The 57,315-nt window shown below is 59.3% G+C and carries 51 protein-coding genes and 3 tRNA genes (2 of these 54 cut by a window edge); 30 read left to right on the forward strand and 24 right to left on the reverse strand.

Features of this window, described 5'->3' with window-relative positions; translation table 11 throughout:
* The 9 genes from MID00_RS13445 to MID00_RS13485 all read left to right on the forward strand — a co-directional run.
* A protein-coding gene (locus tag MID00_RS13445; RefSeq protein ID WP_033948072.1) for a TIGR03751 family conjugal transfer lipoprotein crosses the window boundary here: on the forward strand, positions 1–70 show its 3' end. 371 nt of this gene lie to the left of the window's left edge; only the last 70 of its 441 coding nucleotides appear in the window; its start codon lies off the left edge, out of view; it ends in the stop codon at positions 68–70.
* Positions 70–2,946, forward strand: coding sequence for a conjugative transfer ATPase (locus MID00_RS13450; RefSeq protein WP_033948075.1), 2,877 nt, complete (start codon positions 70–72; stop codon positions 2,944–2,946). The genes MID00_RS13445 and MID00_RS13450 overlap by 1 nt, the downstream gene beginning before the upstream one ends.
* 13 nt (positions 2,947–2,959) lie before the next feature.
* Positions 2,960–3,745, forward strand: coding sequence for a DsbA family protein (locus MID00_RS13455; RefSeq protein ID WP_033948077.1), 786 nt, complete (start codon positions 2,960–2,962; stop codon positions 3,743–3,745).
* Positions 3,746–3,926: 181 nt separating this feature from the next.
* A complete protein-coding gene (locus tag MID00_RS13460) occupies positions 3,927–4,421 on the forward strand; it encodes a JAB domain-containing protein (RefSeq protein WP_033948079.1) in 495 nt (164 codons plus the stop codon).
* Positions 4,422–4,583: 162 nt separating this feature from the next.
* Positions 4,584–5,030, forward strand: a complete 447-nt coding sequence (locus MID00_RS13465) for a TIGR03757 family integrating conjugative element protein (RefSeq protein ID WP_033948081.1) — start codon at positions 4,584–4,586, stop codon at positions 5,028–5,030.
* Complete coding sequence (locus tag MID00_RS13470) at positions 5,027–5,974, forward strand: TIGR03756 family integrating conjugative element protein (protein ID WP_042920633.1); 948 nt, start codon at positions 5,027–5,029, stop codon at positions 5,972–5,974. The genes MID00_RS13465 and MID00_RS13470 overlap by 4 nt, the downstream gene beginning before the upstream one ends.
* Positions 5,975–5,983: 9 nt before the next feature.
* On the forward strand, positions 5,984–7,381 hold the full coding sequence (locus tag MID00_RS13475) for an integrating conjugative element protein (protein ID WP_033948089.1): 1,398 nt from the start codon (positions 5,984–5,986) through the stop codon (positions 7,379–7,381).
* Positions 7,378–7,749 (forward strand): hypothetical protein, encoded by a 372-nt coding sequence (locus MID00_RS13480; RefSeq protein WP_033948091.1) that lies wholly within the window; start codon positions 7,378–7,380, stop codon positions 7,747–7,749. The genes MID00_RS13475 and MID00_RS13480 overlap by 4 nt, the downstream gene beginning before the upstream one ends.
* Before the next feature lie 15 nt (positions 7,750–7,764).
* The gene (locus tag MID00_RS13485; protein ID WP_033948093.1) at positions 7,765–9,285 is read left to right on the forward strand and encodes a conjugal transfer protein TraG N-terminal domain-containing protein; all 1,521 of its coding nucleotides are present in this window, start codon (positions 7,765–7,767) and stop codon (positions 9,283–9,285) included.
* Positions 9,286–9,296: 11 nt separating this feature from the next.
* Here the strand turns inward: MID00_RS13485 and MID00_RS13490 are convergent, their stop codons facing one another.
* From MID00_RS13490 to MID00_RS13500, 3 genes are all read right to left on the reverse strand, one after another.
* On the reverse strand, positions 9,297–9,662 hold the full coding sequence (locus MID00_RS13490) for a DUF3742 family protein (protein ID WP_033948094.1): 366 nt from the start codon (positions 9,660–9,662) through the stop codon (positions 9,297–9,299).
* Between the two features lie 84 nt (positions 9,663–9,746).
* Positions 9,747–10,379, reverse strand: a complete 633-nt coding sequence (locus tag MID00_RS13495) for an RES family NAD+ phosphorylase (protein ID WP_033948096.1) — start codon at positions 10,377–10,379, stop codon at positions 9,747–9,749.
* Positions 10,380–10,391: 12 nt separating this feature from the next.
* Positions 10,392–11,018, reverse strand: coding sequence for an integrase (locus tag MID00_RS13500; protein ID WP_010894225.1), 627 nt, complete (start codon positions 11,016–11,018; stop codon positions 10,392–10,394).
* 315 nt (positions 11,019–11,333) lie between these two features.
* On the opposite strand from MID00_RS13500, the gene mobH reads away from it, so the two are divergent.
* The 12 genes from mobH (at position 11,334) to MID00_RS13560 (ending at position 24,204) form a co-directional block, all read left to right on the forward strand.
* Entirely contained in the window at positions 11,334–13,196 is a 1,863-nt protein-coding gene (mobH, locus tag MID00_RS13505) for a MobH family relaxase (RefSeq protein ID WP_033948100.1), read from the forward strand.
* A gap of 240 nt (positions 13,197–13,436) precedes the next feature.
* On the forward strand, positions 13,437–15,746 hold the full coding sequence (gene mbhE, locus MID00_RS13510) for a hydrogen gas-evolving membrane-bound hydrogenase subunit E (protein WP_200964917.1): 2,310 nt from the start codon (positions 13,437–13,439) through the stop codon (positions 15,744–15,746).
* Positions 15,747–15,749: 3 nt separating this feature from the next.
* Entirely contained in the window at positions 15,750–16,154 is a 405-nt protein-coding gene (locus MID00_RS13515; protein WP_033948106.1) for an MnhB domain-containing protein, read from the forward strand.
* On the forward strand, positions 16,151–16,531 hold the full coding sequence (locus tag MID00_RS13520) for an NADH-quinone oxidoreductase subunit K (protein ID WP_033948108.1): 381 nt from the start codon (positions 16,151–16,153) through the stop codon (positions 16,529–16,531). Before MID00_RS13515 ends, MID00_RS13520 begins: the two co-directional genes overlap by 4 nt.
* On the forward strand, positions 16,528–18,045 hold the full coding sequence (locus MID00_RS13525; protein WP_033948109.1) for a proton-conducting transporter membrane subunit: 1,518 nt from the start codon (positions 16,528–16,530) through the stop codon (positions 18,043–18,045). Before MID00_RS13520 ends, MID00_RS13525 begins: the two co-directional genes overlap by 4 nt.
* Complete coding sequence (locus MID00_RS13530) at positions 18,042–18,383, forward strand: Na+/H+ antiporter subunit E (protein ID WP_033948110.1); 342 nt, start codon at positions 18,042–18,044, stop codon at positions 18,381–18,383. The genes MID00_RS13525 and MID00_RS13530 overlap by 4 nt, the downstream gene beginning before the upstream one ends.
* A complete protein-coding gene (locus tag MID00_RS13535; protein ID WP_052151338.1) occupies positions 18,380–18,673 on the forward strand; it encodes a monovalent cation/H+ antiporter complex subunit F in 294 nt (97 codons plus the stop codon). The genes MID00_RS13530 and MID00_RS13535 overlap by 4 nt, the downstream gene beginning before the upstream one ends.
* Positions 18,670–19,881 carry a monovalent cation/H(+) antiporter subunit G gene (gene mnhG, locus MID00_RS13540; RefSeq protein WP_071534944.1) on the forward strand — a complete coding sequence of 404 codons (1,212 nt, stop codon included), beginning with the start codon at positions 18,670–18,672 and terminating at the stop codon, positions 19,879–19,881. Before MID00_RS13535 ends, mnhG begins: the two co-directional genes overlap by 4 nt.
* Before the next feature lie 50 nt (positions 19,882–19,931).
* Entirely contained in the window at positions 19,932–21,305 is a 1,374-nt protein-coding gene (locus MID00_RS13545) for a sensor histidine kinase (protein ID WP_042920628.1), read from the forward strand.
* A complete protein-coding gene (locus MID00_RS13550; protein WP_033948114.1) occupies positions 21,302–22,630 on the forward strand; it encodes a sigma-54 dependent transcriptional regulator in 1,329 nt (442 codons plus the stop codon). Before MID00_RS13545 ends, MID00_RS13550 begins: the two co-directional genes overlap by 4 nt.
* 46 nt (positions 22,631–22,676) lie before the next feature.
* Positions 22,677–23,180: a signal peptidase II gene (gene lspA, locus MID00_RS13555; protein ID WP_033948115.1), complete on the forward strand. Its 504-nt coding sequence runs from the start codon at positions 22,677–22,679 to the stop codon at positions 23,178–23,180.
* A 133-nt stretch (positions 23,181–23,313) separates the two neighbouring features.
* On the forward strand, positions 23,314–24,204 hold the full coding sequence (locus MID00_RS13560; RefSeq protein WP_033948116.1) for a LysR family transcriptional regulator: 891 nt from the start codon (positions 23,314–23,316) through the stop codon (positions 24,202–24,204).
* Between the two features lie 14 nt (positions 24,205–24,218).
* On the opposite strand, the gene MID00_RS13565 is transcribed toward MID00_RS13560, so the two are convergent.
* Entirely contained in the window at positions 24,219–24,512 is a 294-nt protein-coding gene (locus MID00_RS13565) for a helix-turn-helix domain-containing protein (protein WP_042920626.1), read from the reverse strand.
* Positions 24,513–24,633: 121 nt separating this feature from the next.
* Here MID00_RS13565 and MID00_RS13570 point away from each other — a divergent pair, with 121 nt between their 5' ends.
* The gene (locus MID00_RS13570) at positions 24,634–25,275 is read left to right on the forward strand and encodes a substrate-binding domain-containing protein (protein WP_033948128.1); all 642 of its coding nucleotides are present in this window, start codon (positions 24,634–24,636) and stop codon (positions 25,273–25,275) included.
* A gap of 58 nt (positions 25,276–25,333) precedes the next feature.
* On the opposite strand, the gene MID00_RS13575 is transcribed toward MID00_RS13570, so the two are convergent.
* From MID00_RS13575 to MID00_RS13590, 4 genes are all read right to left on the reverse strand, one after another.
* Positions 25,334–27,286, reverse strand: coding sequence for an integrase arm-type DNA-binding domain-containing protein (locus MID00_RS13575; RefSeq protein ID WP_033948117.1), 1,953 nt, complete (start codon positions 27,284–27,286; stop codon positions 25,334–25,336).
* Between the two features lie 226 nt (positions 27,287–27,512).
* A tRNA-Gly gene (locus MID00_RS13580) sits at positions 27,513–27,588 on the reverse strand.
* Positions 27,589–27,625: 37 nt separating this feature from the next.
* Positions 27,626–27,699 (reverse strand) — tRNA-Cys (locus tag MID00_RS13585).
* Between the two features lie 42 nt (positions 27,700–27,741).
* Positions 27,742–27,817 (reverse strand) — tRNA-Gly (locus MID00_RS13590).
* A gap of 315 nt (positions 27,818–28,132) precedes the next feature.
* Here MID00_RS13590 and murB point away from each other — a divergent pair.
* The gene (gene murB, locus MID00_RS13595; protein ID WP_250755952.1) at positions 28,133–29,143 is read left to right on the forward strand and encodes a UDP-N-acetylmuramate dehydrogenase; all 1,011 of its coding nucleotides are present in this window, start codon (positions 28,133–28,135) and stop codon (positions 29,141–29,143) included.
* Here the strand turns inward: murB and MID00_RS13600 are convergent.
* From MID00_RS13600 to MID00_RS13615, 4 genes are all read right to left on the reverse strand, one after another.
* Complete coding sequence (locus tag MID00_RS13600; RefSeq protein WP_009459563.1) at positions 29,140–29,811, reverse strand: GntR family transcriptional regulator; 672 nt, start codon at positions 29,809–29,811, stop codon at positions 29,140–29,142. The genes murB and MID00_RS13600 overlap by 4 nt on opposite strands.
* A gap of 391 nt (positions 29,812–30,202) precedes the next feature.
* Positions 30,203–31,564: an MFS transporter gene (locus MID00_RS13605; RefSeq protein ID WP_254498942.1), complete on the reverse strand. Its 1,362-nt coding sequence runs from the start codon at positions 31,562–31,564 to the stop codon at positions 30,203–30,205.
* A 154-nt stretch (positions 31,565–31,718) separates the two neighbouring features.
* Positions 31,719–32,966 carry an iron-containing alcohol dehydrogenase gene (locus MID00_RS13610; protein WP_254498943.1) on the reverse strand — a complete coding sequence of 416 codons (1,248 nt, stop codon included), beginning with the start codon at positions 32,964–32,966 and terminating at the stop codon, positions 31,719–31,721.
* Entirely contained in the window at positions 32,963–33,688 is a 726-nt protein-coding gene (locus tag MID00_RS13615) for an alpha/beta fold hydrolase (protein WP_250755949.1), read from the reverse strand. The genes MID00_RS13610 and MID00_RS13615 overlap by 4 nt, the downstream gene beginning before the upstream one ends.
* 136 nt (positions 33,689–33,824) lie before the next feature.
* Here MID00_RS13615 and MID00_RS13620 point away from each other — a divergent pair, with 136 nt between their 5' ends.
* Entirely contained in the window at positions 33,825–34,547 is a 723-nt protein-coding gene (locus MID00_RS13620; protein WP_251196859.1) for a GntR family transcriptional regulator, read from the forward strand.
* 14 nt (positions 34,548–34,561) lie between these two features.
* Here MID00_RS13620 and MID00_RS13625 read toward each other — a convergent pair whose 3' ends face one another.
* The 3 genes from MID00_RS13625 to MID00_RS13635 all read right to left on the reverse strand — a co-directional run bounded on the left by MID00_RS13625 (position 34,562) and on the right by MID00_RS13635 (position 37,135).
* Complete coding sequence (locus MID00_RS13625; RefSeq protein ID WP_254498944.1) at positions 34,562–35,380, reverse strand: sterol desaturase family protein; 819 nt, start codon at positions 35,378–35,380, stop codon at positions 34,562–34,564.
* Between the two features lie 470 nt (positions 35,381–35,850).
* Complete coding sequence (gene dapB, locus MID00_RS13630; protein ID WP_026483245.1) at positions 35,851–36,642, reverse strand: 4-hydroxy-tetrahydrodipicolinate reductase; 792 nt, start codon at positions 36,640–36,642, stop codon at positions 35,851–35,853.
* A 25-nt stretch (positions 36,643–36,667) separates the two neighbouring features.
* Positions 36,668–37,135, reverse strand: a complete 468-nt coding sequence (locus tag MID00_RS13635; protein WP_226348990.1) for an outer membrane protein assembly factor BamE — start codon at positions 37,133–37,135, stop codon at positions 36,668–36,670.
* A 146-nt stretch (positions 37,136–37,281) separates the two neighbouring features.
* On the opposite strand from MID00_RS13635, the gene fur reads away from it, so the two are divergent.
* Positions 37,282–37,737, forward strand: coding sequence for a ferric iron uptake transcriptional regulator (gene fur, locus MID00_RS13640; protein ID WP_009459553.1), 456 nt, complete (start codon positions 37,282–37,284; stop codon positions 37,735–37,737).
* 175 nt (positions 37,738–37,912) lie between these two features.
* Here fur and recN read toward each other — a convergent pair whose 3' ends face one another.
* A complete protein-coding gene (recN, locus tag MID00_RS13645) occupies positions 37,913–39,562 on the reverse strand; it encodes a DNA repair protein RecN (RefSeq protein ID WP_254498945.1) in 1,650 nt (549 codons plus the stop codon).
* Between the two features lie 6 nt (positions 39,563–39,568).
* Positions 39,569–40,468 carry an NAD kinase gene (locus MID00_RS13650; protein WP_009459550.1) on the reverse strand — a complete coding sequence of 300 codons (900 nt, stop codon included), beginning with the start codon at positions 40,466–40,468 and terminating at the stop codon, positions 39,569–39,571.
* Between the two features lie 127 nt (positions 40,469–40,595).
* Here MID00_RS13650 and hrcA point away from each other — a divergent pair, with 127 nt between their 5' ends.
* From hrcA to dnaJ, 5 genes are all read left to right on the forward strand, one after another.
* On the forward strand, positions 40,596–41,609 hold the full coding sequence (hrcA, locus tag MID00_RS13655) for a heat-inducible transcriptional repressor HrcA (RefSeq protein WP_009459549.1): 1,014 nt from the start codon (positions 40,596–40,598) through the stop codon (positions 41,607–41,609).
* Between the two features lie 63 nt (positions 41,610–41,672).
* On the forward strand, positions 41,673–42,758 hold the full coding sequence (hemH, locus tag MID00_RS13660; protein ID WP_254498946.1) for a ferrochelatase: 1,086 nt from the start codon (positions 41,673–41,675) through the stop codon (positions 42,756–42,758).
* Positions 42,759–42,874: 116 nt separating this feature from the next.
* Positions 42,875–43,465 carry a nucleotide exchange factor GrpE gene (gene grpE / locus MID00_RS13665; RefSeq protein ID WP_009459546.1) on the forward strand — a complete coding sequence of 197 codons (591 nt, stop codon included), beginning with the start codon at positions 42,875–42,877 and terminating at the stop codon, positions 43,463–43,465.
* A 185-nt stretch (positions 43,466–43,650) separates the two neighbouring features.
* Positions 43,651–45,576 (forward strand): molecular chaperone DnaK, encoded by a 1,926-nt coding sequence (dnaK, locus tag MID00_RS13670; RefSeq protein ID WP_009459544.1) that lies wholly within the window; start codon positions 43,651–43,653, stop codon positions 45,574–45,576.
* A gap of 102 nt (positions 45,577–45,678) precedes the next feature.
* Positions 45,679–46,812, forward strand: a complete 1,134-nt coding sequence (gene dnaJ / locus MID00_RS13675) for a molecular chaperone DnaJ (protein WP_009459542.1) — start codon at positions 45,679–45,681, stop codon at positions 46,810–46,812.
* Positions 46,813–46,927: 115 nt separating this feature from the next.
* On the opposite strand, the gene MID00_RS13680 is transcribed toward dnaJ, so the two are convergent.
* The 7 genes from MID00_RS13680 to MID00_RS13710 form a co-directional block, all read right to left on the reverse strand.
* The gene (locus MID00_RS13680; protein WP_250755945.1) at positions 46,928–49,768 is read right to left on the reverse strand and encodes a pitrilysin family protein; all 2,841 of its coding nucleotides are present in this window, start codon (positions 49,766–49,768) and stop codon (positions 46,928–46,930) included.
* 175 nt (positions 49,769–49,943) lie between these two features.
* Entirely contained in the window at positions 49,944–50,468 is a 525-nt protein-coding gene (locus tag MID00_RS13685) for a MarR family winged helix-turn-helix transcriptional regulator (RefSeq protein WP_009459537.1), read from the reverse strand.
* A 12-nt stretch (positions 50,469–50,480) separates the two neighbouring features.
* Positions 50,481–51,356, reverse strand: a complete 876-nt coding sequence (locus MID00_RS13690; protein WP_254498947.1) for a hypothetical protein — start codon at positions 51,354–51,356, stop codon at positions 50,481–50,483.
* A 103-nt stretch (positions 51,357–51,459) separates the two neighbouring features.
* Complete coding sequence (locus MID00_RS13695; protein WP_254498948.1) at positions 51,460–53,454, reverse strand: collagen-like triple helix repeat-containing protein; 1,995 nt, start codon at positions 53,452–53,454, stop codon at positions 51,460–51,462.
* 232 nt (positions 53,455–53,686) lie between these two features.
* Entirely contained in the window at positions 53,687–54,277 is a 591-nt protein-coding gene (locus tag MID00_RS13700; RefSeq protein ID WP_254498949.1) for a MarR family winged helix-turn-helix transcriptional regulator, read from the reverse strand.
* A complete protein-coding gene (locus MID00_RS13705) occupies positions 54,274–56,013 on the reverse strand; it encodes a collagen-like triple helix repeat-containing protein (protein WP_254498950.1) in 1,740 nt (579 codons plus the stop codon). The genes MID00_RS13700 and MID00_RS13705 overlap by 4 nt, the downstream gene beginning before the upstream one ends.
* A gap of 338 nt (positions 56,014–56,351) precedes the next feature.
* Positions 56,352–57,315: the 3' portion of a ShlB/FhaC/HecB family hemolysin secretion/activation protein gene (locus MID00_RS13710; protein WP_254498951.1), read on the reverse strand. Its footprint extends 788 nt past the window's final position; only the last 964 of its 1,752 coding nucleotides appear in the window; its start codon lies off the right edge, out of view — the gene reads right to left on this strand; its stop codon occupies positions 56,352–56,354.

Below are 57,315 nucleotides of genomic sequence, written 5' to 3' on the forward strand. Positions count from 1 at the left end.
CACGACCGTTTTCCCTCTGTATCAGCGCGTGCAGTACGCCATGCCGGGCGAGCGGACGGAGGACTACTGATGCAGTGGAAACTCCCCTGGCGCAAGAATGCTGCCGCTGTCACCAGCGGCCCGGCAGGCAACGCACAGCCGGACGGGTGGCAGCGTCACGTCGAGGCCTTGCGCCAAGCCGGCATCCCCGAGCCCGGCGCGGCGGTACAGGGCCGCAGGCCGGCGACCCTGGCCGACGAGCAGGCGCTGTACGACGTCGCGCCGTCGTTTGTCGAACTCCTGCCCTGGGTGGAATTCCTACCCGGCTTGAAGTCCATGTTGCTGGAAGATGGGCAGTCGGTGGCTGCGTTCTACGAGCTGGTGCCGCTGGGCACCGAGGGCCGGGAACCCGGCTGGCTCGCGCATGCCCGCGATGCCTTGGAGAACGCGCTCCAGGACTCGTTCGATGAGCTGGACGAAAACCCCTGGGTGCTCCAGCTCTACGCCCAGGACGAGCCCAGCTTCGACCAGTACATGCAGACCCTGCGCGACTACGTGCAGCCGCGCGCCCGCGATACCGCGTTCACCGAGTTCTACCTGCGCTTCTTCGGCCACCACCTGCGCGCGGTCGCCAAGCCGGGCGGCCTGTTCGAGGACACGGTGGTCACGCGGCTGCGCTGGCGCGGCCAGACGCGGCGGGTGCGCATGGTGATCTATCGCCGTGCCACCGGGCAGGCAAGCCGCCGCGGCCAGACGCCCGAGCAGATGCTGAACATCGTTTGCGACCGCCTGTGCGGCGGCCTGGCGAACGCCGGCATCCAGGCACGGCGCATGGTCGCAGCCGACGTCCACGACTGGCTGCTGCGGTGGTTCAATCCGCGCCCCGCGATGCTCGGGTCTGGCGCCGAGGATCGAGAGCGCTTCTACGCGCTGGCGCGCTACCCCGACGAGACCGAGGAGGGCGAGATCGAACTGGCAAGCGGTCGGGATTTCAGCCAGCGGTTGTTCTTCGGCCAGCCACGCTCCGACGTGGGGCACGGCACCTGGTACTTCGACGGCATGCCGCACCGCGTGCTGATCACCGACCGGCTGCGCATGCCGCCCGGCACCGGACACCTGACCGGCGAGACCCGCAAAGGCGATGCCATCAACACGCTGTTCGACCAGATGCCGGAAGACACCTTGCTTTGTCTCACGATGGTCGCCACGCCGCAGGATGTCCTGGAAGCGGATCTCAACCATCTGGCGAAGAAGGCCGTGGGCGAGACGCTGGCGTCGGAGCAGACGCTCAAGGACGTGCAGGAAGCCCGCTCCCTGATCGGCAGCGCGCACAAGCTCTACCGGGGGACGCTGGCGTTCTACCTGCGCGGGCGCGACGAAGCGGAACTGGACCGGCGCGGCCTTCATCTCGCGAACGTGATGCTCAACGCCGGCTTGCAGCCGGTGCGCGAGGACGACGAGGTGGCACCGCTCAACAGCTACTTGCGCTGGCTGCCGTGCTGCTACAACCCCGGCCAGGATCGGCGCAGGTGGTACACCCAACTGATGTTCGCGCAGCACATCGCGAACGTGTCGCCGGTGTGGGGCCGCGCCCAGGGCACGGGGCACCCCGGCATCACGATGTTCAACCGCGGCGGCGGCCCGATTACGTTTGACCCCTTGAACAGGTTGGATCGGCAGATGAATGCCCACCTGTTCCTGTTCGGCCCCACCGGCTCGGGGAAGTCCGCGACGCTCAACAACCTCTTGAACCAAGTTACGGCGATATATCGCCCGCGGCTGTTCATCGTGGAGGCCGGCAACAGCTTCGGCCTGTTCAGCGATTTCGCCAAGCGCCTGGGTCTCACCGTGAACCGGGTCAAGCTGGCCCCAGGCTCGGGCATCAGCCTCGCGCCGTTCGCCGATGCGCGCCGGCTGATTGAAACGCCAAGCGACGTGCAGACGCTCGATGCCGACGCGCTGGACGAAGACCTGCCCCCGGACGCCTCGGCCATGGAGGCGGACGAGCAGCGCGACGTGCTGGGCGAACTGGAGATCACGGCGCGGCTGATGATCACGGGCGGCGAGGACAAGGAGGAAGCCCGGATGACACGGGCCGATCGCTCGTTGATCCGGCAGTGCATCCTCGACGCCGCCGAGCACTGCGTGGCCGAGAAGCGCACGGTGCTCACGCGCGACGTGCGCAACGCGCTGCGCACCCGCGGCCAGGACCCGACGCTGCCCGAGATGCGGCGCGTGCGGCTGCTGGAGATGGCGGACGCGATGGACATGTTCTGCCAAGGCACGGACGGCGAGATGTTCGACCGTGACGGCACGCCGTGGCCCGAAGCCGACATCACCCTGGTCGATCTGGCGACCTACGCCCGCGAGGGCTACAACGCCCAGCTCTCCATCGCCTACATCAGCCTGATCAGCACGGTGAACAACATCGCCGAGCGCGACCAGTACTTGGGCCGCCCGATCATCAACGTCACCGACGAAGGCCACATCATCACGAAGAATCCGCTGCTCGCGCCCTACGTCGTGAAAATTACAAAGATGTGGAGAAAGTTGGGGGCCTGGTTCTGGCTCGCGACGCAGAACATCGACGACCTGCCGCGCGCCGCGGAGCCCATGCTCAACATGATCGAGTGGTGGATCTGTCTCAGCATGCCGCCCGATGAAGTCGAGAAGATCGCGCGGTTCCGCGAACTCTCGCCCGCGCAGAAGGCGCTGATGCTTTCGGCGCGCAAGGAAGCGGGGAAATTCACCGAAGGCGTCATCCTCTCCAAGAGCATGGAAGTGCTGTTCCGCGCCGTGCCGCCGTCCCTGTACCTCGCCCTCGCGCAGACAGAACCCGAGGAGAAGGCCGAACGCTACCAGCTCATGCAGCAGTACGGCTGCACCGAACTGGAAGCGGCTTTCAAGGTGGCCGAGAAGATCGACCAGGCCCGCGGCATCGAGTCGCCGGCCCTGGAACTGTCGTAAACCGGAGAACGCCATGGAACAGAAACGTCCTTCCATTCCGATGCAGGTCCAGGCGTTCCGCCGTCGCCGCTGGCGGCCTCGCTGGCCCTGGGTATTGGCTGCTGCGCTGGTCGCGCTGCTGCTGATCTGGCTGGTGTCCCGGACGCCCGGCGAATCCTCAGCGCCGTCGCCCGCGCCGGTCAGCACGGCGCAGGTCGCTGGGCCACCCTGGCAGATGGGCAACCCGGAAGGCCGCTTCACGCTGACGCTCTACGCCGACCTGGAGTGCCCGTTCTGCCGGGAGTACTTCCCGCAGCTCAAGCGGTGGGTCGGCAACAACACCGACGTGGCCCTGCAATGGCACCACCAGCCGCTGGCTGCGCATGAACCCGCCGCATCGATCGAGGCGCGCCTGACCGAGTGCGCCGCCGAAGCCGGCGGGCATGCCGCATTCTGGCAAGCCGTCGAGTGGGTCTATGCCCACACGCGCAGCGACGGCCAAGGCCTGCCCGATGGCCTGCGCTACTCCGAATCGACGCCGGCCGTCGAGCAATGCCTGGCGAGCGAGCGGGTCGATGCGCTCATCCGCGCGCAGGCCGCGGAAGCCACCAAGAGCGGCGTGACCGCCACGCCGTCGCTGCGGCTGCACGATCGCCAGACGGGCCAAGCCATCCTGCTGCAGGGGCCGATCGAGGGAGATGCCTTGCTGTCAGCCATGGACATGCTGGCGGCCGGGGACACGGCCAGCGACGCGACGGCTTCGCCCGCCACCCCCACATCCGAAATGCCTGCCGACGTTGTCGGCGACATGCCCAGGTAGCCCTCGGTCTTGGAGGCTACGGCGCGGCTTGCCGCGCTGACCGCGACCCGTTCGCTTCGCATCCTGGCTGCGAACAATCACCGCTGCGCGGTGGTGGATGCACCTTGTTCCGCTGTTTCCATCCCCAGGAGGGCTTACCCTCCCAGGGTGGCGCCCTCCGTTCACATTCTGGAGGTCCGCCATGTCTCTCGTCATCAACGACTCCTGCGTGGAGCCACGTTTTGCCCCAGCGTCCCAATCCGATGACTGGATCATCCGGCAAGCCATCGCGCTGCTGGAGCAGCGGGTCTTCAAGAAGGGGCCATCCCTGGATCAGCCTGCGGCCGTCAAGGACTACCTGCGCCTGAAACTGGCCGCCGAGCCCAACGAAATCTTCGCCATCGTGTTTCTCAACAGCATGCACGAGGTGCTGGCCTACGAGCCGATGTTCAAGGGCACGGTCCATTCGACCACGGTGCATGCGCGCCCAATCGTGCAGCGCGCCCTGGAACTTAACGCCGCTGCGGTCATTTTTTCGCACCAGCACCCTTCGGGCTGCACGGAGCCGTCAAGCGCGGACCGCGCGATGACCCAGACGCTGAAGGCCGCGTTGTCGTTGATCGACGTGAGGGTGCTGGATCACCTCATCGTCGGCCAGGGCACGCCGTACTCGTTCGCGGAATCCGGCCTGCTGTAGCGACGGCATCGGCTCCCTGATCCACGCGGAGGCTTCGGCCTCCGCTTTTTCATGGGCGCGAGACAAGCAGGTATGCGGGCAGTGCGCGATGCGCATTGTTTGTGGGGGCCGCGTCGGCTTCGCGTTTGACTACTGCTCTGATCAACTTCAAGGGCACGCGACATGCCAGCATCTCTTTCCAGGTTCGCGCCGGGCTGGCGAACCCTCGGCCTGGCCGTGGCACTGCCGGCAACCCTGGCCGTTTTCAGCCCGGCCACCTTCGCCGCCGACGTGGTGGTCGTCACCGACAGCCGCCACCCGGTCAAGACCATGGGCGGCGAGCGGCTGATCGAGCTGGACGACGCCCACAGGATTGAAGCGGAGCTTTCCGCGGGACTGCCCACCGACCCCGAACAGGCGACGGCCATCGTCAAGCGCCGGCTGAATGGCGGCGGTGCCGATCTGCAGCGACGCATCGCTTCCGCATACCAAGGCGTTACCGACGCATGGAGCCTCGGCATCACGAGCCTCCCGGCCGTCGTGGTGGACCAGCGCTACGTGGTCTATGGCGAGCCGGACGTGGCTCGCGCCATCGCGCGCATCGAGCAGCACCGGAGGACCCAGCCGTGACCCGCCCATTCGACCTGATGCGCCGCCTGCGCGCTGGCGTGGCTTCGTTGCTGCTGCTCAGCGCCACGGGCAGCTACGCCCTCAATACAGCGACCATCATCGGCTCGGTGGCATCGCCCGATTGCCTCGAATACCGCGTCGTCGGCATCTGCTACTGGCTCTACTGCACATGGACGGGCTGCACCGTGCGCACGTCCACCAAAGTGCGCCACTACATTCCCGACGCGGTGGTGTCGTCGTACTCGAATACCGGCGAAAACCCCTGGGTCGAAGTCCGGGCAATGAGCACGCCCAATCCGTCCGCCCAGGCGGGCGGCGACGGGACGACGAACGAGGACCACGAAAACAACCTCGCCAAATTCAAGAACGCGGACGTCATCGGCCACCCCGGCGCCGAGGTGTTCAACCAGTTCGTCTCGTCGTCGGGCTACTTCTGCGAGGGCGCGGGCACGGCATTCATGCCGTACTTGCTCAGCACCTTGGACACGCTGGCCTGGCGCTACAACGTGCCCGAGATGGCCTACCCGGAAGCGCTGATTCCGGGCCGGCGCGAGGTCGGCGCACGCACCACGATGAACCTGTGGGGCAACGTGTATCCCCGCGGCGGATTCCTGCACCAGACCGACGACTTCAAGGCCGGCGCAGTGGTGGCCCAGCGTGCGGGCGATGTGGTCACTCGCCGGGGGCAGATCCACGTCTATCAGCCGTTGCTTGCCAACTCCCGCGACGGCTACTGGCCGGCCGGCGCGCTGATGGAGGGCGATGCCTCCACCGGCAAGTGGCAAGAACTCACACCCGTCCTGTCGTCGTCCTGCACGGTCTTCCCGCGTAGCGGCTTCCTGACCCAGGCGCAGCAAGGCGACTACGCATGGGCGCTGTGGCGGCCATATGCCTGCTGCGAACGCCGGGGCCAGGTGTTCCTGGGCAGCGTCGATTTCCTCTGAGGTGGTGCCATGAAGTTCCGTCCTGCATTCAATCCGTTCTCCCGCCGGGCACGCCGCACGGAGATCGTCCTGGCGCTGGCCGGCGCGCTCGCGCTGGGCAGCGGCGTGGCCTGGGGTCAACTGGGCTACCAGACCAGCGGCAGCGTCATCGGCGATGACGTCATGTACTCGATCGGCGGCGGCAACGCCGTGTCGATGGGACGTGCGGCCGGCATGCGCTCCCTCGGCGTCGGCGTGGGCTGGAACAGCAACTTGATCTGCGGTGACATGAGCATCCAGACCACCTTGAGGAATCAACTCAACGGCATCACCAACGGCTTCCAGCAGATCATGTCGTCGGTGATCCAGAGCGCCACCAGTGCCGTCGCCTCGCTGCCGGCGCTGATCATCCAGCGGGCCGATCCCGGCCTGTACAACCTGTTGACCAATGGCGTGCTGCAGGCGCGACTCGATTTCGACCGTTCCAAACTGACGTGTCGTGCCATGGCCGAGAAGATGGCCGAAACGGCGGGCGGCCAGCTCGGCTGGAGCCAGATGGCCGAAGGGCTGGCGCTGCGCGATGCCGTGTCGAGCACGGATGCAGTCTCGGCCATCGAGCAGGCCGAGACGCGACGCGGCAACGACGGCGTGCCCTGGGTCGGAGGCAGCAATGCGGGCGGCTCCGGCCAGTCCGCGATCAAGATCGTCGGCGACGTGACCCGCGCCGGCTACAACCTGGTCAACGGCCGCGGCGTGACTGACACGTCTTCGATCGCCCCGGCCAGTTGTGCCAGCCTCTCGTGCCAGACCTGGACCTCGCCGCAGGCGGCCGTCGAGTGGGCTACGCGCGTGCTCGGCGAGAAGGAGCACCGCACGTGCGATGCCTGCACAAAGACCGAGACGACGCCCGGCGTCGGGCTCACGCCGTTGATCCAGGAAGAGTACGACGCGAAGCTGCAGGCGCTCCAGGACCTGGTGACCAAGGCCAAGAACACGACGCCAGAGAACCTGCGCGAAGCTGGCAGCGCGTCGCTGCCGATCACGCGCGGCGTGATCGAGGCGCTGCGCGACGAGCCCGACCAGCACCTGCTGTCACAGCGCCTGGCGTCCGAGGTCGCGCTGGCATCCGTGCTGGAGAAAGCGCTGCTGCTGCAGCGCACGCTGCTCACGGGCAAGAAGGAGCCCAACGTCGCGGCGAACGAACTTGCCGTGGAGGCGGTGAACCACGAGAGCGACACGCTCGACCGCGAGATTCGCAACCTCAAGACCGAACTGGAGCTGCGGCGCGAGCTGGCGAACAACTCGCCCATGGCGATCATCCAGCGCCACGGCACGCGCGCGGCCGGCTCGCGCGGCATCTACGAGGGCGATCCTGTGCCGGACCGTCTCGACCAGCTCCAGAAGGGCAATCCGGGGAGTCGGCCATGAGCCCGGCGCGCATGGCTTGGCGGCCGCTGCGCTGGTTGTTCAGCCGGCGCGCGGCGAAGACGCTGCTGTGGCTGGTGCTGATCATTGCCGCCGCCGTGGGGGCGAACGTCGCGGGCATCTACCTGGTCGGCAGCGTTGCAGGCTGGGAACGGTGGCTGGCGGCCTCCGCCGGGTATTTCTTCATCTGGCGGCTGTGCGTGTACGCGGCAACGGCCTATGGATGGTTCTGGATGCGCCGCCGGGTGCTGGCCCGCGAAGACCAAAGCGGGACGGATGGGCCGGCGCGGCGCCGGCTGATCCGCACCGAGGTCGCCGGCGTCGTCGCCATCGTCGCGCTGGAAGCCAGCCTGTTGATGCAGGCCGCTTGAGGGGAGATCGGGGCCATGACGCTCTTCACGACCGACTATCTGGAGTACTACCTCACCCTCGTGTCCTGGATCGTCAACAACGGCATCTGGGCCGTGCTGGTGTCCAGCGGGGTGTTCGCGCTGCCTTTCGTCGCCATCGTCGTGCAGGAGTGGCTGAAGGCCCGTGCGGAAGGCGCTGACGAGGGCAACAAAGGCGTCCTGAGTGCCGCCCGTATCGAGAACCGGGTGTTCGTCGCGATCGTCGTGGTGATGTTCGCGGGCATTCCGTTCATCGACGTGGACCTCAGCACCATCCAGTACGACAGCTCGCGCTCGGCACAATGCCAAGTCAGCGTGCCGCAGCCCACGGAAACCGGCTGGTCGCAGTCTTTCAGCACCATCAACAATCAGTCGGCGAAGGTGCCGGTCTGGTGGGCCTTCATGCACGCGCTCTCGCGCGCCGTCACGAGCGCCTCGGTAGCGGCGATCCCGTGCGGTACGGACCTGCGGCAGATGAGGATGGAGATCGATGCGACGCGCATTGACGACCCGGTACTGGCTCAGGAGGTCGCGGACTTCTCGCGGGATTGCTATGGGCCTGCGCGGGCCAAACTGTTCATGCAACGCCCGGATCTCGATGAGCAGCAGATGCACGACGTGACCTGGATCGGTTCGCGCTTTTTCACGGACACGGGTGGCTACTACGACAGCTACCGCTCCAGCACGGCGCGCGAGGCCTGGCCCTACGACGACACCCGCGATGCTGGCCTCGCGCAGGTTGCCAATGGTGGCGGCTACCCGACCTGCAGGCAGTGGTGGTCGGACGGCAGCAACGGCCTGCGGGCGCGCCTGCTGGGTCAGGTGGACCCGAGCCTGCTGAATCGCCTGGCGGGCTGGGCCGGGTTCCTGAGCCGGGCCGAGGTGGACGATTCGGTGATCCGCACCATCGCGTCACCGCGGCAGCAGAAACTGAACCAGGGCAGCGTCTATACGGACTACGGCGGCCAGATCGACAAGACCCTGCCGAACATCGTGACGCGCGCCACGGGCGACGTCGGGATGGCAGTGGGCGCGATTGCCGCGTTTCCTGCCATGGATGTCGTGCGCCAATCCCTGCCCATGATCCTCGCCTTACTGAAGATGGCGCTGGTCATCTGCATCCCGCTCGTGCTGGTTGTGGGCACCTACGACCTGAAGACGGTCGTCACTGTCAGCGTCGTGCAGTTCGCGCTGTTCTTCACGGACTTCTGGTTCCAGCTCGCACGCTGGATCGATTCAACGATTCTGGACGCGCTTTATGGCTGGGGCTTTGGCTGGAACCGGCCGCACACCAACTTTGACCCGCTGGTAGGGTTGAACAACGCCTTCGGCGACATGCTCCTGATGTTCGTCATGGGCACGATGTTCCTGGTTCTGCCGGGATTCTGGCTGGCGAGCCTTACTTGGGTTGGGATTCGGGCCGGGCACGTCATCCAGGGGCTTTCCGATGGCAGCAAGAGCGCCGGCCAAGCTGGCGGCAAGGGTGCCGGGGCGCTCACCGGAGGAAAGCTGAAATAGCGCGAGGCCGGTCAGTCGTCGGTGTACAACTCGTGCGACGTGTCGTTGTACAGGTTGGGATCGTAGCCCGGCGTCTTGCGCAGCTCGGTGAGGTCGGTGAAAGGCCACTCGTCCTCATCCGAAGTATTGGCAGCAGCAGCCCATCCCGCCGCCGCAACGCCCAGCAGCACGAGTGCGAACCAAAACGCAACGTTGAGCAGCACCCCCAGTACAGCCAGCTTGGCTACCCACACGAGCGCGGTAGCGCCAGCTCGCGGCATGCCCTTGGACACCAACCAGTTCGACGCCCGCCGTTCGCCGCGCGCATAGGCACGCCATCCGCGGCCAAAGGCGCGGCCGAGGCGTTCTGCGGTGCTGGTGCGGGTCGTCGTGTTCATGGTCGTCTCCTGCTGTTGAGGAATGCCTATTCCAGTTTGCTCCACTTCATTCGGTTTGCGGCTTCAATGTGTTTTCTTGCTGCTTCAGGACGCTTCGTCATCCGGCCCCACCGGGCCGGGGTCGGGTTCAACGCCGATGCGGTAGGTAGCAACGAAACGCGGCCAGTCCACATGGTCCACCAGGTCGATGTCCTCGATGACGCCAACCTTCGCTCCCGCACGCTCGAACAGGGCGATGCTCTTGGCGGGATAGTTGTTGCGCGACGGATAGAGCACCCCGTCGAACAGCGCCTGGCCGTCATCTCCGAGCATCGCATGCACCTGGGCGGACACCCGCTGCGTGTGCGTGTAGTCGCGGCTGGCCAACTGCTCCAGGTTCAGGCCGAAGTAGCCCGCCATGACGCCCGGCGCCGTGAGATCGGCCAGAAGCACGTCGTCCATCACGCCTACTGCGCGCACCATCCGGGCTTGGACTTCTTTCAGCGCGATCGAGCGCTGCGTGTCTTCAAGCCACTGGTGCTTGTGAAACACCGACTCCATCAGCGCCGTGGGCAAGTCGCGCCCCAGGTAGAGCACGCCGTAGATCCCCGCCGGGTCATCGTAGCGATTCGTGCTGTTGCGGCCATAGTACAGCGGGCTGCCCCAATAGACGACGCGGCTCACATGCTGGAGCAGTTCACCGGCATCGATCAGGAACGCAGGCAGCGCGTGGCTCATGGCGGTCTCGTTTCAATGCACCTGGACGCCCAGTACGTTGAACACGGCCTCGGCCACGTCATCGATCGTGCCATGCGTCACCGCATCCACCGGCGAGCGACCACCCAAGCCTTCGAGCGGTTCCGACAGCGCGCGGTAGATCGTCCAGTGGTCGATGCCCTCGACCTCCTGGAGTACGGTTTGGGTCAACTGCTGCTTCACCGGGTCGAGCTGCCAGTCGGGCAGCTTCTGGCCGCGCGGCCCCACGTTCAGCGCCAGCAGCCGACGGGCGAGGATGTCCTTGTAGATTTGCTGGCGCGACTTGTCCGCCAGCTTGGCGAACTCGGCAGGCGGCAGGTTGTCCGGCTGATTGAAGGCTTCCAGCAGTACGGCGCGGCCTCGCTGGACATCGGTTTCATTCGGAGCCCAGCGCGTGTCGGAGCGCAACGCGGCCGCCTTGCGCTGCAAGGCCTGCACCACCGTTTCACCTTCCAGGTTGGCAGGCAGCGTCACCGCCTCGACGCGCTCGTGGATGAACGCCTGCAACTCGGCCGCGAAAGCCGGGGCATCCCGGATTTCGACGGTATCGGCGAAGCGTCGCACATCCTCCACCGTGACGCGCGGCAGCCGGTCGGCAATGAATTCGATCGCAGTGGGCATGGTCAGCTCCCAGGTAGGTTTGAGACAGGATTCACTCTAGTCTCCTTTGTCGCTTTTGTCAACTTAGTCGCCCAAGTGGGAGCCTACCTGGCGGTGTAGCGTCCCGGCAGCATAGGCCGGGGCCAGCGCCAGGTCGCCGTCCAATCCATTCGTGCGGGTTCCACATTGACGCTGGAGCCGCAGCCCAGGCCCCGCTATACCGAAACGGTTAAAGGCCAAAGGGTCGAAACGGCAAGGGAATGGGGTGCAAGGGGAAAGGCCCTACCTTGAAAAGGCAAAAAGGTCTCCCGCCCGGCCCGCCATCAGGACACCGACATGCTCTCCTTGTTCCAGCGAAAACGGTCCCCGGCCGCTGCCGCGCCGCCATCACCACCCGCCACCGACCTCCCGAAAGGGTTGATCCGGCCGGAGTTGGCTGCATCGTTGCTGGCAACCCCGCGCCGGCAGAAGCTGATGGAGCACATCTGGCAGCGCACGTCGCTTTCGCGCCAGCAGTTCGCCACCCTGTATCGCGCGCCACTGGAGCGCTACGCCGAGCTGGTCCAGGCTTTCCCGGCCTCCGAAGCGCACCACCACGCATACCCTGGCGGCATGCTCGACCATGGCCTGGAAATCGTCGCCTACAGCCTGAAGCTGCGGCAGTCCCATCTGCTGCCCATAGGCGCCAGCCCCGAAGACCAGGCCGCGCAGGCCGAAGCCTGGACTGCGGCCGTCGCCTATGCCGCGTTGCTCCATGACATCGGCAAGGTAGCCGTTGATCTGCACGTCGAGCTGGCCGACGGCAGCATCTGGCACCCGTGGCACGGCCCGCTGCGTCAGCCGTACCGCTTCCGCTACAACCCCGACCGCGAGTACCGGCTACACAGCGCCGCGACAGGTTTGCTCTACCGGCAACTGCTCGATCGCGATCTGCTGGACTGGCTCAGCGGTTATCCGTCCCTGTGGGCGCCGCTGCTCTACGTCCTGGCCGGGCAGTACGAGCACGCCGGGGTGCTGGGCGAACTCGTCGTGCAGGCTGACCGCGCCTCCGTCGCCCAGGAGCTGGGCGGCGATCCCGCGCGCGCCATGGCCGCGCCCAAGCACTCGCTCCAACGCAAGCTGGTCAACGGGCTGCGCTACCTGCTCAAGGAAGAGCTGAAACTGAACCAGCCTCAAGCCTCCGATGGCTGGCTCACCGAGGACGCGCTGTGGCTGGTGAGCAAGACCGTTTCGGACAAGCTGCGCGCGCACCTGCTGTCTCAGGGCGTCGATGGCATCCCTGCGAACAACACCGCGGTGTTCAACGTGCTCCAGGACCACGGCATGTTGCAGCCGACGTCCGATGGCAAGGCGATCTGGCGCGCGACCGTGACCAGTTCGACCGGCTGGTCCCACTCGTTCACCCTGTTGCGGCTGGCACCTGCGCTGATTTGGGAGCCTGGCGAGCGGCCGGCGCCGTTCGCTGGGACGGTGAGGATCGACACGACACCGGCCGACAAAGATGCCGATGCTGCGGTGCCAAGGCCGGCGATCGCGGCAATGCCAACCGCCGAAGAGCAGCCGCCCGCTCCTGGGAAAGACGCCGGCAACGCCGCTGCCACGGTTTACCCGCCCGCTGCCCGAGCCATGCCCGATGTCATGGAGGACATGCTGGCGATGGTGGGAATGAACGATTCGGAGGCCACCACGCAGGATGCAGAAGTCGCCTCGGGCGAGGTGCCTGCCACGCATCCCGAAGCACCCGCACCAACCTTGGCTGCGGCTCTGCCTTCGTCACCTGTGCCACAGCCTACGCTCTCGACCGCACAGCCGTCCGGCGAGCACTTCATGGCATGGCTGCAACAGGGCATTGCTTCGCGACGGCTCATCATCAACGACGCGAAGGCGCTCGTGCATACCGTGAGCGATACCGCCTACTTGGTCAGCCCTGGCGTATTCCAGCGGTATGCCCAAGAGCATCCGCAGGTAGGCCTGCTGGCCAAGCAGGAGAACCAGTCTGATTGGCAATGGGTGCAGAAGCGCTTCGAGCGACTGCAACTGCATCGCAAGCAACCCAATGGCCTGAACATCTGGACCTGCGAAGTAACGGGGCCTAGAAAATCTCGCCGGCTACACGGATATTTGCTGCAAGATGCACGACAGGTATTTGGTGAGGCGCACCCAAATAATCCTTATCTGTCGATTTTTAAAGCCAATTAATTAGGCTTTCCAGATAAATCGTGAATTCGGCATAGGCTATGCCGTGATACGCCCTCAAAAAGCGTTAGAAAACTCCATGAACCATCACGTTCAATAATCTGAACATCCCGCGCCGCGATGTTCAGGCAAATGAACATCCCGACACGGTAAAATGGCTACAAGCCATTGAATTATATATAATTTATTCTTGGCATGAGTTTTGCTTGCTGTTATCCTCGATACTCTAAGGAGGGGTCTGTTTTGAGCCTTTCAGGCATCTTGCTTTTTTCGATTTTCGGCACGTTCGTCGGCTATGCACTGGCTCGACTACGGGGGGGCGGGCGCTATTTTTGCGCGGCTGTTCCAGCGGCATTATTTGCTGCGTTCGTCGTCCACCTTGGCGCTGTCGCCGCCGGACAACGAATTACCGACACATTGGGCTGGGTGCCATCCTTGGGCGTAGAACTGCAGTTTGTGCTGGATGGTTTCTCGCTGATGTTCGCGTTGTTGATTACCGGCATTGGCACGTTGGTGACGATTTACACGGCAGCCTATTTCTCAGACGCCGCACCTGGGCAGCGAGCCCGCTTCGTCTGCCTGATCTTGGTCTTCATGACCGCCATGCTCGGTACGGTGCTGTCGGACAACCTCATCGCCATGTTCGTCTTCTGGGAGGCGACCAGTCTGACCTCGTTCCTGCTGATCGGCTTCGAGGCTGCCAGGGTCGAAGCCCGCCGGGCAGCATTGCAGTCGCTGCTGATTACCGCAGGCGGCGGGCTGGCATTGTTCGGCGGCATCTTGTTGATCGGAATGCAGCTCGGCACATTCTCCCTGACCGAAATCACTGCTCGTGCCCACGAACTGAAAGAGAGTCCGCATCTTGTTGCGATCATCGTCTTGATTCTGCTGGGAGCCTTTACCAAATCCGCACAGTTCCCGTTTCACTTCTGGCTCCCACAAGCGATGGCTGCACCGACCCCTGCGTCGGCTTATCTGCACTCAGCCACGATGGTGAAGCTGGGCATCTATCTGCTCGCACGGTTCGATGGTGTCTTTGCAGATGTACCTGCATTCGGCATAACGCTAGTGGCTTTTGGCATGGCGACGATGATGATCGCGGCCCTAAACGCCATCCGTGCAACCAGCTACAAGGCAGTATTGGCGCAGTCCACCGTCGCTTCACTCGGCATTCTGGTCATGTTGATTGGCCTGGATGGCCCCATCGCGAATGTTGCGGTCTGTGGCTTTATCCTCAGCCACGCGCTATACAAAGCAGCGCTGTTCTTCTGCGCCGGAACTGCCATCCACGCCACCCACATCCACGAGCTGCGCAAGCTCGGTGGGCTCGCCCGTTTTCTGCCGCTGACGGCTGCCGCAGCCATACTGGCCAGCCTGTCCATGGCCGGCTTGCCACCGTTCATAGGCTTTATCGCCAAGGAATACCTATTCGAGGCTCAACTCGAAAGCTCTTGGAATGTGCTGCCTGTGATTATTGCCGTCGCAGTCAATGGCGTCATGGTCGCCGTGGCCGCAGTGGTGTCGTTACGCCCCTTCTTTAATGGCAAGGGAAAGATCCACCGAGTACACCATGGCGAAACCCCGGGCCTGCTGGTCGGCCCCCTGACATTGAGCCTGTTGGGCGTCCTGTTTGGTGTGGCCCCGGACATGATGGCGCAAGCACTCATCGTCCCTGCTGCAACTGCACTGCAAGGCGCACCTATCACCGTTTTCTTCTCGTTGTGGCATGGCGTGACCCCCATGCTCGCTCTCAGCCTCATGGTGGTAACTCTCGGAATCCTGATGGCTTGGAAGTGGGATTCGTTTCATGCCGTCATCAATCGCTCACACCTAGTGCGTTGCGTCAACGCCGACCGTACCTATCACCGTTGCGTTGGCGCGCTGCTGGGCCTTGCTCGGGGTTCTACGGCCTGGTTGCAGAGCGGCGATCAACGCCGCTACACGCTCATCGTCTGCCTGAGCCTCGTGCTGCTGGCCAGCTATACGGTGGGGCGTACTGGTGATCTGGCGCTGGCTTGGTCTGGTGGTTCCGTGCAGATATTCCCTACGATTCTGCTCGCGCTCGGCTTCGCAGGGGCTGTCGTGGCCGTAGGCACGAAATCGCTGGTTGCCGGCCTGATCGGTGTTGGTGTTTTCGGCTATGCGTCAGCCCTGATATTCCTACTCAATGGTGCGCCGGACTTGGCTTTGACACAGTTCGCCGTGGAAACGCTGGTGCTCGTCGTCCTGATGGCCGTGCTCGTTCGCTTGCCGACAGCGGCGCCATCAACCCGAGCAAGGCGTGAGAGATCGGTGGATGCAGCCGTCTCAATGGCGTTCGCCGTGCTGGTCTTCTTCGGCTTGGCCAGCATGGTGGCAGACCCCTTTGACAACCGACTTTCCGATTTCTACGCGGCGAGCAGTTACTTAGAAGCCTTTGGCCAGAACGTGGTCAACGTCGTCATCGTGGATTACCGGGCACTGGACACGCTCGGCGAGATCGCGGTGGTTGGGTTTGCCACTCTGGCCGTATGGGTGCTGTTGCGACGTCGCGCCCCAGCAAAAGGAGCCTGAGCCATGCCGTCCATCATCTTTTCCACCATGGCCCGGGTGTTCTTCTGGCTGATGCTGGTGGCCTCGATCCTGATTCTCCTGCGGGGCCACAACCAACCAGGTGGTGGCTTTGTCGGCGGCCTGGTCGCGGCCATGGCGATCGGCGTAGTGGCCCTGGCCGATGGCGTTCCGAGGGCACGCGCACTGTTGCCCCTGCATCCCATCACGGTCATCGGGCTGGGCATCCTGCTCGGCATCCTGGGTGGACTGCCAGGGCTGTTGATCACGGGGAATTTTCTGGAGCATCAGTGGTTGCTGTTGGGCAGCTTCAAGCTCGGTACAACGATGGTCTTCGATCTAGGTGTTTATTTTGTCGTGCTAGGAGGAATGCTGGCTTTGATCTTTCGTTTGTATGAGGACGCACCATGAACCTGATATATGCGGCGGGTATCGCCGCCATCATGGGCTGCGCCCTGTACCTGCTGTTGTCGCGGCATATCCTGCGCATCGTCCTGGGGGTCATGCTGCTATCGGCATGCGTCAATCTCACACTCTTCCTCGCCGGGCGCATCGGACCAAATCCACCGCCAGTGATGCGCGCTGGGGAAACCGCACTCGAAGCTGGTGCCGCCAATCCTCTTCCTCAAGCCTTAGTGCTGACTGCCATCGTGATCGGCTTCTCGCTCGTGGCTTTCGTCGCCGCGCTGGCGCTGCAGACATTCCGCTCGACCGGAACGCTTGACAGCCGCGAATTGGACTACGCCGAGAAGCTCGGCTCGCCCAAGGACCAGGAGGCGGGCCGATGATGGCGTTGATCACGAGCCAGGTTCTGTTGTGGCCAGTCACGGTGCCGCTGTTGGCATCCGCACTCTGCGCGACCCTGTGGACACAGCCAAGGATGCAGCGCTGGGTCAGCATGGCCGCACTCGTCCTCATGGCGGTGGCATCCCTCGGCCTGCTGGTCGAAGTCATGGACGGCGATGTGCTGAGCGTGACCTTTGGCGGCTGGTCTGCACCGTTCGGTATCAGCTTCGTTGCAGACCGGCTTGGCGCCGCAATGGTTGCCATCACTGGAATACTGGCGCTGGCCGTTGGCATTTTTGGACTCGGTGATATTCGCCGCCGCCAGGAACATGCCGGCTTCTACCCGCTGCTGCACGGCATGCTCGCCGCAGTCAATGGTGCTTTCCTGACCGGCGACATCTTCAATCTCTATGTCTGGTTCGAGATCATGCTGATCACCGCCATGGGATTGCTGGTAATCAACCGCACGCGGGCACAACTCGACGGCACGCTGAAATATGCCGTCCTCAACCTGTTCAGCACCTTGCTGCTCTTATTGGCCATCGCCATCGTCTACGGGGTCAGTGGCACGCTCAACTTGGCCGACTTGGCGCGTGTGTTGCCTGACGCGCAGGAGAGCGTCGCCTTGTCTCTGGCTGCCGTTCTGTTCCTGGTCGGCTTCGGCATCAAGGCCGGCTACTTTCCATTGTTCTTCTGGTTGCCCGCGTCTTATCACACGGCCTCGATCACCGTGGCAGCGATCTTTGCCGGACTACTCACCAAGGTTGGCGTTTATGCCTGCTTCCGGGTTTTCACCCTGTTGTTCGAGAGCGGTGCCGGCCTGCGTGAGGTAGTTGCCGTAATGGCCGCGGGAACGATGCTGTTCGGCGTGTTCGGCGCTGCGGTCCAGTGGGACATCCGGCGCATCCTGTCCTTTCACATCATTAGCCAGATCGGCTACATGCTGCTGGGGTTGGCGCTAGCGACACCGTTGGCGCTGGCCGGAGCGATCTTCTACATCATCCATCACATCATCGTGAAGGCGAATCTCTTCCTCATCGCTGGCGCGATCTATCGGGCCACGGGCACCTATGACCTGCGAAAGGCTGGCGGACTGATGAGCAGCCATCCGCTGCTGGCCTGCCTGTTTGCCATCCCAGCCCTATCTCTCGCTGGCATTCCACCGCTATCGGGCTTTTGGGCGAAGTACATGGTGATCGACGCCTCGTTCCAGGCGCAGAGCAATTGGCTGGCGGCTGTCGGCCTGTTTGTCGGGCTGCTCACTGTCTTTTCGATGAGCAAAATTTGGATTGAGGCTTTTTGGAAGTCACCGCCGTTGCAGCGGACCAATCCGCGATCGGTTCCTGCCGTCATGTTGGCGCCAATCGCAATGCTGGGCTTGCTTACGCTCTGGATCGGACTGCAACCCGAAGCGTTCGTCTTGTATGCCAATGCAGCCGGTGATGCGCTGTTGAACCCTCAAGCCTATGTAGGAGCAGTGTTTGAGGACACTGCAACGCCAGGAGATGCACCGTGAGCACATCATTTCCTAGGAGGCTTTGGGCGTTTGTCGTGCTGACGGCAATCTACTTCAAGGAGTTGGTGAAGTCGTCCGTGACGGTAGCACGCACTGCGTTCGCTCGGAATCCACAGGTGTCGCCGGCAATCATCGCTGTGCCGATCTCACTGCGAACCGACCTCGCCATAACAACCCTTGCCAATCTGGTCTCGCTGACACCAGGCACCAACGCGCTGCATGTCAGCCAGGATCGTTCGACGCTCTACGTCCATTGTCTTGATGCGCCGGCAGCCGACCAGGTAGTCGCCGAAATCAAGGAGACATTTGAGCGCTACTTGAAGGAGATCGAGGGATGATCGACCAAATTCACTCGCTTACCAATGGTTTCGCCATTGGCTTGCTGATCTTCCTGGCGGTCCCGCTGACCATGACCATCGTTCGACTACTAAGCGGTCCAGGGTATGCCGATCGCTTCGTTGCGCTGGACATGCTGACCGGAATCGCCGTGGCCATGGGAGCCTTGACTTGCGTGGTTACCGGGCGGCGCGAATTCCTCGACGTCGCCTTCGGCCTCGCGTTGTTCGGCTTCATTGGAACCTGCGCACTGGCGGCTTTTCTTGAGCGCAAAGGAGGCCCGCAGCCATGAGCATGGGTTTGTCCATCCTTTCGATTACGCTGAAAGTCCTCGGCGTGATCTTTCTGTTTGCCGCCGCGCTCGGGCTGTTGCGATTCAAAGACCCGCTCCAGCGAATGCACGCGGCCACCAAGGCAGGCACGATCGGTGCTGGCCTGGTGCTTGCTGGCGCGGTGCTGCTCATCGACAGTACCGAGGGTCAAATAATCGGTCTGCTCGCAATCCTCTTTTTGTTCCTCACCGCGCCGGTATCCGGCCACTTGCTTGGCCGTGCCGCGTATGTCAGCGGCGCGGAGCTGATTGGAATCGAGGAGAGGGATGCCCTGATGGGGGTGTTGGCTCGCCAAGCCGATTCACCAGACCCAGGCTCCATACCGTCGTACACCGTCATACCACCTTTGACGGACGTTCGGTTCGCCATCATTGCTCCCAACGAGGAGCGTATCGCCCGCCGTGCGCGAGACATCGCCATCGCCAACGATGTAGTCGTGGAAGCGAGAGCAATCATTGACACCAACTTGGTCCAGAGTTCCGTTCTGGCCGATAAGGCACGGGAGTCAATCAAGGCACGGCTGGCCGACGCCGTTACGACGGTGAAACCGCTCTTTGTCCACAACACGCCCAAGTTGTCCCTGTTTTATACCGAGGGGGACGCAGAAGCGTTGATTCCAGATGGACGGAATGCCGGCAGTCTACTAATCCTGCCCCCCTCGGGCTGGTGCTTGCATGGCACTGACCTGCATCCAGCCGAGAGCGGTACGCCCCCCGCCGATGTACTGCGCTTGGCACACTTTCATGCAGGTCCGGTTCTGTTTACAGGCGATAAAACGACCCCAGCCACAGCAGCACAAGTGGTGGTGGTGGACGACGGAACCAATAGCATCGTAGAGGGCCTAATCTGGACGTTGAAAGCCCGCCTCTGGAATGCGCCCCAAGTCATGATCGTTGTCCGATCAGACGTTGGCCGCACAGCCAGCATCAAGAAAGCGCTAGCGGCCGCTGGCCTCCATACTCCGTTGGAAGTGGTCGAACACCAAAGGGATGGCGTCGCGCTTGTGCCTGACACGCTCTCTGACTGCGATGCAGTCATTACGTCTTCCTTGCCACCGCGCCTATACCAGGAACATGGGCACTCATGGCGGAGGTTTATTGCTGAAACATGGACAGGGGAAGTATTGGTAATCCCGCACAGGGCGAGATCCAGTAGGGTACAAAGTTGAGGGACTTCATTGCATCAAAATGGCCGTTGACAAAGGCGCTGCCTCTGGCAGTGAGCGCCACCATTCTGGTTGTCTCGTTGGCGGCCAGCGTCATCGGCGTGTTGCTGCTTCAGAACTACGTCAATGCCACCTTAGAGCAGAAAGCTGCTGTGTTTCTGGATGGCTTCGCAGGGCACATTGCACCGAACGGACCGCTCGACCCGACCCAGACACAAGCAGCGCTCAGGAATGCGCTGGAATACCAGTCGATCATGGGGGAATCCAGCACCGCCATAGGTCGGATGATCGATGGCCGTCTGGTCATGCACAGTTATCCGCAGCAGGAAGACCCGTCTGAACTGAATGCTACGCTCCAAGTTGCCTTGAATGGTGGCGCTGGCACTTCGATCTTTACGTTCCAGGATGGGCATAAAGCACGCCTGACGAAGGTGTACGAGCGCGCCGGCGTGCCTTTCGCACTATCGACGCTGTTCGACGCAAGTGATGCCGTGCGTACCAACCAGGTCACGATCTGGATTGCAATTGCCATCAATGGCGCACTGGCTTTGGTGTCGATCGTCATTACCTTCTTAGTGACGCGGCGCATTGCTTTTTCGTTGCGCTCCCTGTCTCACCGCCTGGCACCGGACGCCGAAAACTCATTGGGCGGCGGTGGTGGAAGCGAACTGGCCAGCCTGGAAACTGCGCTCGTCCTACGCGAACAAAACGAAGCCATTCGCTCCAAAGCCCTAGAAAGCATGGCGCAGGCTGAGCGAGACGCTTTACTTGGGCGGGTCGCCGCGGTCATTGCGCACGAAGTGCGCAATCCACTCGCTGGCATCCTGAGCGCTCTCTCCACGATTCGCCGTTTTGGCGATGACAAGGCAGTTCGAGAAGAGACACTCGATATTGTGGAAGGCGGGTTGAAATCCCTTGAACGCATTGCAAATGTCACGCTTGCCACATACCGGCGTCGAGGGGGGCAGAAGCGGATCAACGTATCCGATATTCAGGACCTGGAGCTTCTCATTGCACCTGAAGCACGCAAGAGGGAGTTAAAAATCGCTTGGTACTTGGAGGGCAAGGACGCCTTCTATTCGGACGCTGATGCAGTTCGTCAGATCATGGTCAATCTGCTACTCAATGCCTGCAAAGCCAGCCCCATCCGCGGGACCGTTGACATTGCGGTTGTCGTAGGTTTGGACGAAGCACGATTAAGCGTTTCCGACCACGGGCCCGGTCTGCCTGATGCGATTCTGGATTATTTGCAGGCCCCGCCTGCGTCATCAATTTTGCCTCCCACCCGAGAACTCGGTATCAGCGTGATCTGCGCGTTGGTTCAGGATATCGGCGCGCGTTTGAGTGTTGAAAGCCGTGCCGGTGAAGGCACAACCATCAGCATTATCGTTCCCCTCGACAAAGAGGAGGCTGTGGACCCCGTATGACAACGAAGCCATTACTGATCCTGATTGAAGATGACGGTGTGCTTGGGCGCTCGCTGCACCAGCGCTTTAGCCTCGAAGGTTATGCAGTGCATTGGGCAAAGACGGCCAAGGAAGGAGCGACGGCTCTTGCCAATCGGGCCGCGCGGATCGTGCTGTCTGACATCCGGTTGCCTGATGGCACAGGCGAGGATGTGGTTCGCAATGCGTTTGGTCGCAACGGAGCGCTACCTACCATATTCATGACCGCCTATGGTGATATTGAACAGGCGGTACGCCTGATCAAGCTCGGCGCTCGCGATTACATTGCAAAGCCCTTCGACCTTGATGCTTTGGTTGAGCGTGTAGCAGCTATCGTAGCGATTGGCGAAGACGCAAACGGTATATCCGACCCCTTCGCCTGTTTCGGCATCTCCGAAGCCACCCACGGTATTCGGAAGACTCTTGACAAACTTGCGCACTCAGATTTGCCGGTGCTGCTGTCCGGCGAAACTGGGACAGGCAAGGAGATCGGGGCGCGTTACCTTCATCAGACGACAACTGGCGGAACCGCACCCTTTGTGGCCGTGAACTGCGCTGCAATTCCTGGAGAACTATTCGAGTCGGCGATATTCGGGCACGAGCGTGGAGCCTTCACTGGAGCGGTAGCCCAGCATATCGGCTTCGCTGAACAAGCTGGTTCGGGCACCTTGTTTCTCGATGAGGTCGCAGAACTCGACCTGAATCATCAGGCAAAGCTGTTACGGCTGCTGGAAGCGCGCGAATTCCAACGCATAGGCTCAAACCAACATTTAAAGTGCCAGGCGCGCTTCGTGTTTGCTACGAATCGAGACCTTCGCACCGCGGTGTCCCAGGGGCTATTTCGGGAGGATCTGCTGTTTCGCATCAATGTAGTCGAATGTGCAATGCCCCCATTGCGCGAGCGCAGGCTAGAGATTGAGCCGCTGCTGAGGTTTCATGCACAGCGAATCTCTAAGCGTCGGAACGAAGAGGCACCGGCCTTCGCCGAAGGCGTAGTTCCATTTGCACTTCAATACGACTGGCCCGGCAATATCCGAGAACTTGTCAATCGTGTTGAGCGCGCGATCGCACTGAAAGACACCCCAGAGCTTCGATTTTCGGACTTGTGGCCGGATTATGCCGCTGATGACAAAGTCGCTAATGATTCATTGACATTGGCAGGCGCACGCGATTCGGCCGAGCGGGAGAGAATTGAACAGGTGTTACGGCTTCACGATGGGAATCTGACTGAGGCAGCCAAGACGTTGGACGTTTCTCGGACGACCCTCTGGAACAAGATCCAGAAATATGGAATCCGATCATCATGAGTCTAGAGAAAATGACTCTCCATCTCCTGTATAGGAGATGAATTCGATGATGGCATCCTCTCCATCGCGATTTCTACGCTGGGTGTTCATAGCAGCACTAATTCTGGTTCTTGACCTCGCGACAAAGTACTGGGTAGTGCAGAGCTATCGCGTGGGTGAATCAACGGTACTTACCAGCTTCTTCAACGTTGTGCGGGCACACAATCCGGGAGCAGCTTTCTCACTATTTGCCGACCAAAGCGGCTGGCAGCGCTGGTTTCTCACCGTGTTGGCCATGGTTGCATCGGCATTCTTGCTATGGCAGATCACGATCCATAGCTCGAAGGGCCTACTTTCGATTTCATTGGCATCCATTCTCGGCGGTGCGCTTGGCAATGCGATCGACCGCATGGCTCGCGGACATGTGATCGACTTTCTGAGCATTCACGCGTCTGGCTATCACTTTCCGACATTCAATGTGGCTGATATCGCCATCACGACTGGCGTTATTGGCGTCGTCATTCACGAAGTATTGAGCAGGCGAAGTAGGGAGCACACCAAGACGCAGTAGTTTTCATCGCAATTTTAGGCATCTGTGCATAGCTGGACAGTACCGCCTGCAGGTGGTCTTTGCCCCCAGGAAGTGTTGCGAATGGAGAGGTTGTCACAGAGAAGTCCATAGAACTTAAACAGGAGCGTCATCGATGGAGCTGCGGCACCTTCGCTGCTTTGTTGCTTTGGCCGAGGAGTTGCATTTCACGCGTGCAGCCGAACGCCTGCATATCGAGCAACCACCATTGTCCCGGGCCATTAGAGAACTGGAGGAGGAGCTAGGGGTCGTTCTATTCGATCGGGATCGTCGAGGGACGAGGCTAACAGCGGCAGGCGCAGCCTTCTTGCAAGACGCTCGCAGGCTGTTCACGGTATTGGAGCAAGCGCGAGAAAACGTCAGGGCTGTGGCAGCGGGCCTACGAGGCAGCTTACGTATCGCAGTGTCTGACGGCGCGATCGGCCCTCGACTATCAGCGTTCTTGGCTCGTTGCCGCGCGGAGGAACCCGAGGTTGAGATTCGGCTGTCTGAAGTCCCATTGGCCGAGCAGTTACGTGGCCTACGGACTGGTGACTTCATGATCGGGTTCGCGCACACGGCGGAAGTTGGTGTTGGCATTGTCGCCGAGCCTCTCTGGCGAGATCCCTTGGTCATCGCCGTGCCGGCTCGGCACGAACTACTCTCCCACAAGGAGGTTCCACTACACGAGTTGGGTGGTCACCCATTGGTACTGTGCGATCCGCAAGTATGCGAGGGTTACTGCCGCGAGATCACTCGACTGCTGGGGCCTCTTGGGCATCAGCAGAATATCGTCGAGCATGTATCTTCCCTGGAGATGATGCTGACTCTCGTGGGTGCCGGTTACGGCGTCGGCTTTATCTCGGCAACCAAGATACCGGCCAGCCAGCGCCCCGATGTGGTAATTCGCCCCTTGGCCATGGAATCAGCGGTGATCACTACCTACCTGCTCCGACCCGAGGGCAGTGACTTGTCGGCTTCGTTACAGCGCTTTATCGTTCGATTGCGTGACGGTTTGGACGGCTGACAGAGACGTTCAGTTCAAGAATCAGCGCTGCGGTTCAGGTTTCGCTCGGTTGCTGCCATCAGATCGGCTGCACTTATCCCGAGCGCCTTGGAAATTTTCAATATGAGAGGAAGCGTGGGGACGTGCTCCCCGCGCTCGATCTTGCCCATGTGTGAGCGTGCAATACCTGCCAACGAGGCGAATTCGTCCTGAGCGATTCGGCGTTCGACACGAGCGGTGCGCACGGCCTGCCCGAACGCCAACGCTGGCTCGGATTCATACGTGGGTGTGCCAGTAGGGCGACCTGGCTGGATAGTGGGCTTCTGCATTAGCGGAAGCGTCGAACAAACCGTGGAAATTAACCACGTTAAAGATATAGACGTTAAAGTTCTCTCTTTACTATCATGCTGGCTCGCCCTTGACCTGCTTAGTCGCTTCTATGGGGCTCTCATGCACAACGTCACCAGCCCGCTTCCCCGTCTTAGGATCGCCATAGCGCGAGGCGTAGCGTCGTCACAGCTTTCCACACTGCTCGCGCTACAACGCGAGGCAGAGCCCGAGGTCACCCTGACGTTTTCCGAGATTGCAGGATGCGACCTGGCGAGAGGGCTTCGCGATGGACTGTACGACGCAGGGTTATCGCTTCAGGGGTCTAGCGATTTATCTCTCCAGTCTAAGCCCCTGTGGATCGAGACCCTGGCCGTCGCCACGCCGCTGCAATGCTTCTCGTTCGATCGGGCAGAGTTCACGATCGCCGAACTGATGGACTATCCAGTATTTCGCTGGAAGGCAGAGATTTGTCCTTTACTGGATCGCCGCCTGTCTTTTCTTCCTCCGGTAGACCAGAAGAACATTCAGCACGTGCCCTCCTTCGAGATGATGGCGCTCTGGGTTGGAGCCGGCTATGGCATCGGGGTAACCATGCAGTCGCGCATCGAGCAGGCTCGCGGATGGAAGATCGGCATGCGGCTACTCGCCGACGGTCCCTATGAGGTCGTGACACACCTGTTGCGGCCTCAAGGGGAGGCAAATTCCGCTGTGGAGCGATTTGAACGCAGGGCGATACAGGTCGCTCGAACCAATTCGGCCTGACCATGCGCCCCGCGGCTGGAAGCCGGCTGGCTCCAATCGCGGGGCGGCTGCGTTGGCCTCAGGCCCCTTCAAGCACTACAGCGCTGTCCACCAAGCGATGGACGCTCTGACGCACATTCTCGGGGATGGGCCGTAAGGCAACGGCCTCGGGCGCATCCTCATGGCGCCGGTAGTCGCCCATGATGACCCGAATGATTGCGGGCACATTGGTCGGCGTGACCACATCAATAGCCGCACGATCACCCAGGTCAGGGTGTGGCTGGGTCAGCATGCGGTACAGATCCCACGAATCCGCGTGCGGGCACTGGTTCATGAGCACCTGGGCCAGCCTGTGCTTGAGCGGCACCAGTTGCCAGTCGGGAACCCGCTGCCCCCGGTTGCCCAAGCTGATGGACAGCAGCTTACCGGCTTTCAGCTCGCGGTTGATCTGGTCCTTGGACTTGCCGGCCAGCTTGCCGAACAGCGGGACGGGCAGATTGTTCGGCGACTCGTAGATGGCCACCATTTCCTCGCGCTCGCGCTGGATGGCGGAGACTTCCGGCTCCGGGGCATGCGCCGGAGGCGGCGGCACCTGCAACAGCCGCTGGAAGGTGATCCCACCGCTGCTCGGCGTCACAACGATGGGCGTTGCGACTACGGGCGGCACGTCAGGGACAGCGGGCTCGGCCACTGTGGGGGCCGCGTCCACCGTGCCCACCGCTTCCTCCACTCCGGCCATCGCCGGCACGCCGTCGATGCGGATGGTCAGGTGCGCGCTCGCGGCTTCGACTTCGCCCTGTTCGAGCAGGTCGAGACGGTCTGCCCAGTCCTGCATCATGCGGCGTCGCGGCTCCACGTACTTGGCATGGTTGTAGGCCGAGCTGACCTTGTTCGGGTCGGAGTGCGAAAGCTGCGCGTCCACCCAAATCTTCGGATAGCCGATTTCGTTGAGTGCCGTCGAGATAGTGCCGCGGATGCCGTGGCCGGTCAGGCGACCCTCGTACCCCATGAGCTGCACGGCCTTGTTGAGGGTGTTCTCGCTGATGCGCTTCTTGAGTTCGCTGCGATGCGACAGCAGGTACTTCTGCGCCGGACGCATCACGCCCAGGAGATAGCGCACGATCTCGATGGCCTGCAGGGACAAAGGCACGATGTAGGGCGGCACGTCCTGCGGCCGCTTGCCGGCCTTGCGCATTTCGTCCTGGAGCTGCTTGACGACCTGCGGCGGGATGATCCACAAGCCGCGGTCGAGGTCGAATTGCTCAGGCTCGGCCAGCCGCAGCTCGCCCGTGCGCACCCCCGTCAGGAACAGCAGCCGGACGCCAAGCTGGGTCTGCCAGCCGCGGGGGTTGTAGAGCCGGAGCTTCTGAAGGAACTCGGGCAGCTCGGGAAGGTGCAGGTAGGGGTTGTGCGCCACCGGAGGCTTGGGTTCGGCCACCACGTCCAGGTCCGCTGCAGGGTTGACTTCCAGCCCCTCGGCAATGACCAGGGCATAGCGAAACATCTGGTTGAACCAGGTACGCACCTTCTCGGCGGTGGTGAACGCCTTGCGCTTCTCGATCGCCGCCACGACGCCCACGAGCTGGGGCCGGCGAATGTCGTAGATCGACATCTTCCCAAGGGTGGGCAGCACGTCCTTGTTGAAGATGCGCAGAATCTGCGACAGCGTGCTTTGACGGCCTTCCTTGAGTTCCTTGCGGCGATGCTCGACCCAGGCATCAAAGACGTTCTTGAAGGTGTATTCGCCCGCCAGCTTGGCTGCGTGCCGACGCTGATCGCGTTCGATTTGGGGATCGACCCCCCTGGCGAGCAGGGCCTGGGCCTTGTCCCGCTCGGCGCGGGCCTCGCGCAGGCTGAGGGCAGGATAGCCGCCCAGGGACAAGCGCTTTTGCTTGCCCAGCCAGTAGTAGCGGAAGATCCACGACTTGCCGCCTGCGGCAGAGACCATCAGGCCCAGGCAGTCGTTGTCGGAGAGGGTGTAGCGCTTGCCGGTGGTCCTTGCCTGCCGGACGGTCAGATCAGAGAGTGCCATTTCGAGGCTCCTAAGTTATGACTTAGGCCCTATGCTCGTCATGGTTCCCGCTCAGCCCCAGCAACTATCCGGTAGCCGTCCCACCCGTATTCTTGTGCCTCAATTGGTCACTCAAAAACGGTAGCTGTGGGTGGATTTCCGTGGCGCTCGCTGGAATGAAACAAGGGGCCGAAGCCCCTCTTTTCAACGACTTACAGACGTCAGTAGAAGTCTGTAGATCATAACTTGGAGCGGGAGACGAGTCTCGAACTCGCGACCTCAACCTTGGCAAGGTTGCGCTCTACCAACTGAGCTACTCCCGCATTTTTTACTGCACTACCGACTTGTGACCAGAATTACTGGAGGCGCAAGCCGGAATCGAACCGACCTAGACGGATTTGCAATCCGCTGCATAACCACTCTGCCATTGCGCCGTGGTCGATTAAAAAGGGAAGCCTAGGCTTCCCTTAGGAATCTGGAGCGGGAGACGAGTCTCGAACTCGCGACCTCAACCTTGGCAAGGTTGCGCTCTACCAACTGAGCTACTCCCGCATTTTGCTGTGCAGATTGAATCTGTTTTCAGCGTTTTACTTATTAGCTATTGCTTATTAAGTAAAGAAAGCTAGTTTAGAGTGGCTGTCTTTGTTTGTCAAGCGTTTTTGATATTTTGCCTAAGCTTTTTATCAGTACTGCCTAACGAACTAGCCTGCCTTCAAACTGCTTTTTGCTGCGAAACCGACGCTGCGCTAAGCAAGAACGTAACTATAGACTGCAGCAAAGAAGCTTGTCAATAGATTCTGTAAATTTTTCCGGAAAATTGTCTGTCCGAGCTATGCTTACTGCTTTCTTTGATCGTGGGACAGGGCCGTGGATAGGCAGCGTAATGTGGATTTGAGCTCTTTTAATACCTTGGGTTTGGGCAGCCGCGCGCGCGACCTGGTGGTGTATGACAATGTTACCCAGCTGCCTGCCTTGCAAGCGCTGGTGGAGCAGGGGGAGCGTATCTTTGTGCTGGGCGGTGGCAGCAATGTGGTGCTGGCCGAGCAAGTTGATGCCCTGGTGATCAAGGTAGAAAGCAAAGGGATTGGTTTACTGCAGGAGCGGGACGATGCCTATATCGTGGAAGCGCAGGCGGGTGAGTGCTGGCATGACTTTGTGCAGTATTGTTTGAATCAAGGCTGGCCCGGTCTGGAAAATCTGGCCTTGATACCTGGCACGGTGGGTGCGGCTCCGGTTCAGAATATTGGTGCTTACGGGCTGGAGCTGGAGCAGCGGGTGCACAGCGTGCTGGCCTGGAGCTTTAAAGAAGGCAAAGAGGTGGAACTGTCTGCGGCCGAGTGTGGCTTTGCTTATAGAGACAGTCGCTTCAAGCACGACCCGGCTGGAAGCTGGTTGATTCTGGCGGTGCGCTTTGCCTTACCGCGTCAGTGGACGCCGGTGCTGGAGTACCCCGATCTTAATAAGCAAGCTCATTTGGCGGGGGAGCCAGACCCTCAACGTATTTTTGATGCAGTCTGCGAGATTCGTCGTCAAAAATTGCCTGACCCTCGTGTCTTGGGTAATGCGGGCAGTTTCTTCAAGAATCCCCTTGTGCAGACCGAGCAGCGTGATGCCTTGAAGCAGCAATGGCCCAATCTGGTTTCTTATGAAGTTGGACAGGGCCAATGCAAACTAGCGGCGGGCTGGTTGATTGACCAGTGTGGCTGGAAAGGCAAGCGTGATGGTGCCGTGGGCGTGCACGATCGCCAGGCTTTGGTGCTGGTGAATCATGGTGGCGGAACTGCGCATGATATTGAACGCCTGGCCCAGGCGATTCGGGGTTCTGTTCGGGAACGCTTCGGCGTGGAGTTGGAACAAGAGCCCGTTATTGTCAATTAAACATCGACCGCGCCCCACCATCGCAGAGTTTGTGCCAGATGGTGGCGCACGGCTTCCATGGCCGCTTCGGGGTTTCCTGCCTGTAGCGTATCCAGAATCTGTAAATGCTCCTTCATGGCGGGCACAATGCGCTCGGGTAAAGGGCGGCGCGAGTGCTGCAGCACATTGATGCGATCACAGTTCTCTTCGTAGATTGTCATGGCCGAGCGGTTCTGTAGTGCTTGAGCCAGATAGCGATGCAAGGCCCAGTCCACTTCCATGGCCTGAATCTGCAAAGCGGTGGTAACAAGGCCGCTTTGTGCCTGCTCCAGAATCTTCTCGTGCTTGTCCCGCAAACTCTCCAATGCGGGCTGCTTGGCACAGCTAGCCAGTATCCTGGCCCCCTCCTGATCAAAGACACAGCGCAGCTGAAAGCATTCCCGTAGCGCTTCCGTGGTTGCCTCCAGAACCAGCACTCCCCGCTTGGGCAGGATGGACACCAGCCCGGCAGCCGCAGCGCGTTTGACGGCTTCACGCACTGGGGCCAGAGGGAAGTCGCTTAATTTCATCAGCTCCGCCATCGACACCATCTGCCCCGCGCGTACCTGCCCTGTAGCCAATAAATGACGAAATGCCTGAAACGCCTGGGTGGCCAGCAAAGTGTCATCAGAGGAGGAGGGAATACTCATTTAGCGTCTCCGGTTTGCGCGCGTCGGGTTTCGTATTTGATTTTAGTTATGTTTGGCATTTCAAATTATATATATTTTGAAATGCCAGACGGGATTTTAGCTTGCGGACTTATTCTTGAATAAACAGCGCTTTGCGCAGATTTATGGCGCATAAAAATAGGGGTTTTGATATCGAGTTTGGCTTGCTCAAACCCTTGCTTTGAATAGCGGTTTATCTGCTTGTGGCGGGCTTGAGCAACTGGGGAGGGGCGCGTTCAGTTCATTTTGTTTCTGAGCGGCAATGGGAATTGAGTTTGGCCATTCATAAGCTGGAAACCCGTGTCAGCGATCTAGGCTGACACGGGTTTTTTATTGAGCGTTAAGTTAACTTATCATCAATTGAATCAGTCTTTTAAGCCGAAACTTCCTCCAGCGAACGCCCCTTGGTTTCTACCCCCAATGCAATCACCACCAACGCTGCAATAGAAAAGGAAATAGCCCCCAAGGTGAAAACGCCTGCATGACCGGTCCAGGGCAGGATAAAGCCCACCAGCAGCGGTCCGAACAAGGAACCCAGTCGGCCAATGGAAGAGGCAAAGCCCGCGCCTGTGCTGCGTGTCCGTGTGGGGTACAGCTCGGGGGTGTAGGCATACAAAACCGACCACATGCCAAACATGAAGAACTGCATGCACAAACCAGCGCCAATCAGTTGAGCAACAGGCGCCTGACTGGTGGCGACGTGGCCATAGATAAAGGCACAGCCGGCGCTACCGAATAGCATCAAGACCATGGTTGCCTTGCGACCCCATTTCTCCAGCAACCAGGCCGAGAAGATGAAGCCTGGAATACCGGCCAGGGAAATATAGATGGTGTAGGTAACGGACTTGGTGACTTCATATCCGGCTTGTTGCAATAGTGCGCCCAGCCAGGTAGTGAGACCGTAGTAGCCCAGCAAGGAGAAGAACCACAGCATCCACAGCATCAGGGTACGGCGGGCGTATTGGCCTTGCCAAAGCTGGGCAAACAGCGCGCCACGCTTAAGCTTCTCGCAAGGGGTGGGGGGCAGGGGAGAGGGCAGAGCCTGGCCGCCGTTGGCCTGAATGACTTTGTGTTCAAAAGCCGTTGTGACTTGTTCGGCGCGGTCGTTGTGGCCTGCCTCTTCCAGCCAGCGGGGGGATTCAGGAACCCAGCGACGAATCACGAACACAAACAGGGCAGGGATAGACAGGGCGATGAAGATTCCGCGCCAGCCTATATAGTCCAGACTCAGGTAGGTCAGAATCCCGGCGCTGATAAAGCCTAGCGGCCAGAAGCCTTCCAGAATCGCAATATATCGACCGCGACTTTTAGCGGGCACAATCTCCGAGACCATGGCCAGGCCGATGGGAAATTCCATTCCCATGCCAAACCCCAGCAGCACCCGAAACGCCATCAACTGCTCGACGTTTTGGGACAGGCCACAGGCCAGGCTTCCTACGCCCCAAAAAATCATGCTCCATTGAAAGACAGGTTTGCGCCCGTACTTGTCTGCCAGCATGCCCGCAATGGCAGCACCCAAAAACATGCCTAAAAAGCTGGAGCTGGCCAGCATCCCCGCCTGCGCGGTGCTGAGCCCCATTTCTGCTTTGATGGAACCTAAAACAAAAGTCATGATGCCCAGGTCCATGGAATCAAAGAACCAGGCGGTCGCGATAATACCGAACAGTATGCGTTGATAGCGTGTCATGGGCAATCGCTCCAGGCGATTGGCCACATTGGGGGATACGGCTGTCATAGGTGTCTCCTGTAGGTCCGCTCTTGTGGCGGGTTTATGTATAGGTGACCTGCCGTCAGGCCATGGCAGGCCTTTTTTCTTCTACTGATATATTACATGGATACTAGTGGTATCTATTTGAAGATTAAATAATGGTATGTACTTAGCTGGCTAATTAATTGTGGGTCAGTGCTCCGGCTAAAGAGCCCTCAAAAGCGTGTTGAATAATGCGTTGATAGGCGCTGGTGCAGTTAGCAACCGGGAAAGCTTTGGCAAGACGAGTCACTTGCAGGGCGTCGCTCAACAGGCGCTCCAGCTGATGCTCCTGTACGCCGCATTGGCTCAGGTCCGAGGGGATGTCCAGTTGCTCGACCAGCGACCGCACATAGGCAGGCAGGGCCAGTAAGGTATCTTCCGGCTTGCCGGTTGGCATGCCCAGTAGTTGGGCGACTTCCAGCAATTCCGAGGCGCGGGTTTCACGCAGTTCGTCCAGAACGTAGGGCAGCAGCACGGCATTGGTGGTGCCGTGAGATTGATGCGTCAAACCTGCCAGTGCGTAGGCTATGCCGTGTACCGCATTCAGACCTGCCGTGCCGTAGGACAGGGCGGCATAGTAGCTGGCGCTGGCCATGCCATCACGGGCTTCAGTGTCGGTGCCGTCGCGATAGGTTCGCAGCATGTACTGGCCGCACAGGCGTATGGACTCGCGTGCGAACATCATGGTCAGGCTGGATCGGCCACTATAGCCAGGGTCGGGGCTGCCACCACGATCAAACAGGCTGGCATCCTGCGTCATAAAGGATTCAATCGCGTGGGTCAGGGCATCGATACCGGCGTCGGCAGTGACGCGGGGTGGGCAGCTATCGCTGAGTTCCGGGTCGATGACCGCAATGGCGGGACGCAGTGCATTGCCCATGACGGCAATTTTGGTGGCATTGTCGGGGTCGACCAGAATGGCTCCCGGTGTTGCTTCTGATCCCGTGCCGGAGGTGGTGGGCAGGGCGATCAAGGGCAAGGGCTTGGTGTGGGCGGGCCAGGTCCCGCTGTAGGTGCGTATGGGCTCCCCGGTGGGGACGGTCAGACACAGGGCTTTAGCCAGATCTATATTGCTTCCGCCGCCCAACGCCAATACGAAATCGATAGGGTGATCGGCCAGGTGAGCACGTACTTGCAGCGTGGCCTGATCACATAAGGTAGTGGAAGGATCTGGCTCGCCACCATCAAAAACCACAAGCTCAATTCCCTGTTCTCTACAGGCGGCGATGTGGTCCTGAACCCAGGTGGTTTGAATGGTGAAAAAACGGTCGGTAATCAATAAGCCGCGACGCCAGCCCAGGTGGGCAATCAAGGCAGGTAGTTCATGGCGGCAGCCGCGTCCCATCAGGGTGCGGGGTGGTGGGCAAAAGAAAACGTGTGTGTTCATACGGCAGTCCTTGCGGTGTGTAGAGAGCAGAAGGGTTCTATCAATGAGGCGATCAGTTCAGTGTGCGAGCCCAGAATGCTGTGGCCCGCATCAGGCAGGCTGTGCAAGGTGGCTTGTGGCAGTGCCTGCGCCAACCGGTGGGCGTGCTCAATGGGACAGTCCTGATCCTGCTCGCCGTGGATGATCAAAGAGGGGATGGAAATACGGGGAAGTTGCGCATACAGGTCGTGGTGCCGATTAGCCAGCCAGGTCCAGGCCACATCTAGATGACCTGCGGCCTCCAGCAGGCCCAGGCGCTGTTCCCGTTCTGCAATTTCTTGCAGCAAGGCAGGCGTGTCCTGGGCCTTGAACCATTGAGTCCGGTTCAGGCTGGCTGTGCCCGATAACAACAGCAGGGCTTGAGGCAGTGGGGCCTGTTCGTCCAGTAAAGTCAGACAGGTTTGCAGCACCACTGAGACGCCCAGGCTCCAGCCTGCCAGGACATAGGGCGTGTGTTCAGGCAAGGCTTGAATGCTGGCGCGTAGATCCTGCACAAAGCCGTCCAGCCCGTAATCTTCCTGGCTGGAGCCGCGAAAGGTATTGCCTCGGCCTCGCAAGTCCGGGGTGTGCCAGGACATCAAATTCGAGCTGGCGTTGACCACTGGCAGCCAGCTGCGATGGGTGCCCTGAATCCCATGCACGGCAATGATGGTGGTTTGTTTTGAATCGCAGGCAATGCTCATGTGGCTTCCTGGAGTAGATAAATACAACTAAGATATGAGGCTGTTGCCCAGTTCCGGCCTTGTACTTGCAGGGCCAGAGCAGGCGTCAGAGTTTGGGTGTCAGCAGCAAACGCTGCGTTTTAAAGGCAGGGTCAGCATGGTTACAAGCAAGCGGAAGGTAGCGGGAAAAGGGCAGGCTCAAGATGAGGTGCTGGACATCAAGGCCTTGACGGAACCCAAGCCCAAGCTCACAGACATTGCTTATGAGCGTTTGGAAGAAGCCATCATTACCCTGAAGCTGCCGCCGGGCAGCATCGTGTCCGAGCTGACCTTGAGCCAGATGTTCGAGATTGGCCGCACGCCGATTCGGGAGGCCATTCAACGTCTGGCACGCGAACATTTGATGCTGGTCTTGCCGCAGCGTGGGCTGTTGATTCCAGAGCTGGACATGCCCAAGCAACTGCGCCTGATCGAGACGCGACGGGAGATCGAGCGTCTGATCTGCCGTAGTGCGGCCAAGCGGGCGACACGCGATCAACGCGAGCAATTCAAGAGCTTGCATGATGCTTTCCTGGAAGCAGCCACCCAGAACGATGAAGTCAGTTTTATCCGGGCAGATCGACGGTTGAATGAGCTGGAAATCGAGGCGGCTCGCAATGAGTTTGCCGAGGCAGCGATGCGTCTGACACATGGGCTATCCCGTCGTTTCTGGTTCTGCCACTATCAGCAAAATCCGGATTTAACGCAGATGGGCAGACTGCATGCCAACTTGGCGATGTCCATTGCCGGGGGCGATATGGACCAGGCCGGTCAAAGCCTGGATCTCTTGATGGACTACATCGAAGAACTCGCCCGCACGGCCCTGATTTCCAGCTTGTAAGGACAGTCAGGGCCTTAGCTGGCCAGGCCACGCTCCAGGGCGTGGGCCTCTTCTTTTTTCAAGGCCGGGCCGTCCGTGGTGTCGCCAGTATCTTCAAACCGGAAACGGCGAATAATGGGCTTGAGCTCTTCCTTGACGTGCTTTTCGCTATAGCCATTGAACAGGTGGCCAAGCAGACCGCGACGCAGATCCGTAGTGCCCATGGCCCAGTCTGCAATCGGGAACGTCAGGTTCATGTTGTACTTCATCATGATGCCCTGATTGTGGTGGGCGGTATGGTGGCGGCGAATGGTGTTGATGAAGGGCATATTGCGCACAAAGCTGTTCTCATGCACATGGCAGCAGTAGTGAAAGGCCTCGTACACCAGGTACTGCGCCACCATGGTCATGAATACAAAATAGCCTGCATTGGGGTTGATGATGGTTGCGGCCAGCCAGCCCAGAATCCCGCCGCCTACCCCCAACGTGGCCAGAACGCGCCAGGGGAAAAACACAATCCGGAACTCCTTGCAGGAATCAATTGTGGCTTCGTTGTCGGTGAAGTACTGGTGATGCTGGCGGGTGTGGCGTTCGTAGATTTCCCGCAAGCCAATGATGTTGATGCGTCGGTGCATCACATAACGGTGCATGGCCCATTCAACAAAATTACCCGCCAGAAAAACGGGGATCACAATCAGCCATTCCCAACCTACCGGGCCTAGCTGGGTGATGCTGTAGTAAATCGCTGCCAAGCCCACGATATAGGTCACTACCACGTGAACAATGCCGTTGTAGGCGGGGCTGATGTTGGATTTGTAGTCCTCTCGGAACTTGCGTTGGCGTTCGCTCATCATGTCGGTTGTCTCCTGCGGGAAAAGGTTTATTCTTTAAATATCCAACTGACATATTAGTGATATTTTTTTCTGCGTCAAGCAGGGAAAACAGGGGGGAGGGAATGTGACAAGGGGGCGACTTAAGGGGAGAACCCGCCACAGCGTTTGGTGGAGCAGTTTTTCAGGCTGGGTTCAGGGCTGGTTTTGCAGTTTTACTGGCGAACTTGGAGCTGCTTTTTTTGTGATGAGGCGAGTTGGGAAGGGACAAGACGGGACACACTGGATCAAGGCTGGAGCAGGAGAGGAAAGGACGAGTGAAGGACAAAGCAAGGTAAAGAGTAGGGACAAAGGCAAAGGGATAGGTGTTGGTCAGATCAATCCAGAGTGGCCACTATCGGAAAGTAGCCAACAGGAGGGGGCTCTGTTAAGCGAAGATAAAAAAAGCCGGCTCGAAAGCCGGCTTTTGGTCAGAGCGTTTGCAAGTCAGGAACTTACAGGCCCAGCACGTCTTGCATGTTGTACAGGCCAGTGTTTTTATCGCCCAGGAAACGGGCTGCACGCAGGCTGCCGTTGGCATAGCCAGCACGGCTGCTGGAGCGGTGCGAGATTTCGATGCGCTCGCCTTCGCCGCAGAAAAACACGGTGTGGTCGCCCACAATGTCGCCACCACGGACGACGGAGAAACCAATGCGGCCATCCTGACGAGCGCCAGTGTGACCGTGACGGGCCCAGTCGGCTACATCGTTCAGGGATTCACCCCAGGTTTTGGCAATGGCTTCGCCCATAGCCAGAGCTGTACCCGATGGCGCATCCACCTTGTTGCGGTGGTGGGCCTCAAACACCTCGGCGTCGTAGCCCTGGTTCAGCAAGGCAGCCGCCATTTCAATCAACTTCAGGGTGGCATTGACGCCTACGCTCATGTTCGGGGCGAAGACAATGGCAATCTCGCGACCAGCCGCCAGAATCTGTTGTTTCTCTGCTTCGGAAAAACCGGTAGTGCCAATGACCAGACGGGTGCCGTGCTGCATGCAGGCGTCCAGATGGGCCATGGTGCCTTCAGGGCGGGTGAAGTCGATCAGGCAATCTGCCTGGGCCAGGGCGTTCAGGTCGTCCGTGACTTTGATACCTGTGTCTTTACCCAGAAAGGCTCCTGCGTCCTGACCAATGGCTTTGGAGCCGCTGTGGTCCAAGGCCGCGGCCAGTGTCAGGTCGGTACTGTTCAAAACAGCTTCAATCAGCATACGGCCCATACGGCCGTCTGCGCCAGCAATGGCAATGCGCATGTATCCTGTGTCCTTAACGTAAAGCTTAAAGCGTAGGCTGGTTGCCGCTCACGCTGGGTGTTGGGGCGGCTTGGTCGGCATCAGCGGGGGGCGGGGTGTGTTTCTTGCCTGTGTCGCTGCGCTCGAAGGGCTGGCGGTCAGGTTGCTCGTCGCCTTCCCAGCGAACCAGAGTGTCGCCTTCAAACCAGACGGTAAAGGTGCGCTGCTCGCTCTTGCCGTAGCCAGGCTTGTTCAGGTAAGGGTAGTCCCAACGGTCGGCGTGGAAAATGTCCTGCAAAGTGGGCGAACCCAGCAGGTAACGAACCTGTTCGCGTGTCATCCCCGATTGCAGGCGGGCCACTTGCTCGGCAGTGATCCAGTTCCCCTGCTGAATGTCGGCGCGGTATGGGAAGCCCCATTTAGAGGATCCGCAGGCGCTCAGGGCGGCGGCAGCCAGGCTGGCTGCGAGTATGGCGCGGATGACAGGAGTGAATGAATTGGCCTTCTTCTGCACGAAATGCCCCAGTAGGAATAAAATCGTTATCATATAAGGGTTTAGGAAAAAGCGCATGAATTGCGCATTGAACCGCCTCAAGACGAGCTGGTTTTCAACCAGGACGGACTTGAGATCCATCCCCATCAAGATGCGATAATTTAGCCATGAACGATCAAAATGAACTGAAGAACATGGGGCTTAAGGCGACTTTTCCGCGCCTGAAGATTCTGGATATTTTTCGCCGCTCCGACCAGGACGGTCAACGCCACCTGAGCGCTGAAGACGTATACCGCCTGCTCATTGCCGAAGAAGTCGATATTGGTTTGGCCACGGTTTACCGTGTGTTGACCCAGTTCGAGCAAGCCGGCATTTTGGTACGCAGCCAGTTTGACGGCGGCAAAGCCGTCTTTGAACTGAATGACGGCGATCACCACGATCACCTGATCTGCACCAATTGCGGCGTTGTGGAAGAGTTTACCGACAGCAATATCGAAGCCCGCCAGCACCAGGTCGCCAAAGACCACGGTTTTGTGCTGGAGAGCCATACGATGCTGTTGTACGGTATTTGCCCCAAGTGCTCGGAAGCAGGTAAACAGGCCAAGCCTAACCTGCGCGGTTAATCCTTTAGTCGATGGTCCGCCGGCGCGGGATCTGATGATTGGGGGCAGGATAGCCAGGACGGCATCCTGAAAATTCAAAGAACAATCAGATCCGGGCTACAGGGCCTCACGATTGGATACAAAAAACCACCAGTAGCCTTAGGCGCTGGTGGTTTAGCTTGCGTTTCAAAGGTGCTTAACGCTGACGTGCCAGCATTTCCCGCGCATGTTCACGCGTTGTTTGCGTAATCTCCAGACCACCCAGCATGCGGGCGATTTCGTCCACGCGTTCGTCTTGTGTCAAAGGACGGATAGAGGAAAAGGTCTGACCTTGCTCGGTCGTTTTCTTGACCTTCAAATGATGGTTGCCGCAGGCGGCTACTTGGGGCAGGTGGGTCACACACAAGACCTGATGACGTGCCCCCAACTCTTGCAGCAAGCGTCCCACCACTTCGGCCACCGCGCCACCGACACCCGTATCCACCTCGTCAAAAATCAGGGTAGGCACGCGCGCTGCCTGGCTGGCGATAACAGACAGTGCCAATGAAATTCGGGCCAGCTCACCACCCGAGGCCACTTTGGCCAGCGGGCGTGGTGTTACCCCTTCGTGACCAGCCACCAGAAACTCCACCTGCTCTGCGCCGTGAACCTGGGGCGCGCAAGCGGTCAGGGCGACCTCGAAGCGACCGCCTTGCATGGCCATGGACTGCATCGCCTGGCTGACCTGTTTGCTCAGTTGCACACTGGTTTTGCGTCTTGCGGCACTTAGCTTGCTACTTAGCTCCTGGTACTGCTTTTCAGCCTGCTGAGCCTTGGCTTGCAGGGCTTCCAGATCAAAAGACTGTTGCAGCTGTGCCAACTGTTCCTGCCAGGTTTCCAGCAGGCTGGGCAGTTCTTCGGGCTCCACTTTCAGCTTGCGTGCGGCACTGAAAATGGCAGAAACCCGTTCTTCTGCCTGCGCCAGACGCTCGGGGTCCAGCTCCATATCGCTTAGATAACTGTTCAAGTCCGAAGCTGCTTCGGTGACGGCAATTTGTGCCGACTCCAAGGCATCCACAATCGCTTGCAGGCCTGGGTCATGACGCAGCAGGGCGCTCATTTCGTGGCTCGCTTTGCCCAGCAGTTGCTGTACCGAGGTTTCCTCGCCATCCAGAGCCGTCAGGGCCAAGGCACTGCCGTCAATCAAGGCCTGGGCATGGGACAGGCGGGTGTGTTCTTGTTGCAACTGGTCCCATTCACCAGCACGCAGATTCAGGCTGGACAGCTCGTTGATCTGCCACTCAAGACGCTCCTGCTCTCGTTTGCCCTGCTCAGCACTTTGACTGGCCTGTTCGACGGCTTTGCGTGCCTGGCTCAATTGCTGCCAGGACTGCGCCACTTGGCGCGCCAGGGGTAAATGGCCGCCTTGGCTGTCGAGCAGATCGTATTGGCTTTGAGGGTTCATCAGACTTTGATGAGCGTGCTGGCCGTGGATATCCACCAGCAATTCACCCAGTTCGCGCAACTGCGTCAGGGTTGCAGCGCTGCCATTGATGTAGCTGCGGTTGCGACCTTGCAGGTCGATCAGTCGACGCAAGATCAACTCGTCCGCGACATCGAAGTCACGCTCGCGCAGCCAGCTTTGAATGTCTTGTTCACAATCGAAGTGCGCGCTGACTTCAGTGCGCGGACAGCCCTCGCGGATGGCTTTGGCATCGCCGCGTGCCCCCAGCACCAGGGAGAGCGCGTCAATCAGAATGGATTTACCAGCGCCGGTCTCCCCGGAAAAAACCGTGAAGCCGGAGTCGAAATCAATCGTGGCTTGATCCACGATCACAAAGTCTCGAACGTGCAGGGTACGGAGCATAGGGGTTTATTCGTTTTCGTCGTTAGGCAAAGGGATGTGATTCCAGCCCAGCTTCTGACGCAGGGTGGAAAAAAAGCTGTAGCCCTTGGGATGGATAAAGCGAATGGTGTCCTGGGAGCGACGCACGTCAATGCGGTCTCCCTGCTGACAGTCCGACCAGGTTTGCATGTCAAAGTGCACGCTGCCACCCGATTCCACCCGGCCCAGGGCCGTAATGGTCAAGTTCAGGGTGCCTGTGTCGGGTAGCACGATAGGGCGGTGCGACAGGGTTTGCGGAGCAACGGGGACCAGCAAAAATGCCTTCAGGGAAGGGTGCAGCAAGGGACCACTAGCCGCCAGCGCATAGGCCGTGGAGCCCGTGGGGGTGGAGATGATCAGGCCGTCGGAGCGCTGGCGGTACATGAATACGCCGTCAAGCTCGACACGCAGCTCGATCATGCCGCCGCGCCCGGCACGGTTGATGACCACATCGTTCAGGGCCACGCCTGAATACAGCACTTGCCCGTCACGCACCACGCGGCCTTCCAGCATGGAGCGCTCTTCAATGTCGTATTCGCCTTTCAGCACGCGCAGCAAGGCGTCGTTGGCGTCATCCAGGGGAATGTCGGTAATGAAGCCCAGGCGGCCGTGGTTGATCCCGATCAGGGGAACCTTGCTGTGGGCTAATTCGCGCGCAGCGCCTATCATGGTGCCATCCCCGCCCATCACGATAGCCAGATCGGCGCGCTCGCCAATTTGGGCATAATCGCCGATGGGGAATTCGGTAATACCGGCATTCTGGGCGGTTGTGGCCTCAAGCAGCACCGAGCAACCAGTGTTGACCAGGGTTTTAGCCAGCGATCGGATGGGCGCATCCAAGCCGGAGTCCTGGTATCTGCCAACAATGGCAACCGTTTTGAAATGCATGGGGCGAAAACCTTATGATTGATGAAATAATGGCGATCAGTGGATTATAGAGTTGCCACTCTAGGCTTGGCTGTAAGATTCTCCCCTTTATCATGCAGAGCTGGTGTTTTTAAGTGACGTACGCGACATGGATGACAGAGCAAATGCCTTGTTGAAGGTGCTGATCGAGCGTTACATCGCCGATGGTCAGCCGGTAGGGTCCCGTACCTTATCGACCATTTTTGATTTTTCCCCGGCCACGATTCGTAATGTGATGGCCGAGCTGGAAGGCCTGGGCCTGATTCATAGCCCCCACACCTCGGCGGGGCGCATTCCTACGCCCAAAGGCTATCGCCTGTTTGTGGATCGCCTCCTGGCTGCCGAGCGTTTCGAGCGGCCCGATGCACGTAATCTTAGCCAGTACCTGCCTTTTGACGAACCCAACCGGGCCGTCAGTTCTGCCGCTTCCTTGCTGTCGAATCTGTCGCAGTTTGCCGGTGTGGTGCTGGCGCCGAAAAAAGCCCAGACCTTCAGGCAAATTGAATTTATTCGTCTGTCTGACAAACGTGTGTTGCTGATTATCGTCACGCCGGATGGTGATGTGCAAAACCGCATCCTGTTTGTGCCGCGCGACTATCTGGAGCAGGAGCTGGTCGAGGCCAGCAACTTTTTCAATCAGCATTTCTCGGGCATGTCCTTCGAGTCGGTCAAGCTGGCCTTGTCACAGGAGCTCAGCTCCTTGCAGGCGGATATTTCGCGTCTGATGCAACAGGCGGTGGATGTGGGCAGCCATCAGCCCGATAGCGAAGAAGCTGTGGTCATCGCCGGTGAAAGCAAGCTTTTGAACGTGACCGAGATGGTGGCGGACATGGATCGTTTGCGCCGTCTGTTTTCCTTGTTCGAGAAGAAAACCGATCTGCTGCACTTGCTCGATGTCTCCAGTCAGGCCGATGGCGTGCAAATTTATATCGGTGGGGATTCGCAGCTTTTACCTTTGGATGATGTGTCCGTCATTACCGCGCCGTATGGCGTGGATGGCAAGGTCGTGGGGACGCTGGGTGTGATCGGGCCATCGCGGATGGCGTATGATCGTGTGATTCCTATCGTGGACATTACGGCCCGGCTATTGTCCAATGCCCTGAGCCATCACTCTGCCAGTTAAGGGATGGACCTTCGGCCTGCTGTTGGGCTGAGGGCAATCTGGCTGTCTAACGTACTAATCATCATGCCCAAGTTGTTTGCTTCTCCTTATTTGCCCGAATCGCAGGACGCCGATATGTTCAATGATCAGGCTCCGGTACGCGAGGCCGGGCCCATCGGTATCTTGCTGGTCAATCTGGGCACGCCGGACCGGCCCGATGCTGCGTCCATTCGCCGCTACCTGGGGGAATTCCTGTCTGATCCCCGTGTCATTGAAATCCCCCAGCCGCTCTGGCAGATTATTCTGCGTCTGTTCATCTTGCCTCGCCGCCCCAGCAAGCTGGCACCGCGCTACAAGGATATCTGGTTGCCACAGGGCGCGCCCTTGCTGGTCTACAGCCAGGCACAGGCAGATGGCCTGCAAGAGCTGCTGCAATCGCAAGGTCATGATGTGAAGGTGGAGCTGGGTATGCGTTATGGCAACCCGTCCATTGCCAGTGGTCTGGATAAATTGAAAGCAGCGGGTTGCGAACGAATCTTGAGCTTGCCCCTGTACCCGCAGTATGCAGCCAGCACCACGGCTACGGCGGTGGATTGCGTGGCGGAGCACCTTGGAAAACAGCGCAATCAACCTGAGCTGCGCTTCCTCAAGCGTTACCATACGCACCCGGACTACATTGGCCCGCTGGCGGCACAGATACGCCGCTACTGGGATGACCATGGCAAGCCAGAGCGTCTGTTATTGAGCTTTCACGGCTTGCCGCGCCGCTGCGTGGAACTGGGCGACCCTTATTACCGTGACTGCCGAGAAACGGCGGATGCCTTGCGTGCGGCGCTGGATGAGCCTGCCGTAGAAGTGCATATGGCATTTCAAAGTCGCTTTGGCGCGCAGCGCTGGCTGGAACCCTATACCGAGCCCACCTTGCGCGAATGGGGTAAGCAGGGGGTGGGGCGTGTGGATGCCGTCTGCCCCGGTTTTCTGGCCGATTGTCTGGAGACGCTGGAAGAAATCCAGGTGGAATGCCGCGACGCTTTCCTGGAAGAAGGTGGCCGCGAGTTCCATTACATACCTTGCCTGAATGACGATCCGCAATGGATTGAGGGCCTGGGACGGCTGGCCGTGCAGCATCTGGGAGGCTGGCTGCCCAGCCGTCTGGTGCCAGCCGGATAGCGGTATTGGACGTTTTCCAAGGGGCTGGCCAGCAAAATATGCAGGCGGGTCTTGAACTGGGGGCAGATGCCCCCATTTTTATGCGATCAACGAATTCTGTAGTGGAGATACATCGAATGGCTACACATGCCGATCCCAATAAGCCTCTGGACGGGGAAGTGACGGAAAACACGCCTGAACAGGCACAACAGGGCACCCCCGAGCACGAGCAGCCAGAGATTTTGGCTCAGCAGCCCGAAGAAAGTTCGGCTGATCTGGCCACCGAGTTGGCTCAGGCCCAGGAAAAAGTGTCGCAGTACTACGACCAGCTGCTGCGTGCCAAGGCCGAGGTGGAAAACATTCGCCGCCGTGCGGAGGATGATGTCTCTAAAGCCCGCAAGTTCGGCACCGAGTCCTTTGCTGAAAGCCTGATTCCCGTGCGTGACAGCCTGGAAGCGGCTCTGGCCCAGACCGAGCAAAGCACGGACGCCTGGAAAGAAGGCGTGGAAACTACCTTGCGTCAACTGAACAAGGCTTTTGAGCGCAACAACCTGAAAGAAGTGGCTCCACAAGCCGGTGACAAGTTTGATCCGCACCTGCACCAAGCCATTTCGGCCGTACCTTCGGAGTTTGAAGAAGGCGCAGTGGCTCAGTTGCTGCAAAAGGGCTACACCATTTCGGATCGCGTGCTGCGTCCGGCCTTGGTGATGGTGTCGGCCCCCAAGTAATAGAGCCAGCCTGTCTGTGCGCGCAGGCTGTTCGGAATCAAGGCGTTTTTGACTGCTTTTTCGGATCAACCGCTTGCACAGTAAAAAAATAAGGCCATTGCTCTTGAAATGCACGCAGAGTTCCCCATATGCATTTCATCAAATAATTTGCTTTCGCAATCAATCTTTTAGTCAGGTAAAAAATCATGGGCAAAATCATTGGTATTGACCTTGGAACCACCAATAGCTGTGTATCGGTGTTGGATGGCGACCAGGTTCGTATTATCGAAAATGCCGAAGGCGGTCGTACGACCCCTTCCATCGTGGCTTACATGCAGGATGGCGAAATCCTGGTTGGCGCTCCTGCCAAACGCCAGGCTGTCACCAACCCCACCAACACTATCTTCGCTGTCAAGCGCTTGATCGGTCGTAAGTTCACTGAAAAGGCAGTTCAGACAGACATCGAGCACGTGCCTTACACCATCACTGCCGCCGACAACGGCGACGCATGGGTGGAAGCTCAAGGCAAGAAGATGGCACCTCAGCAAGTGTCCGCCGACATCTTGCGCAAAATGAAGAAAACTGCCGAAGACTACCTGGGCGAAGAAGTAACCGAGGCCGTGATTACCGTGCCTGCTTACTTTAACGACAGCCAGCGTCAGGCAACCAAGGATGCAGGCCGCATTGCCGGTCTGGAAGTCAAGCGCATCATCAACGAGCCTACCGCCGCAGCTTTGGCTTTTGGTCTGGACAAGGCTGACAAGGGTGATCGCAAGATCGCTGTGTACGACTTGGGTGGCGGTACGTTTGACGTGTCCATCATCGAAATCGCCGATATCGACGGTGAGAAGCAATTTGAAGTGCTCTCCACCAACGGTGACACCTTCCTGGGTGGCGAAGACTTTGACAAGCGCATCATCGACTACATCATCGACGAGTTCAAGAAAGAAAGCGGCGTTGATCTGTCCAAAGACGTGCTGGCCTTGCAGCGCCTGAAAGAGTCCGCTGAAAAAGCCAAGATCGAACTGTCTTCCACGCAGCAGACCGAGATCAACCTGCCTTACATCACGGCAGACGCTTCCGGTCCCAAGCACTTGAACCTGAAGATCACTCGCTCCAAGCTGGAAGCGCTGGTCGAGGACCTGATCGAACGCACGATCGAGCCTTGCCGTGTTGCCATCAAGGATGCGGGCGTGAAGGTTTCGGAAATCGACGACGTGATCCTGGTCGGCGGCATGAGCCGTATGCCCAAGGTGCAAGAGCGCGTTAAAGAGTTCTTTGGCCGTGATCCGCGTAAAGACATCAACCCGGACGAAGCCGTGGCCGCTGGTGCAGCCATTCAAGGTTCCGTGTTGTCCGGCGATCGTACCGACGTCTTGCTGTTGGACGTGACTCCTCTGTCCCTGGGTATTGAAACCCTGGGTGGCGTCATGACCAAGATGATCCAGAAGAACACCACGATTCCTACGCGTCACTCGCAAGTGTTCTCCACGGCTGACGATAACCAGCCTGCTGTGACCATCAAGGTGTTCCAGGGCGAGCGTGAAATCGCTGCCGGTAACAAGGCTCTGGGCGAGTTCAACCTGGAAGGCATTCCACCAGCAGCACGTGGCCTGCCACAGATTGAAGTGACCTTCGACATCGACGCCAACGGTATCTTGCACGTGTCCGCCAAAGACAAGGGCACAGGCAAAGAGAACAAGATCACCATCAAGGCAAACTCCGGTTTGTCCGACGAGGAGATCGAGCGCATGGTGAAAGATGCCGAGGTCAACGCAGCAGAAGACCACCGCATCGCTGAGCTGGCTGTTGCACGCAACCAGGCCGAAGCCTTGATTCACTCTACCCGCAAGTCCATGACGGACTACGGCGACAAGCTGGAAGCGGCAGAGAAAGAAGCCATCGAAAAGGCCATCGCTGATCTGGAAGAAACCCTGAAAGAAGGCGATAAGGAAGCCATCGACGCCAAGGTGGAAGCACTGGGTGTGGCCTCGCAGAAACTGGGCGAGAAGATGTACGCCGACATGCAGGCTCAAGCCGCAGCACAAGAAGGTGCTGAAGGCACAGCCCAGCAGCCCGCCGATGAGAACGTGGTCGACGCTGACTTTAAAGAAGTCAAACGCGATCAGTAATTGCGAGCCTGAATAAGGTTCCCTGGCCCGATCTTTGGCGGCATACGCTGGAGATCGGGCATTATTATTCAAACAGCGGCGTTTGGACGTCGTTAATCAAACATGGCAAAACGCGATTTATACGAAATTCTCGGTGTGGCCAAAAATGCGACGCAGGATGAAATCCGCAAGGCGTATCGCAAGCTGGCCATGAAGTTCCACCCTGACCGTAATCCGGATAGCAAGGACGCCGAGGAAAAGTTCAAGGAAGCCAAGGAAGCGTACGAGATCCTGTCCGACGAACAGAAACGCGAAGCCTATGACCGCTATGGTCATGCCGGAGTCGATCCTAACGCTGGCATGGGCGGTATGGGTGGCGGCATGGGCGGAGCCGGATTTGCAGACGCCTTTGGCGATATTTTTGGCGAAATCTTTGGTGGTGGCGGCGGACGTCGTGGCGGTGGCCCTCAGGTTTACCGTGGCGCGGACTTGCGCTATTCGCTGGATATCAGCCTGGAGCAGGCAGCAGCCGGTTTTGATACTGAAATTCGTGTACCAAGCTGGGAAAACTGCGAAACCTGCTCGGGTTCGGGTGCCAAGCCCGGTACCTCTGCACAGACCTGCCGCACCTGCCAAGGCAGTGGCGCAGTGCGCATGCAGCAGGGCATTTTCAGCATGCAGCAAACCTGCCCGACCTGTCACGGTAGCGGCAAGGAAATTCCTGATCCCTGCGTGGTATGTCACGGCGAAGGCAAGGTCAAGAAGACCAAGACTTTGCAGGTCAAGATTCCAGCCGGTATTGATGATGGCATGCGCATCCGCTCCAGTGGCAATGGCGAGCCTGGCGTGAACGGTGGTCCTGCCGGTGACTTGTATGTGGAAATCCGCATCAAGCCGCACGGTATTTTCCAGCGTGATGGCGAGGACCTGCATTGCGAGCTGACCATCCCCTTTACCACGGCGGCCTTGGGCGGAACGGTGGAAGTGCCTACCCTGACAGGGCGTGGCGAAATCACCATCCCTGAAGGCACCCAAGTGGGCAAGACCTTCCGCTTGCGCGGCAAGGGTATCAAGGGCTTGCGCTCCAGCTACCCCGGTGACTTGTACTGCCACATTCAAATCGAGACACCTGTACGTCTGAACGAAGAGCAAAAGAAATTGCTGCGTCAGTTTGAACAGGCCTTGAGCGATGGTGGCGTCAAGCACTCGCCCAAAAGCGAATCCTGGACGGACAAGGTGAAGGGTTTCTTCTCCTGAATCCTGGCAGGGCTCCAGCAAGGAGTCGCCAAGTAGAAAGTAAAAAGCCCGGTACTTTTGTACCGGGCTTTTTTACGCCTGTTCAAAGTTCAGGCAAGCGGGGTTGCTGGCTTGATCAAGGCTGGGCATCCAGTGGCTCTGGAGCCGGCGCTGTCACCGGAGCCTGTTCTGCGGTTTCAGGTGCTGGCGCGGCGGCACCTTGCTGTTGACGCTCATGGTCAGCGGCAATCGCTACGACCATTTCCTTGGGTTTCAGGTATTTGCGCAAAACCGCATTGACCTGCTCCGCATTGAGCTTTTGCAGATCCTGGTCCATTTTCTCGGACCATTCAAAGCTGCGGCCCAGGTCCAGGTAATTCAACCACGCACTGCTGACCACGGTGTCCTGGCTGCGCGACAAGCGGCGGTAGTTCAGCAAGGCATTCACACCTTCCTTGACTTCTTGCTCGCTAAAGCCATCTTTCAGTGTTTGGGCCAGAACCTCGTCGATAGTCTTGCTCAACTTATCGCTATTGCTGGGAGCGTGAATGGCGTAGACCGTCCACGAACCCTTGGGTTCATAGCTGGACGCATCCACCTGGCTGCGTACGTTGTAGGACAAGCCGTCCTCCACGCGCACGCGGTTCCACAGGCGCGAGGTTTCAGACAGGCCCAGCAAGTAGTTTGCCAGGTAGACAGCCGGAAAGTCCGCATCGCTGTCTTGCAGTTTCAGGCCCAGGTCCGCCAGATAGAAGGCATTTGCCTTGTCCGGCGTGTTGATGTCAAAGACCTTGGGAGCCACAGTTTGTAGTGGATCGTCCGGGCGCTGGTAGGTCGGGGCTTTGCGCCAGCCTTTCAAACCATCGGCCAAAGCCTTGCGAACCTCGTCCTTGTCAAAGTCACCCACGGCGCTAAAGGCGACATCACCCGTACCGTAGAATTTCTGATGGAAATCCCGCACCTGTTTGATGTTAATCGCCTGGACTCGCTCTATGCCTTCTTCAAAGCTGGGCGTGTAGCGGATATCGTCCTTGGGCCATGGGTTGGTGTAGCGTTCAATCGCTTGGCTGGCCAAAGCAGCAGGTTCGGTGCTGGCCGATTTCAGATCGGTGACCACGGCTTGCTGATATTTTTTCAGCTCGTCCTCGGGGAAGTTTGCGTTGCGCAGCACGTCCAGCGCCAGAGCAATGGCTTTGGGCAGGTTCTCGCGGTTGGAGGACAGGCTCAGGTACAAGCGACCATTGGAGCCGCTGGTGCTGAACTGGGTTTGCATGGCGGTGAACTGATCAGAAATCTGTTCGCGGTTCAGTTTCTTGGTACCGGTGCTCAGCAGGCTGGCGACGGCTGCAGCGGTAGCGGTCTGGTTCTTGAGTTGATCAGGCGAACCAAACTTGAAGGACAAGCGAGCCTCCACGCGTTCCGCGCGAGTTCCCTTGGGCAGCAGGGCCATTTTCACTTCGCCCAGATCCTTGCCCAAGGACAAGGGTTGCAGATCGGTGCGGGCCATGATGTTGGCAGGGCTAGGATCAAAGGCTTCTACCGTTTTGCCGCCATCCTTGCCGGTGTAGTCCTGTACCAGCTTGGCCACATCAACGGTGCTGGCCTCAGGAGCACGCAGCGGTTTTTCTGTGGGGATGTACAAGCCATTGCTGCGGTTGCTGGCGACCAGCCAGGTTTCCAGTGCCTTTTGAACTTGAGGCAGCTTGGCGGCTTCGACCCGGTCGCGCTGCAGGAAGAACAAACGCCAGTCGCCGCTGGCCGCCGCTTCGGATAGCGCGCTGGCCAGACTGGAGGGGTTGGCATAGGTTTGTGTCCAGCCCGTCATCCATTGGCTGCGGATGCGTTCCAGATCCGTATCTTTCAGCGGGGACTTGGACAGGCCTTCCAGCGTGTCATTCATGACCTTCAAGGCCTTTTGCTGATCCATATCGGGTTTCAGCTCGGCACCAAACAGGGCGTAGCCTGGGTCGTGGCTTTCGGAATCAAAGCTGAATACGCTGGTAGCCAGGTTCTTGTTGACCAGATTCTTGTACAACTGTCCGCTGGGGGTATCGCCCAAGGCGCTGATGCCCAGGCTCAAGTCCATGTATTCCGGGCTGGCAGCGCTGGGCAGGTGGTACAGCGACATGATCAAGGGCGCACCACCGTGACGGCGCAAGGTGACTGTGCGGGTACCGTCTTGCACGGGTTCAACCGTGTATTCGGGGCGCAGCGTGCGAGTCGGTTTTGGGATGGAGCCAAAGGCCTTGGCTATGTGCTCCAGAGTCTGATCGGTGTCGAATTGCCCGGTCACAAACAGCACCGCATTATCGGGCTGATAGTAGTCGTGGTAGAACTTGCGCAGCTGTTCAATATCCACGTTTTCGACGTCGGAGCGGGCGCCAATCGTGGTCTTGCCATAGCTATGCCATTGGTACGCAGCGGCTGTCAGCTTTTGCATCAGAACACGGAAAGGGCTGTTTTCACCGCTTTCCATTTCATTGCGCACCACGGGCATTTCCGCTTCCAGATCCTGCTTGTCGATCAGAGCGTTGACCATCACGTCGGCTTGCCAGTCCAGATACCATTTCAGGGTCTCGGGATCAGCGGCGAAGCTGGCAAAGTAATTGGTACGGTCGCTGGAGGTGGTGCCGTTGGCTTCCAGACCACGTTTGGAAAATTCTCCCAGCGCATTGCGCAAGGTGGGGGTGCCGCGAAACAGCATATGCTCCAGAAGGTGAGCCATGCCGGTTTGCCCATAGTTCTCGTGTCGCGAGCCGACCAGGTAGGTCATGTTGACGGTGGTCGTAGGTTTGGAATCGTCTGGGGCCAGAACAAGGCGCAAGCCATTGTCCAGCGTGTATTGAGTGACGCCTTCGACAGAGGGGCCTTGGGCCAGACCTGCGGGTAGGGCATAGGCTGCCAGCGAAGTGGACAGCAGCGCAGCCCCTGCAAGATGGCGCAGGCGCAGGGCGGCAATCAGTACAGAGAGTTTCATGAACACATCCTTACGGTTTTAGCGATGAAAAAGCCAGCCAAGCCGACCAGTGTCTTTTGTAGCATGGGGCCGTTTGGCTGGGTAGGCGACTTCTCTCGCAAATGTCCTGCACCATCGAAAAAAAGCCCACCAGGGGTACTGGTGGGCAAAACAGCAAGAAACCGGTCCCTGATCTTCAGTCAGGTTTGCGCTTGAGTCTGTGCAGCGCATCATGACGGAGATGGCCGATGCTGCCGGTCAAAAACTCGTGCAAGGCGGCCAGTTGGCCCGGATTGTGCTGAGCAGTGGCCTTGATAATGTGCTGCGCAGCGTGTTCCATATTGGCGATCAGGCGTTTACATCGTTCCTGATTGGGGTAGAGGCAAGTCATGCGTCCATCGCGAGGGTGTGGCTTGCGAGTCAGATAACCAGCGTGCTCCAGCCGGGTAATCAGGGCGTGGTTGCCACTAGGGCTAAGGTGCAGGAGCTGAGCCAGCCTGCCCGGCGACAAGTGTTTGAGCTCCAGTACAAACTCCATTGCCTTGTATTCGTTCAGGCTCAGGCCCGCTTCTTGTGCCAGTTCGTGCTTGTTGGCCTCCATATAGACATCGAACTGACGCACCATCATGCGCACAATGTCGCCTCGCATATGCCCTGACAGCACCGTATCCGGAGGATCGGTGTCGATCCAGGTCCTGGTCAGTGTCTGTTTGTCTGGCATACGCACACATCCTTAATGTGGTGCGCCACCCAGCAGTCCGCTGAGCAGACCAGTGACGGGGCCCAGCAAACCGCCATTGGCTGCTGTTGTTGTGGAACTGTCCGCAGGCAGTGATGCCTGCGCCTTATTTACGGGGCTGGTCGAGATATTGCCCAGCAAGCCTGTGACAGGCGTCAACAAACCATTATTGCTGTCTGGTGTATCGGGCAAGCCGCCTGCCAGTCCGCCCAGCAGATTGCCGACCGGAGCAAGCAGGCCGTCATTGCTTGTGTTGGTGTTAATTAAGTCCCCGCCCGCAGCGTTGACCAGATTGGTGACGGGGGAGAGAAGATTTGTGTTGCCAGGATTGTTGTTTACCAGACCATTGAGCAGCCCGTTGTTGGCAGGTGCTTGAACACTACCTTGAAGCAGGGCGCCTGTTGCATTGACCAGGCTGCCTGTCAGATCGGTAAGCGTGTTGCTAATGGGGTAAGGGTTGTCCGGATTATTCCTGACCAAATCCCCAACGTTGCCGATCGTGTTACTAACGCCGTGGAGCACATCTCCGGCAGCTTGTCCTGCATTCAGGGGAAGTGGCGTTAGTTCAAGCCCTTGAGCCAGATCGTCAACTTTCTGTCTTATATAGACAGTCGTCTGGTAAACCTGTTCAAAATCTGCAGCGGAATAAAGTACCTCGTAAAGGGGTAGGAGGGGGCCAGGCTGCTCCATCAGAGGTACTTTATCGAGTGCTGGATCGACATTCATCAAGCTCGTAGCAAATGTACTGGATACTGGCAGGGGCAGGCTGTTGACACCCACGATGTCGGCCTGCGCGCTTAGTGAAACCAGGTTAGCTGCCAGGCCGAGCAAAATGATCCTGCTGGAGGCAAAGCGTGTCTTTGTAGTCATGACTTACTCCATCTGGTGATCAGGATTGCTCAGCTATTTCAAGCAGGGCTTAGGAAGATCCTGGGGTTAAGGAATAGGGCGGTGTACGCCCCATCCCCTGTGCTTAGCGAGGGCCGCCCAGCAGTCCACCGAGCAGTCCGGTTACCGGTGCCAGCAAACCGCCATTGTTGGTGCCTGCAGCGGCTCCACCACCAGCGTTGACGCTACCCGAGGCACTGGTATCTACGGAAACGGTTGCACCGCCGCCCAGGAGTCCGCCGACCAGGCCGGTCACAGGTGCTAGCAGGCCGCCATTGGCAGCGTCACCGCCTGCCAGGCCACCTGTCAAACCCCCGACCAGACCCGTGACAGGAGCCAGCAAGCCGCCGTTGGCCGCATCACCGCCGCCCAGTCCGCCCACCAAACCACCGACCAGGCCTGTCACGGGCGCCAGCAAACCGCCATTGGCTGCATCACCGCCACTCAGTCCGCCAGTCAAACCACCGACCAGGCCCGTCACGGGGGCCAGCAAACCGCCATTGGCTGCATCACCGCCGCCCAGGCCGCCTACCAAACCACCGACCAGGCCCGTCACGGGAGCCAGCAAGCCACCGTTGGCTGCATCGCTACCACCCAGACCACCCGTCAAACCACCGAGCAGGCCGGTCACGGGGGACAGCAAGCCACCGTTGCCAGCATCACCACCGCCCAAACCGCCAGTCAGTCCGCCGAGCAAGCCGGTTACTGGCGAGAGCAGCCCGCCTTCCCCGTTACCTGTCAGCCCGCCAGTCAAGGAGGCGACAGCTTGTGTGGCGTGATTCAGGGTGTTGCCCAGCGGGTTCGTGTTGGTATCTGTTTTATGCAAAAGGCCACCGACCGAGGCAACAGCCTGACCCAAATGGTTAACGGTGCCGCCCAGACCCAGTGGGGTTGCGCCATCAATCTGCGTGCCCACATTGCTCAGGGCGCTGCCTACGCCACCCAGCAAAGCATTGATAGGCTGACCAACACCCAGACCGTCACCCACTTGTTGGGTGACATGAGTGACCGTTGCACCAACAGGAGCGACTACGGTATCCAGGGTCTCGCCGACATTGCCCAGGATGGGGTTCAAGCCAATGGGCAAAATGTTGTCGACTGTCTGGCCTAGATTTGCCAAGGCAGGTTCCAGGATAGGGGCAGCATCAGCACCATTGAGCAAGTCGCCCAGCCCCAATTGTCCTGTCAGGGGATACAGCAGACTGCCTTCACCCAGCAGGGAGCCTGTCAGTGCAGCAACACCGCCGGTTGCATGGCCCAGTACGGCTGTCAGTGGGTTAGGGTTGTTGACGTCAGCATGAAGCAGGCCACCTGCGCTGCCCACGGCATTGCCCAGACCGCTCAGCAAGCCCCCAACACCTTGGCCCAGATTCAGGGGCAGGTCGCTGTTACCCAGTTGCTCGCCCAACTTGGTGACGACGCCGCCCACTTGCTGTGTCAGACCATTGATGGGTTGGCCCAAGCCGGTTGCGCCACCAATTTGTTGAGTCAGGCCTGTTGCCGTGTCCACGACAGGAGCGACTACGGTATCCAGTGTTTTGCCCAGCTTGCCGCCGGTATCTTGCAAGCCGACTGGCAGGACGTTGTCGACGGCTTCACCTACATTATTCAGAGTGGTTTCCAGTGGGCCCGGCGTACGCGTGGGGGGATTACCGCCGTTATCGCCACCGCCGTTATCGCCACCGCCGTTATCACCGCCGCCGTTGTCGCCACCGCCGTTATCGCCACCGCCGTTGTCACCACCGCCGTTATCACCGCCGCCGTTGTCACCACCGCCGTTATCGCCACCGCCGTTGTCGCCACCGCCGTTGTCACCGCCGCCGTTATCACCGCCGCCGTTGTCACCGCCGCCGTTATCGCCACCGCCGTTGTCACCGCCGCCGTTATCACCGCCGCCGTTGTCACCGCCACCAGTGCCTGGGCCTGGATTGGTGGGGGTTTCCGATCCGCCGCCACCGCTGCCACTACTGCCACCACCGGATAAACTGCCGCAGGCAGTCAGCGCTAAAGTGCTGGCCATCAGGGTGGCCAGGAGTGTCAGGCGCAGGCCTGGTTTCTTGCTGTCTGTATTTTTATGCATTGCTTGCTCCAATAAATGATCGGGGGACTTGCTTGCTTCCTGAGTCTAGTTAAGCAATTCACGTGCCAATTTATTGGCTTGCCTGCAAGCCGCATGTAAGCAGGGTTTGGTGAAAAGTAGAGGGAAAAAAGAGGGCTATTTGTTACGGGTTTTGGGGGCTGGGCGGAACGTGTTACGTAACAAAAAAAGAACCGCTGACAAGCAGCGGTTCCGTAGGGGCCGAGCAGGGTGCTCAGCAGGCTCGTGGCACCAGGGCCTTGGCATCCAGCCAGGCTTTGGTGTTTTGCCTGAAGGTGCTCATGCTGTCGACCAGAAAGTCGTACATGGCAATCAGCTGGGCAGGGTTTTGATTCGCTGCCGTGTTGATTGCCTGGTTGATAGCACGTTCCTTCACAGCCAGGACTTCACGGCATTTGTCCATTACCGGATGCAAGGCAATCACACGCTTGTCCAGGGGGTGGCGGCCGCGGGTAATGTAGCCCCTGTGTTCCAGGCGGTTGATCAGGGCGCTGACACCGCTGGCACTCAAGTCCATCAAATGAGCCAACTGACCTGTAGGCAATGCATCGAATTCCATGATGTATTCCAGTGCTTTGAAATCATTCAAGGGGATATTCGCTTCTTCGGCCAAGCTGGCTTTCAGGGCTTCTGCGTAGATGGTGAACTGACGGCCCAGCATTTTTCCCAGATCCATCAACATCTTTTCTGACAACATGCTTTGCTCATCGTTGTGTGAGGACCAGTTGGAGCGGGCCCCGGTGCCTTGGGCGCCAGGATGAAAGCTCACTGGCAAACTGACCGGGTTCATGACTTTATTCATCATTTCCGGCCACCTCCCAGCAAGCCACCGAGCAGACCAGTTACCGGGGACAGCAAACCACCATTGGCTTGTTCGCCGCCGGCTGCGCCAGCGTTTGCCTGTACGTTGACGCCACCTGTCAGGCCACCGACGAGACCACCGACCAAACCGGTAACGGGTGCCAGCAATCCACCACCAGCCTGACCTTCTGCTGCTGCGCCACCACCGATCGAAACACTGCCTGTGATGCCGCCCAAAAGACCCGTGACAGGAGCCAGCAAGCCACCGTTGGAGGCATCACCACCCGTCAGGCCGCCAGTCAAACCGCCCACCAGATTGGTGACGGGAGAAAGCAAGCCGCCGGCCGCGCCGTCACCGCCACTCAAGCCACCAGTTAATCCACCGACCAGATTGGTGACAGGGGAGAGCAAGCCACCGCTCGCGCCGTCGCCGCCAGCCAAGCCACCAGTTAGTCCACCGACCAAGCTGGTGACAGGGGCCAGCAATCCACCGCTAGCACCTTCGCCGCCACCCACACCACCCAACAATCCGGTAACGGGTGCCAGCAAGCCACCACCTTCTCCACCCGTGATACCGCCCAGTCCGCCCGTCAGGGAGGCGACGGCCTGGGTGGCGTGATTCAAGGTATTACCCAGGGGGTTGGTATTTGCATCAGTCTTGTGCAGTACACCACCCACCGAGGCGACGGCCTGCCCCAAATTGCTTACCACATCGCTCAGCCCCAGAGGTGCTGCATTGTCCAGTTGGCTGCCCACATTACTCAGAGCGCTGCCTACACCGCCCAGCAAGGCGTTGATCGGTCGGCCAACACCCAGGCCATCTCCCACTTGTTGGGTCACATTGGTGACAGTGGCAACCACTGGTGCCACTGTGTTGTCCAAAGCACCGCCCACATCACCCAGAATCGGGTTCAGCCCCAGTGGCAGAATGTTATCTACGGTTTGTCCGATATTGCCCAGTGCAGGCTGCAGGACAGGTTCTCCCCCCTCTGCCAGCAAGATACCCCCCAGGCCTAGCTGTGCTGTCAATGGATGCAGCAGGCTGCCTTCTCCCAGCAAGGAGCCGGTCAGCTCTTCTATGCCTTTGGTGGCGTGGTGCAAGGTGTTGCCCAGTGGATTGGAATTCTTGGGATCGTTGACCAGCAAGCCGCCGACCGAACCCACAGCTTGACCCAAGTGGGACAGCAGACGGCCCGCACCCTCACCCAGGTTCAGGGGCAGGCCGGTTTTGCCCAGTTGATCGCCCAGATTGGTCACTACACCGCCGACTTGAGTGGTCAAGCCGTTGACGGGTTGTCCCAGTCCGGTCACACCACCGACGGTGCGTGTGGCATCCGTCACGATATTGGTAACGGGTTTGAGCGCGCCATCCAGCGTTTTGCCCAGTTGATTGCCTGTTTTGCTCAGGTTCAAAGGCACTACGTTGTCGACAGCCTGGCCCAGATTGCCCAGTGCATTTTGGGTCAGGCTAGTGTCCTTGCCACCGCCGTTGTTTCCGCCGTTATCGCCGCCGCCGTTGTCGCCACCGCCGTTGTCGCCACCGCCGGTACCGCCGTCACCGGGCTTGGGCAGGTTAGGGTCAACAACAGGGGGGCGAACCGACACCTCCAGGCCGTCGCGAACACCGCCGCGCGAGGAGCAACCGGCCAGAACGGCGGCGCTGATGACCAATGTAGCGACAACGGCACGTTGCAAGTTGCGTTGTACCGAGGCGTTTCTTGCTGAATTCCTTGCTTTCATGTCTGACTCCGATTTGAAGTGTAAGCACGCCCTTCAAGGGCTGTTGATAGAAATGAAGCAAGTAGCGTGCCAAGTTCTGTTTTTGTTGTTGTGTTTTATTTTTATTGTTGTTAATCAGTGTGTTGTGAGTTTTTCTGGTTTTTTTGGAGCAGGATTTCATCAAAAAACAGGGTCGGTGTGAGCGTGTTTAGGGCTGTTTTTGTGGGGTGTTCCGTTCCTGTTACGTAACGTTTTTCGTAACACCTGAGGCCGGAATCTGCCGAAATGGAAAACAAAAAAGGCCATCTTGCGATGGCCTTGGGGAAAAATCGGCAGTAAGGGTGCCGGCAGGATGCCTGCTAAAAACCGTCGTAGAAGAACAGAAAGTTGGTGTTCAAGCGTACTTTGCGTTTGTCGGAGTTAACCGGCAAATCGCCCAGCGGTTTGGCGACGTTGATGTCAAACAGATAGTGTTTGTTATTGGACAGCCGTACACCAATGGCAGCGGAACGCAGGCGTCGATTGTTATAGCTGTTCAGTCGCTCCAGGTTGTACCAGGCGCGTGCCCAGTCATAGGCAACATAGGGCTGAATGTTGTTGAGCCAGGTGGAGGAGTTCGTAAAGCGTCGATTGATTTCCAGCGTGGCGCCTATGCCTTTGTCGCCAGCCAGCTCGCCTTGCGGATAGCCATAGCCATGTCGCCAGGCACCAAAAGAAACCTGTTCGGAGTTTGGCAGGACGTTCGAGCTGTACTGGCCGCTGGCCGAAAAGCTCATGCCAAATTGCCCTGGCAAGGCCAGATTCTGCTTGATAGAGGCGGTCCAGCGGGTGAAGTCCAAGTCCAGATCGGACTCGGCGTCACGTTGCAAGTAGGTGTTCAGAGACTTGCGGGCGCCCATGGCATCCAGACCCTTGTACACCCCCAGATTGAGCTCGCGAGATTGACGCTGCGAGGCATCGGTATAGCGCAACTCAGCCTTCAGGGCGCGTACGTCGGTGGTGTTCTCGATCCAGACATTGTCCAGCGTCTTGTGGGTGTAGTCGTCCAGGGAGCGACTGGCATAAAAACCTGCCGTGCCTTTCAGACTGCGTTGATTGTTCAAAATAAAGGGATAGCTGATCGCCGCCCCGATACGTTCGTTGATGACCTTGCGGTTCCAGCCCTGGCTTTCCAGAACTTCATCACGCGGCTTGGAGCGATAGTGGTAGCCATCAATCTCCAGATTCAAGCCATTACCGGTCAGGGGAATGGTCAGGTTGCCGCTGACGTACTTCACATCCTCAGAGCTGGTGGGGATGGCGGCAGTCAGCTTCAGCTGTTCG

This window comes from Alcaligenes sp. NLF5-7 (genome assembly GCF_024266725.1).
Classification (GTDB): Bacteria; Pseudomonadota; Gammaproteobacteria; order Burkholderiales; family Burkholderiaceae_B; genus Alcaligenes; species Alcaligenes phenolicus.

What these genes read in the sequence shown, in the direction of transcription:
- MID00_RS13450 (WP_033948075.1), top strand. Translation starts at nt 70, where the DNA reads ATGCAGTGGAAACTCCCCTGGCGCAAGAATGCTGCCGCTGTCACCAGC.
- MID00_RS13455 (WP_033948077.1), top strand. Translation starts at nt 2,960, where the DNA reads ATGGAACAGAAACGTCCTTCCATTCCGATGCAGGTCCAGGCGTTCCGC.
- MID00_RS13460 (WP_033948079.1), top strand. Translation starts at nt 3,927, where the DNA reads ATGTCTCTCGTCATCAACGACTCCTGCGTGGAGCCACGTTTTGCCCCA.
- MID00_RS13465 (WP_033948081.1), top strand. Translation starts at nt 4,584, where the DNA reads ATGCCAGCATCTCTTTCCAGGTTCGCGCCGGGCTGGCGAACCCTCGGC.
- MID00_RS13475 (WP_033948089.1), top strand. Translation starts at nt 5,984, where the DNA reads ATGAAGTTCCGTCCTGCATTCAATCCGTTCTCCCGCCGGGCACGCCGC.
- MID00_RS13480 (WP_033948091.1), top strand. Translation starts at nt 7,378, where the DNA reads ATGAGCCCGGCGCGCATGGCTTGGCGGCCGCTGCGCTGGTTGTTCAGC.
- MID00_RS13485 (WP_033948093.1), top strand. Translation starts at nt 7,765, where the DNA reads ATGACGCTCTTCACGACCGACTATCTGGAGTACTACCTCACCCTCGTG.
- MID00_RS13490 (WP_033948094.1), bottom strand. Translation starts at nt 9,662, where the DNA reads ATGAACACGACGACCCGCACCAGCACCGCAGAACGCCTCGGCCGCGCC.
- MID00_RS13495 (WP_033948096.1), bottom strand. Translation starts at nt 10,379, where the DNA reads ATGAGCCACGCGCTGCCTGCGTTCCTGATCGATGCCGGTGAACTGCTC.
- MID00_RS13500 (WP_010894225.1), bottom strand. Translation starts at nt 11,018, where the DNA reads ATGCCCACTGCGATCGAATTCATTGCCGACCGGCTGCCGCGCGTCACG.
- mobH (WP_033948100.1), top strand. Translation starts at nt 11,334, where the DNA reads ATGCTCTCCTTGTTCCAGCGAAAACGGTCCCCGGCCGCTGCCGCGCCG.
- MID00_RS13515 (WP_033948106.1), top strand. Translation starts at nt 15,750, where the DNA reads ATGCCGTCCATCATCTTTTCCACCATGGCCCGGGTGTTCTTCTGGCTG.
- MID00_RS13520 (WP_033948108.1), top strand. Translation starts at nt 16,151, where the DNA reads ATGAACCTGATATATGCGGCGGGTATCGCCGCCATCATGGGCTGCGCC.
- MID00_RS13525 (WP_033948109.1), top strand. Translation starts at nt 16,528, where the DNA reads ATGATGGCGTTGATCACGAGCCAGGTTCTGTTGTGGCCAGTCACGGTG.
- MID00_RS13535 (WP_052151338.1), top strand. Translation starts at nt 18,380, where the DNA reads ATGATCGACCAAATTCACTCGCTTACCAATGGTTTCGCCATTGGCTTG.
- mnhG (WP_071534944.1), top strand. Translation starts at nt 18,670, where the DNA reads ATGAGCATGGGTTTGTCCATCCTTTCGATTACGCTGAAAGTCCTCGGC.
- MID00_RS13550 (WP_033948114.1), top strand. Translation starts at nt 21,302, where the DNA reads ATGACAACGAAGCCATTACTGATCCTGATTGAAGATGACGGTGTGCTT.
- lspA (WP_033948115.1), top strand. Translation starts at nt 22,677, where the DNA reads ATGATGGCATCCTCTCCATCGCGATTTCTACGCTGGGTGTTCATAGCA.
- MID00_RS13560 (WP_033948116.1), top strand. Translation starts at nt 23,314, where the DNA reads ATGGAGCTGCGGCACCTTCGCTGCTTTGTTGCTTTGGCCGAGGAGTTG.
- MID00_RS13565 (WP_042920626.1), bottom strand. Translation starts at nt 24,512, where the DNA reads ATGCAGAAGCCCACTATCCAGCCAGGTCGCCCTACTGGCACACCCACG.
- MID00_RS13570 (WP_033948128.1), top strand. Translation starts at nt 24,634, where the DNA reads ATGCACAACGTCACCAGCCCGCTTCCCCGTCTTAGGATCGCCATAGCG.
- MID00_RS13575 (WP_033948117.1), bottom strand. Translation starts at nt 27,286, where the DNA reads ATGGCACTCTCTGATCTGACCGTCCGGCAGGCAAGGACCACCGGCAAG.
- MID00_RS13600 (WP_009459563.1), bottom strand. Translation starts at nt 29,811, where the DNA reads ATGAGTATTCCCTCCTCCTCTGATGACACTTTGCTGGCCACCCAGGCG.
- MID00_RS13605 (WP_254498942.1), bottom strand. Translation starts at nt 31,564, where the DNA reads ATGACAGCCGTATCCCCCAATGTGGCCAATCGCCTGGAGCGATTGCCC.
- MID00_RS13610 (WP_254498943.1), bottom strand. Translation starts at nt 32,966, where the DNA reads ATGAACACACACGTTTTCTTTTGCCCACCACCCCGCACCCTGATGGGA.
- MID00_RS13615 (WP_250755949.1), bottom strand. Translation starts at nt 33,688, where the DNA reads ATGAGCATTGCCTGCGATTCAAAACAAACCACCATCATTGCCGTGCAT.
- MID00_RS13620 (WP_251196859.1), top strand. Translation starts at nt 33,825, where the DNA reads ATGGTTACAAGCAAGCGGAAGGTAGCGGGAAAAGGGCAGGCTCAAGAT.
- MID00_RS13625 (WP_254498944.1), bottom strand. Translation starts at nt 35,380, where the DNA reads ATGATGAGCGAACGCCAACGCAAGTTCCGAGAGGACTACAAATCCAAC.
- dapB (WP_026483245.1), bottom strand. Translation starts at nt 36,642, where the DNA reads ATGCGCATTGCCATTGCTGGCGCAGACGGCCGTATGGGCCGTATGCTG.
- fur (WP_009459553.1), top strand. Translation starts at nt 37,282, where the DNA reads ATGAACGATCAAAATGAACTGAAGAACATGGGGCTTAAGGCGACTTTT.
- recN (WP_254498945.1), bottom strand. Translation starts at nt 39,562, where the DNA reads ATGCTCCGTACCCTGCACGTTCGAGACTTTGTGATCGTGGATCAAGCC.
- MID00_RS13650 (WP_009459550.1), bottom strand. Translation starts at nt 40,468, where the DNA reads ATGCATTTCAAAACGGTTGCCATTGTTGGCAGATACCAGGACTCCGGC.
- hrcA (WP_009459549.1), top strand. Translation starts at nt 40,596, where the DNA reads ATGGATGACAGAGCAAATGCCTTGTTGAAGGTGCTGATCGAGCGTTAC.
- hemH (WP_254498946.1), top strand. Translation starts at nt 41,673, where the DNA reads ATGCCCAAGTTGTTTGCTTCTCCTTATTTGCCCGAATCGCAGGACGCC.
- grpE (WP_009459546.1), top strand. Translation starts at nt 42,875, where the DNA reads ATGGCTACACATGCCGATCCCAATAAGCCTCTGGACGGGGAAGTGACG.
- dnaK (WP_009459544.1), top strand. Translation starts at nt 43,651, where the DNA reads ATGGGCAAAATCATTGGTATTGACCTTGGAACCACCAATAGCTGTGTA.
- dnaJ (WP_009459542.1), top strand. Translation starts at nt 45,679, where the DNA reads ATGGCAAAACGCGATTTATACGAAATTCTCGGTGTGGCCAAAAATGCG.
- MID00_RS13680 (WP_250755945.1), bottom strand. Translation starts at nt 49,768, where the DNA reads ATGAAACTCTCTGTACTGATTGCCGCCCTGCGCCTGCGCCATCTTGCA.
- MID00_RS13685 (WP_009459537.1), bottom strand. Translation starts at nt 50,468, where the DNA reads ATGCCAGACAAACAGACACTGACCAGGACCTGGATCGACACCGATCCT.
- MID00_RS13690 (WP_254498947.1), bottom strand. Translation starts at nt 51,356, where the DNA reads ATGACTACAAAGACACGCTTTGCCTCCAGCAGGATCATTTTGCTCGGC.
- MID00_RS13695 (WP_254498948.1), bottom strand. Translation starts at nt 53,454, where the DNA reads ATGCATAAAAATACAGACAGCAAGAAACCAGGCCTGCGCCTGACACTC.
- MID00_RS13700 (WP_254498949.1), bottom strand. Translation starts at nt 54,277, where the DNA reads ATGATGAATAAAGTCATGAACCCGGTCAGTTTGCCAGTGAGCTTTCAT.
- MID00_RS13705 (WP_254498950.1), bottom strand. Translation starts at nt 56,013, where the DNA reads ATGAAAGCAAGGAATTCAGCAAGAAACGCCTCGGTACAACGCAACTTG.